Below are 56,256 nucleotides of genomic sequence, written 5' to 3' on the forward strand. Positions count from 1 at the left end.
GTTGAGTGCCCCAGAGGGCACTCAACCGCACCACTGCGGCACGCACCACCGAAGGAGCTCCCCCATGGACGTCGTGATCGGACAGTTGTTCACCGGCCTGTCGATCGGATCCATTCTTCTGCTCGCCGCCCTCGGGCTCTCACTGACGTTCGGTCAGATGGGCGTCATCAACATGGCGCACGGCGAGTTCATCATGGCCGGTTCGTACACGGCCTACGTTGTGCAGCAGATCGTCTCGACCGGCGGCGCATCACTGTTCATCTCGCTGATCGTCGGCTTCCTCGTCGGCGGCGCGATGGGTGTGCTGCTCGAGGTCACGCTGATCCAGCGGATGTACCACCGTCCACTGGACACCCTGCTCGTCACGTTCGGCGTCGGGCTCATCCTGCAGCAGCTCGCTCGCGACATCTTCGGCGCTCCGGCGGTCAACGTCGTCTCCCCGGAATGGCTGAGCGGCGGCGTCGACATTCTCGGTGCCGTGGTGCCCAAGACCAGAATCTTCATTCTCGTCCTCGCGGTCGTCGCCGTTGTCGCACTGTCGATCGCGCTGAAGAAGACCGCGATGGGTCGACGCATCCGCGCGGTGGTGCAGAACCGCGACCTCGCGGAGACCTCGGGCATCTCGAGCCGCAGGACCGACATCTCGACGTTCTTCCTCGGCTCCGGTTTGGCGGGCGTCGCAGGCGTGGCACTGACTCTGATCGGTTCCACCAGTTCCACAGTGGGACAGAGCTATCTGATCGACGCCTTCCTCGTGGTCGTCGTCGGCGGACTCGGCCAGATCAAGGGCGCGGTGATCGCCGCCTTCGCTCTGGGAATTCTCAACTCGTTCATCGAATACAGCACCACGGCCTCGATCGCCAAGGTCATCGTGTTCGTCCTCATCGTGATCTTCCTGCAGGCCCGCCCGCAGGGCTTGTTCGCCGTCAAGACAAGGAGCCTGGTATGAGCGAGTTCATCGCCAAGCGCGGCGCTCTACTGGGATTCGCCCTCGCCGCGATCCTGCTGTTCGCCGTTGCTCCGGCCGTCCTCAGCGACTTCCGGTTGAATTTGCTGGGCAAGTTCATCTGCTACGCGATCGTGGCCGTCGGCATCGGATTGGCCTGGGGTCGTGGCGGAATGCTCACTCTCGGCCAGGGCGTGTTCTTCGGTATCGGTGCCTACATCATGGCCATGCACCTGAAGATCTCGGACGCAGATCTGCGCGGCGACGACGTACCGGACTTCATGTCCATCGCCGGCATTCGTGAATTGCCCTCGTACTGGGTGCCGTTCACCTCACCCATCTCGACGATCCTGGGCATCCTGTTCGTGCCGGCCCTGGTGGCATTGGTTCTCGGACTCGGCGTGTTCAAGCGCCGAGTCAAGGGCGCATACTTCGCGATCCTGAGCCAGGCCCTGGCCGCGGCCTTCGCCATCCTGCTCATCGGACAGCAGAGCACCGGTGGCTCCAACGGGCTCAACCGGTTTCGGACGTTCTTCGGGTTCAACCTCAACGACCCCGCGAACAAGCAGATGCTCTTCTTCATCGCCGCAGGGGTACTGCTCGTCGTCGTCGCCATCACCCGCCAGCTGATGTACTCGCGCTACGGCGAGCTGTTGGTGGCGGTGCGTGATCAGGAGGAGCGCGTCCGCTTCCTCGGTTACGACCCGGCCAACGTCAAGATCGTGGCGTACGTGGCCGCGGCGTTCTTCGCGGGACTGGCCGGGGCACTGTTCGTTCCGATCGTCGGCATCATCTCCCCCAACGACGTCGGCATCGTCCCGTCCATCGCGTTCCTCATCGGCGTCGCCATCGGCGGCCGCACCACCCTTCTCGGCCCCGTCCTCGGCGCCCTCGGCGTCGCGTGGGCTCAGACCACGCTGTCCGAGCAGTTCCCGTCCGGCTGGACGTACGCGCAGGGTCTGCTGTTCGTGGTGGTCGTCGGATTCTTCCCCGCCGGCATCGCCGGACTCTTCGCCTTGCGCAAGCGAAAGCAGGAAGCCGAATCGGTCCCCGAATCGAGCGCAGAACCAGAGAAGGAACTCGCACGATGATTCATGTCGAAGGCCCGCAGCCCACGTTCGGCGGCAACGCCGGCATGTCCAGTCAGTACCTCGAAGTCCGCGATCTGACGGTCAGTTTCGACGGTTTCAAGGCCAACACGAACGTCGATCTGACGCTGATGCAGGGCGATCTGCGCTTCCTCATCGGACCCAACGGTGCAGGCAAGACCACGCTGATCGACGCCATTACCGGTCTCGTCCCGGCTACCGGATCGGTCACGAAGTCCGGGGTGGAACTGCTGGGCAAGAAGGTGCATCAGATCGCCAGGCTCGGTATCGGCCGAACCTTCCAGACCGCCAGCATCTTCGAGAATCTGACGGTGCTGCAGAACCTGGACATCGCCGCCGGATCCGGACGATCGGCGCTGACGATGCTGCGTCGTCGCGGATCGGTGCTGCCTGCCATCGAGGAGGCCCTCGAGACCATCGGTCTGACGGCCGAACGAGGCAAGGCAGCCGGGATCCTCGCGCACGGCCAGAAGCAGTGGCTCGAGATCGGAATGTTGTTGGTGCAGAACGCCGATGTGCTCCTGCTCGACGAGCCGGTCGCCGGTATGAGCCACGAGGAACGCGAGGAGACGGGCCAGCTGCTGCAACGCATCGGCGGTGAGCGGACCGTGGTGGTCGTGGAGCACGACATGGACTTCATGCGCATGTTCGCCACCTCGGTGACGGTGTTGGCTGCCGGACGCGTCCTGGCCGAGGGCACAGTGGCCGAGGTACAGGCCGATCCGAAGGTCCAGGAGGTCTACCTCGGCACCGCAGCGGCGGGCGAGGAACTCGAACAGATCGCAGAAGAGGGAGCCGGTCATGCTTGAGCTGGTCGATGTGCGTACCGGTTACGGCCGCAGCGAAGTGATTCACGGTGCTTCGCTGACGGTTCCGGCCGACGGTGTGGCCGCGGTGATGGGCCACAACGGTGCGGGCAAGACGACGCTGTTGCGCGCAGCGGTCGGATTGTTGAAAGTGAACTCCGGCAAGGTCATGTTCGACGGTGAGGACGTCAGTGCGTTGCGACCCAGCGCTCGCGTCGCCCGTGGCCTTGCCTACGTGCCTCAGGGTCAGCAGTCGTTCGGCCAGTTGACTACGGCCGAGAACCTGCAGGTGGTGGCCGACGGCCGCAAACGCGGCAAGGCACTGATCGACGAGGCACTCGACCTGTTCCCGGCATTGAAGGAATTGCTCGGCCGCAGAGCAGGATTGCTCTCGGGCGGGCAGCGCCAGCAACTCGCCATCGCGCGAGCGCTGATCACCGAACCCCGGATGCTGATTCTCGACGAGCCGACCGAGGGCATCCAGCCGTCGGTGGTCGCCGAGATCGAACGCACCATCCTCGAGCTCACTCGCCGCGGTGGTCTCGGAGTGCTACTGGTGGAGCAGCACATCGGCTTCGCCCTCGAGTCGGCGCAGAACTATTACATCCTCGAGGCCGGCCGCATCACCTCGACCGGTGTCGGCGGTAGCGAGTCCGAGGCCGACGTGCGCGCAGCCATGGCGATCTGACCGGACGTATCGTGCCGCGCAGTGACCTTCGCGAGAAGGTCTATTCGTCACTGCGCCGGGATCTGATCTCCGGTGCCATCAGCTCCACCGAGCGGCTCGGCGAGGAACGTCTCGCCGAGTTGTACGGGGTCTCACGCACTCCCGTGCGGGAGGCTCTGGCACGGTTGCAGGCCGACGGTCTCGTCACCCGCGACGAGGCCGGCCTGCACGCCTATCGTCCTCGGCTCGGCGACTTGCCCGATCTCTACGAGCTACGGGCCACACTCGAGGCCCGCGGCATCACACGTTCGACGTCGCAGTCCTTCGATCGGGCCGCACTCTCGACTTTGTCGGCCACCTGGGTCGCGCTACGCACCGACCCGCCCGACACCACCGACGACCTGGTGGCGCTGGACGAGAACTTCCACGTCACATTGCTTGCGGCGTCCGGCAATTCGGCACTCACCGATGCGCTGTGCGCCGTCAATGCCAAGGTACGTCCGGTACGGATACTCGGCGGACTCGATGCGTCGGCCGTCGTCTCGGCGATCGATCAGCACATCGACATCGTCGAGCACGTGTTGGCGGGGACCCTCGATACGGCTCTGGAACTACTTCTCGCCCACATCGATTCCTCGCGCGATCGAGTGGTCGAGCGAGCCCAGCAGGCCGCGGCCCTGGCGGGTGCCGTCCGGATCTGAAGGTGTCAACCGCGCCCCGCCAGGAGTGGAGCCTGCGGAACGACCCAACTAGTCCGACAGGATTCGATCGATGTCGTCGAGTACGGCCTGTCCGCCCTTGGGCCCGACGCCGGTGATCCAGTAGGACTGATCCACCGCATGCGGATTGGGCAGCGCGACTGCATTGGCGGTGATCGACGCCGGGATCGCCGCCGGGTCCGACGGATCGGTGGCGGTGACGACGATCAAGTCCGCTGCCGCCTGGGCTGCCAGTTCGGGTGAGAGGTCGACCGAGATCTCGTCCGCCCATTCCGGCCGCGGCGGAGTGGTGAACCCTGCGCACTCGAGGGTGCTGCCGGCGAACGAGGACGGCCCGTACAGGGTCAGCTCGCCGCTACGAGGCCGGATGAGTTGCGCTGTCTTCCCTTCGGTTTCGAACTTTTCGGCTATCTCGCCGCACCGGTCGTCGTATGCGGTGAGCAGTTCCTCCGCTTTCGCCTCCTTGCCGAGAATGCGGCCGACGAATCGGACACTGTCGCGCCACGGATCGGACTGGGAGGCGATGAACACCGTCGGCGCAAGGGCGGAGAGTTGGTCGTAATACTCGGCGTGACGAGTCTCGGTGCCGAGAATGAGGTCGGGTTGCAGGGCCGCGATATCCTCGATGGTCGGTTCGGCCACCGTGCCGACAGTCGCGATGTCGGCCGCTTCAGCACCGAGATACGACGGCACACCGCTCACCTCACTGAGCACCGCGGTGCCGACGGGTACGACACCGAGGGCGACGGAAGTGTCGAGCTCGACCGGCTCGAGTGTCACCACACGCAGTGGGGTCTCCGGAACGTCGACCGTTCCCCGGACGGTCTCGATCGATCGCGTTGCGCTGCCTGCCCCGTCGGAGGTGGCCTCGGTGGACGAACACGCCGTCGCAGTCACACCGAAGGCGGCGACGGTGAGGGCGAGCGCCGTGAGGCGGGCATGGAACTTCGTCAAGGGTCCTCCATGGGAACATTGTTCGGAATCACAAATAGGGTAGCCTATCCTCCCACTGTCCGGTGACTCGCGGCCGCCCAGTCGGTACGGTGTGGCTGTGACCACTCCACGCATTCCGTCCGGTACCGCCACAACTCTCGGGCCCATCAACTGGGTCATCTGCAAGGTGATCGCCAAGGGTGCAGGTGTGCCGAATCCCCATCTGTTCACCACCCTCGGTCGCACCGGCGGCCTGTTCCGAGCGTGGCTGTTCTACAGCGGGCACCTGATGCCCGGCGGCAAGATCTCGCGCAAGGAATCCGAGATGGTGATTCTGCGCGTGGCTCACCTTCGAGAATCCGCGTACGAGATGGACCACCACGTTCGGCTCGGCAGGCGCGCAGGCATCGACCGCGACCTGCTGGAGTCGATCAAGACCGGACCCGATGCACCGGGTCTGTCTTCGCGCTACCGCGCAATTCTGACCGCCGTCGACGAGCTCGTTGCCACCAAGACCCTCGCCGACGCCACCTGGGCGGAGCTCGCGACGCAGTTCGACGAACGTCGACTCCTCGAGTTCATGCTGTTGGTCACCCAATACGACGGCCTGGCAACCACTCTCGGTACCCTGCGCGTCGAACGCGACTACACCGAACGCTGAAGATGCCCACCGATCGTCCGATACCCACCTCGCGGGCCGCGCGGGGAAGCGCCCTCGGCCGCGCCGTGGCCGGTCAGGCCATCCGCGGTGCCGGGGCCCGGATGTCGATGATCGGTCGGTCCGAGGAACTGCGAGAACGGATCTCGGAGAAGCGATCGCTTCAGGCAGCCGATCAACTCGTGACAGTGCTCGGCAGCATGAAGGGCGCGGCGATGAAGCTGGGCCAGATGCTCTCGGTACTCGACCTCGCCCTGGTACCCGAGCAGCATCGACAACGCTTCCAGGACAAGCTCTCCGCACTGCGCGATCGCGCACCGGAAGTCGATGTCGAGGTGATGCTGTCCGTCATCGAGGACGACCTGGGCGAGACCGTGGAGAGCCTCTTCGCAGACTTCGACCGACAACCCATTGCCGCAGCCTCGATCGGCCAGGTCTATCGCGCCCGCCTGCACGACGGCCGAGCCGTCGCCGTGAAGATCCAATACCCCGGAGTCGACGCGGCCGTGCGCGCGGACCTGAAGAACCTGGCACTGTTCCTCGAGTTTTGGCGCAACGCATTGCCTACAGTGGCGGCACCGGAGCTGATCGAAGAACTACGACAGAATTTCGAGCGGGAGCTCGACTACATCGAGGAAGCCCGCACCCAATCGGTCTTGGCTCGACGATTTCGCGGTCACCCGTTCGTCGCCGTTCCCGACGCGATCGAGGAACTGTGCACACGGCGGGTACTCGTCACCGAGTTCTTCGACGGCGTCTCGTTCGATCACATCCGCTCGCTACCGGTTGCCGAGCGTGATCGCATCGGCGAGATCGTCTACCGCTTCTACATCGGTTCGCTCTACCTGTACGACGAATTCTGCGGGGACCCACATCCGGGAAACCTTCTGCTCGGCAACGACGGCCGCGTGGGATTCATCGACTTCGGTCTGTTCAACCGGATGCGAGCCGAACACGTCGCGTTCGAGATCGACTGCTTGCGGATGGCTTCGGAGGAACGCGGTGTGGATCTGCTCGCCGCAATGATCGCCCGCGGCATCGTCGACGCGTCCGCCGGGGTCACCCCCGACGAGTGTCTCGAGTACGTCTACGCGGCGTCCGAATGGAACCTCGTGGACCGGGCGATGACGGTGACACCGTCGCTGGCGTCGAGTGGTCTGATGCTCGCGATCGATCCGCGCGGCGGGCAATTCACCGGCATGAAGCGACAGAACCTGCCTCCCGAGCACCTGTTCTCACGTCGCGCAGATTTTCTGACGTTCGGCGTTCTCGGCCAGCTGGGGGCAACGGCCAACTGGCACAGGATCGCTCGGGAATGGATCTACGGAGACTCCCCCGCCACCGAACTCGGCGTCGCCGAGCAGCAGTGGCGAGACCGGAATAGATGATCCGCTACTGGGTGACGCGAAATTTCTTGCCCGCTGCGGTGCCTAGTCGATTGAGCGGAGCCATGATGTCTTGATAGCGCGGGCCGATGATGCGAGGAATCGCGTCGAAACCACGTGCGTCCGGGCCGATGAGCACTCGTGGCTTGTTCTTCTCCACGCCCGCGAGAATGACCTGCGCCGCGCGAGTGGGCATGGTTCTGGCGATCCGCTGGAACGCTTCGGACACCTTGTCGGCGTCGCCCAGGCTGTCCATGCCTCGGGCGTTGGCCACGATGTTGGTCTTGATGCCGCCCGGGTGCACGCACGTCACGCCGACGGGGTGTCGCGCGATCTTCATCTCCTGACGCAAGGCCTCGGTGAATCCGCGAACAGCGAACTTGGCGGAATTGTAGGCACTTTGGCCCGGGATACCCATCAGGCCGAACACGCTCGAGATGTTCACCAGATGCCCCTCGCCGGAGTCGATCAGCGCGGGCAGGAAGGCTTTGGTGCCGTTGGCAACTCCCCAGAAGTCGACGTTCATGACCCACTCGAAGTCGTCCCAACTCATCTCGAGCACGTCCGCATTCAGCGCGACTCCGGCGTTGTTGACAACAAGGTTGACCCGGCCGAAGTCGCTGACAACCGAGTCTGCGTGGAAGTACATCGCGGCGCGGTCGGACACGTCCAACTCGTACGAGCGGGTCTTGGCCCCGGCCTTCTCGCACGCAGCCACCGTGTCGGCGAGTCCGCTTGCGTCGACATCGGACAGCGCGAGTTGCGCACCCCGGCCGGCCAGGTCGATCGCCAGTGCTCGTCCGATGCCCGAGCCGGCTCCGGTGACGACGGCGACCTTGTTTCCGAGATTCTTCATACGTTCACGTTCTCTTTCGCTTGCAGCAGTTCGTATTCGGTGGGATCGATCGTGCGGGTACGCAGCCAGTACTGCCAGGTGAAACCCGGCCAGACGGTTCGGTTCACACCGGTGCTGTCGAGATACCAACTGGTGCAACCGCCGGTGCTCCACACCCCGTTTCGCAGCTTGCTCTGTATCTCGGTGTCGAAGCGGTCCTGTACCTGCTCACGAACGGTCATCGCATCCGCGTCGCTCCGCTCGACCAGTTCCACTGCCCGCAGCACGTACTTGATCTGTTGCTCGATCATGAACACCACCGAGTTGTGACCGAGGCCGGTGTTCGGCCCGAGTAGGAAGAACGCGTTGGGATATCCCGCTGCGGTGATACCCAGGTGGGTTGCAATACCGTGTTTCTGCCAGTGCTGCACAAGCTTTCGACCGCCGACGCCGGCGACGTTCATGCTGTCGAAGCCGTCGGTGACGTGGAAGCCCGTCGCATAGACGATGACGTCGACCTCGCGTTCGGTGCCGCCACGGTCGACGATCGAGCGTTCGCGTACCTCGGCGATGCCGTCGGTGATCACCTCGGCACGTGCGGAATTCAGCGCCTTGTAGTACGTGTTGGAGCCGAGGATTCGCTTACAGCCGATTCGATAGCTCGGGGTGAGCTTCTCGCGCAGTGTCGGGTCCGAGATCTCTCTGCGGATGAAGCGCCTGCCCGCAAACTCGACGGGACGCAACAGCGAGGAGTGGCCGTTGAGGCCGACGGCCAACGCCTCCGCGCTCCAGTACACCGAGTTCCGAAAAGCTTTCCGTAGCAGCGGTACCCGTGCGAACACTCGTTGCACCACGGGCGGCACCGAGAAGTTCCGACGCGGCAGTACCCACGCGGGTGTGCGTTGATACAACTGCAACTGCGCCACTCGTCCGGCGATTTCCGGCACGAATTGCACTGCGCTCGCACCGGTTCCGATCACGGCCACTCGCTTGCCCGTGAGATCGACCTCGTGGTCCCACCGGGCCGAGTGGAAGGCCTTGCCGGTGAAGTTCTCGATGCCGGGGAGCGTCGGAATGTTCGGTATGTGGAGCGCACCGACGCCCGAGACCAGGAACTGTGCGATGTACTCGTCTCCCTCGGCGGTGCTCACGTGCCAGCGCGCCTGTCTCTCGTTCCAGTACCCGCCGGAGCAGGTGCTGCCGAAACGGACGCTCCGGCGCACGTCGCACTTGTCGGCGAGGGACCTCAGGTACGCGAAAATTTCGGGCTGACCCGACCACATCTTCGACCAGTACGGATTCGGCTCTCCCGACAGCGAATACAGGTGCGACGGCACATCGCAGGCGCACCCGGGGTAGGTGTTCTCGCGCCAGGTTCCGCCGACCTCGTCTGCCTTCTCCAGCACCAGGAAGTCCTCGCGCCCGCGCTTACGGAGTTCGATCGCCATGCCGAGCCCGGAGAACCCCGTTCCGACGATCAGCACACCCGTGCGGTGCACCGTCATCGTCGACCGTTCGATGGCACTACACCGGTCAGTCTCCACAGCGCTGCGGTGACGGTGCCGTCGAGCATCCCGGCCGAATCGAGGAAGGCAACGGTGTTCTCCGCGTCCCGCCGCCTGATCTCGGATCGCCGATGCCGCGACGTGAACGCGCCCCGAGCAGGACTGACGCCGATGGATCGGTACACCTCGAACGACACTCCGAGACGAAGAATCACGTTGGCCAGCAGAGCGAGCAGCACGCGGTTGTACGCGCGAGCCACCGCATTCGAGTTACTCTGAGCGGCAACCACTTCCGATCGAGCGGACGCAAAACGATCGGCGCTCCCGAGCCCATGGATCTTCACGGCCTGTCGAACGTGGGGCTCGATACCGGGGTCGGTCACCGCCCCGGCCATCGACCGAGCGAAGGTCTCCTCGACCAACAAGATCGACGCATGCGATGCTGCACCCAGCGGTAGAAAGCCCAACAGCTTGACGGCCGTGGTGGTGCCCCGCGGCGGTTTGTAGGGTGCCACTTCCGTGGCGCGAACCAGCCGTCCGAAGGTGATCGTGGTCCGCGAACCGCCTGCAACCTCGTCGAGAGCATTGCGAGAATCGGCGCTGTTGAGCCCCTCCTCCGCTACTCGCCTGAGCTGGGTTCCGATCAGCATGGCCGACAGATACGACACCGTGCTCCATCTGCTCACCGCCTCGTGCAGAGCCAAGGTACGCCGGTCCTGCTCGGCCAACCTGCCCCACAGGCGGGTCCCGTACAACGTCACCGAGTCTCGCGGCAACGCCGACGCCTCACTCTGCCAGGGTGATTCCCAGTCGATGTCGACGTGCGGATCGTACTGGACCGCCGACGAGCGTGGGCTCATGCCAGATCGTCCGGCATTGCCCGCGTCATCTTCCACAGGCGACGGGTCACGAATCCATCGCACATGCCGGCATCGGCGAAGAATCGGATCATGGGTTCGGAGAAGAACTGCATGTTGGTCTTGTAGGTGGGGCTGGCCATCGCGGTGACGATTCCGCGAATCGGATTGATACCGACGGATCTGTACACGCGCGGATTGATCAGTGCGAGGTACGTGAAGTTGGCGATCGTCGCAAGGATGACGCGGTGGACCGCACGGTTGACCCGATTGGTCGATTGCATCGCGCGCACCATTTCTTCACGGGCGTAGGTGATGTGGCGCGACTCCTCGATCACGTGGATGCGCATCATCTGGCGCAGGTGCGGCTGCATCTCGGGATCGTTTTGAGCTTCTCGCTGAGCCCGATCGAGTACCTCCTCGATGAGAAGCGTCCCGCCGTAGGTCGCCGGCCCGAGAGGAAGAAACTGACCGATCTTCGCGATGATCAGACCCGCTCTCGGCATGAGGTACGGCTTCAGGCCCGCCTTCTCGATCAGCTTTCCGAACATGATCGAGTGGCGCGATTCCTCGCCCACCTCGGCTATCGAGTACATCGAATGGTCGGAGAACGTCCCTTTTCCGAACACCCGTAGCAGGTTTGCGCTGAGAAAACCCTCTGCGTAGATACCGAACGAGAGAATGCTGACGATCTCGTGCCGACCCAGTTCACGACGCTGCTCTTCGGAGAGCTTGTGCCACAGCTTGGTTCGGTACAGCGAGACTCGATGCTCGGGCATCCACCGCAAACCGTCGACCACCGGAGCAGCCCAGTCGATGTCGACTTCGCCATCGTAGAACTTGTTGGCAGTCGACTTCAGCAAGCGACTCGCGGTTTTCTCACGAGGCCCGACGGACCGCGCCCGCGAGACCGCGAGGTCCTCGGTCGTCAGCGGCGTATGCACCGTCGATCCCGCCCGACCGATACCGCAACACTGTCGATTCCCCTTGCAGGCTTCACAACCGATCCCCCCTCGCGATCGACCACACCCCGAGACTTCGCGTACCCGAAACTCGCGGTAGCCAGTACCGGCGGTAGTAGGTACTGTACGAGTGTGGTTCAAGTCACCGGACGTGTCAACCCCGAGAAGGGGCGACAGTCGACTCCGTGCAAGAAGATCGATGCGCGCACCGAGCGGTGGCGTGAGCATCGCCTCCACGTGCGCCGGGAAATCGTCGCGGCCGCACTGATCGCGATCGATGTGCACGGCCCGAACGTCAGCATGGGCGATATAGCGAAGGTGGCCGGGACGGCCAAGCCCAAGCTTTACCGGCATTTCGCCGACCGATCGGATCTGCATGCCGCGATCGTCCAGCACGTCCAGGACCTGCTTTGGGACCGAATCATGGTCACCGTCAACCTGTTCGAGGATTCCGTCACCGATCTCATCGATCGCAGCGTCGCCGGTTATGCGGCCGTCGTCGGAGAACATCCCAATCTGTTCCGGTTTCTCGTTCACGGCCACTTCCTCACTCGCACCACGGACCGTGGAACTTCGAAAGGCGTTGCCGGTGACCCGGCGTTGGATTCGGCTCGCGCCGCGTCCGACACGGTGGCCCGCGTACTGGCCGACGCCATACAGGGTCCCGCAGTGGACCGTTCGACCGTCGAGATGGTCTCCTACTCGACGTTCGGGGCAGTGGCCACTGCGACGGACTGGTGGCTCGGCAGTTCCGAAGACCACGAATCCACCATGTCCACCGAGGCGTTCGTTGCGCATCTGGCCGCCATAGTGCGGGGCCTCGTCGGATCCTCGTGCGCACTTGCCGGCGTCCGTCTCGAATCCGATCGACCCATGCATCTCGCGTTCGTTCGCGACCAGGAGGAAGAAACTTGTGAGTGATCTATCCGGTAAGCCCGACTACCGCGGCCCTGCAACTCTGACTTTCGAGTCCCCTCCTGCCGAGTTCGAGGTGCAGATCGATCTGCGCGGACACTCCCAACCCATCGACGGCGTCTTCCGGTGGTACGGGCGAGTACGGCCACACGAAGCACTTCAGGGGTTCATGGAGGCCGCAGGCAGCAGCCGCAAGGGCAGGCTCAGCACCGACAGCGGTGATGTGCCCGTTCTGGTGAGCGACGTGGACCTCTGGGGCCGATACCGCTTGCAGGGCACCGGGATGCCGCCGTATCCGCTCGAACCCGACGTAGATCCGGACGGTGAGGCCGAGACTGCTGCCACGTCGTCTCCCCAGACCCGGGCCCTCGACCGCGCCGCAGCATTGCTCGAACCCGAATTTCGCGCCGACGCGGACACGACCGACGGCTATGTGGAACTGCTCGGCGGTACACCCGCGCCGTCACCCACGACCGCGAGCAAGGCCATGAACAACCCTCTGGTCGCCTCGATCTACGAAAAGCTGTGGCGTCCCGCCGGCGTCGCCATGATGGGAGTGGGCGGCCTGTCCATGTCCGCCGAACGCGCCAAGGCCGTCGCAGACCTGCGCCTGTCAGGAGCCATGAGTGTGTTGGACGTGGCATCGGGACCGGGGAATTTCACCAAGTACCTCTCCGACCAACTGAGCGGTGACGGCATCGCCCTCGGGTTCGACATTTCCGAGCAGATGATCAGGCGTGCCGTCCGCGACAATCGCGGTCCTCACGCCGCCTACATGCGAGGTGATGCGCAATCACTTCCGTTCGCTAACAACACGTTCGACGCCGTCTGCTGCTACGCGGCTCTCTACCTGATGCCCAACCCGCTGACAGTCGTCGATGAACTGATCCGCGTCCTTCGCCCCGGCGGCCGGATTGCAATCATGACGAGTTACGGCCGCAGTGCCGCGCCGGTGAAGTCGATTCTTGGTGCGGTGTCGGGACACATCGGAATCCGTATGTTCGACAAGAATCAGTTCACGTCGATCTTCGAGACACACGGCATGACCGAGATCGAGCAGGAGGTGCGCGGACTCGCCCAGTTCGTCAGCGCTACCAACGCCCGCTGAACCGACAGACCTAAGTCTTGGGTCCGTAGTCACTCACGATCCACTGCCCGTCCTGATCGGTGACCGTCACCAACAGAAGGTTGGGCACCTTGCCGGGGTCGGGCTGTTGCACGTTCTGCGTCGTCTGCTGAGCGAAGACCGCAACCTTGTACTCGCCTCCCGACTCGGAATCGATTGCTGCCGACAGGACTTCGCCGGTCGCCACCACCTGTGACTCGTTCATGATCGCCGTGAGCGCCTCGCGGACACCGTCGTACCTGTCTTGCAGGGACTGCGACGCCCCCTGATCGACACCCTCGAAGAAGGCTTCGAGATTGCGGTAGTCGTACGTCAACGACCGCGCGGTGTAGTCGGTGGCCGTGTTCAACGCCATCTGCCGGTCCTGATCATGGGTACGCTCGTCGGCCAGATCGCCTGCTGCCGAACGCCACAGCACCCCGAATACCACCGCGAGCGCAATGCCCGGAACCGCGGCAGCGACCACCGCCCAGCGAATCCGGCGGCGGGAGTTCTCGGGCACTGCTGCTTTCTCCTCGGATACTGCTGCCTCTTTCTCGGTTACTGCTGTCTTCTCATCGGATGCGTCTGTCTCGACCATGAGGGGTGACTCCTGTCAGTTCGGAATTTCTACGGAGAGTTTCGCCGGGCCACCCGGAGGAAACACCGTCTGCAATACGTCCACGATGGAACCCGCATCTACCCGCATCGGCTTGATGGGTTCGGTGTACGGCTTGAGAAGCGTTGCGATCAGCGCCAAGTCGGGCGACAGAGGCGTGAGATATTGGTCGATCTTCGGTCCGATCTTTCCGAGTGGATCGTCCCAGACGTCCGCGCCGACGTAGGCGTACTGGTTGAATCCCTCGAGCAGATTCGCCACACCCGCGCCCGTCGCACCCACGTACGGTGCGGCGTCGGTCATCACCGGGCCGTATCCGTAGGCGTTGCGTCCCGCTTGCTGAGCGTTGTCGTACAGGCGTCGAATTTCGCCGCTCTTGTCGCGCAGGGTCGCCGCCAGGAATCGGAAGGCTTCCACCAGACGGTCGACGTCGCCTTCACGACCGTCGATCGCCGCCGACGCGGTCTCCGTCAATCCCGTCAATGCGTTCGTATCCAGCTGTGATGCAAGGGAATCACCCAGGCTCAGTGCTTCGCTGACGGTGACGGACGCGCGCACGTGATCGATGCCGATCACGTCCCCGTCCGTGAGGTACGGCCCGCCCGTCCCTCGTGGGCGTAGATCCATGTATTGCTCGCCCGCGGCAGACAGGTTTGCGACGACCACCTCCGAGTCCTTCGGAATGCGGTGGGCAGCGTCGAGCGCGAGCGTGACGTCCAAACCACTCGGCACCACGGCGATCGACTCGACCCGGCCGACCTGGATTCCGCGGGATGTCACCTGCGAGGTATCCATCAGTCCGCCGGAGGACTCCATGTGGACCACCACGTGGTCGGTCGCTCGGGTCGGATCGATGTCGAGTACACCGACAACCAGGTACCCGACGCTGGCCACCGTCATCACCACCAGCGCAACGAGCGAGACCAGTGTGCCCGGCTTCATCGGACGATCCCGATGCCGCGCAGAATCCCGATCATGTTGTCGGCGAGGGCGCTCGGACCTCGGTCGGTCGACACCGACCGAACTGCAATGTTGGGCGTGGACTCGAAGTACGGAATCAAGCGCTCTCGCAACAGGGTATTGGCCTTGTCCACGTTCATCGGCACCGTGGTGTCGGCGTTCGAGATCGTGATCAGAGCCGGCGCGATGATGTCGACGGCATCCTTCAGTTCCGGATATGGGCCCGCGAGAACGTCACCGATGTTCTGCGACATGTATCCCAGCATGAAGATCATGTGTACAACACTGAACAGGACCTCGGACAGGCCCTCCGATCGCTTCGGCCCGAGCTCGAGCACGCGTTCGACACCGTCACGCTGCAACACAACGGTATTCGAGACTCCCTCCGCCGCTGCGAGTATCCGATCGATCTCGCCGGTGTTGTCACCGATATCGGTCAGCGCAGTCCGAGCGGCCAGATTGATCTTGTCGACCTCGGCCGGATCCGGAGGAACAGCGGCGTTGACATTGTTGACCGCCTCCTGCAATTGCACGTAATGACCGCCGGTCACGATGTTCGACAGTCCTCGCAACACGTCCTCGACGTTGTCGGCCGGCACCGTCCGCTCCATGGGAATCACGTCACCATCTCGAAGGAACGGTCCCTCCGAGCCCGAGCCCGAACCCGAGCTCACCGTGGCATCGGCCGGTGGCTGCAGCGAGATGTAGATCTCTCCCAGAATCGACGACTGCCGAAGCTCGGCGACGGTGTCGGTGGGTAGCTGAACGTCGGCGGACAGGTCGACCGTCGCCACAGCAGTGGAACCCACGAGGTCGACCTTGTCGAGAACGCCCGCATCGACGCCTTCGACGATGACCTTCGCCTTCTCGGGAAGATTGAGGACACTGGCGAATTCGATCTTCAGGGAGTACTTGTCTCCGGACACGTAGCTACCGGGAATCGGAAGGTCTGCCGGGTCGACGCTGCACGCCGACAGCAGCGCAACACAGCACAGCCCGGCGGCGACGCGCCTCATCGCCATCCCGCCGAACCGAGTACCAGCTGCACCAATCCGACGTCGATGACATCGCCGCGCTGCTGGTTCGCCGAACACGTCGGTGCGTACTTGTTGAGCAGCGCACAGACCTCGTTGGGCGAGTTCGTGTCGATCTCGAACTGCGGCGGGTGATAGATCACGCGACCACTCTTGGAGTCGTTGTCGTACATCGTCATCAAGTTCTGCCCTATGGTCGGCACCTGTTCCAGAATGTCCTTGATATCGCCCACCCGTCCGAGCAGCACATCGACCACGGGGGCCGCCTGGTCGAGAAATGCGTAGACCTTGTCGTCGTACTTGGCGACGTTGCGCGCAAGTGGCGGAATGAATTCGGTCGTGAGGGCGACAGTGGTGCCGAACGACTGGGTGAACTCCGACAGCGTGATCATTCCTCGTTTGAGGTTGTCGAGCAGCTTCGCCACCTCGGGCCAGCTCACCACGAATGTATCGATCAGACCGTCGAGGTTGTCGATCAGTCGCCGCACGGTCGTGTCACGGTCGGCCGGATCGCCGACCAGTTGGGCCAGTTGGCGCAGGCTGTCGTTGAGCTGGGCGCCGGATCCTCGTAGCGAACCATCGACCGAACGAAGTGTGTCGCCCAGTATTTCCTCGTGCTTGCCGTCGGCGTCGGCCGGACCAAGCAGGTCCGACGCCAGCCCCGATACGGCGTCGAGGGTGTCGCTGATCCCCAGCGGGGTTCGAGTGCGTTCCAACGGGATACAGTTCGCACGATCGAGCTCGGGTCCGTCGGTGTACGGCTTCGTGAATTCCACGTGCCGATCGGTGACGATCGAGCTCGACAGTGTCACGGCCCCGACGTCGGCGGGGAGCCTGAGACCGTCGTCGACATCCATCGTGACCACCACTGCGCCGTCGGTGTTCTCGATATTTTTCACCGTTCCGACGGTCACGCCGAGCATCGTCACCGAATTGCCCTCGTACAACCCGACCGTGTCGCCGAACTCGGCACACAGCGAGGAACTGGTCGAGGCGGTGTCGATGACCGCGGTCGCCGATGCGACCGAACCGACAAGCGTGACCACCACTGCTGCCGCTACGGCGATCCGCACGGTTCTGCGTCTCATCAGCACACTCTCCCCGGCAATGGAATGCACACGCCGACACCGACGACCGTGTCCTGTGACTGATCGATCACGGGGCCTTCGCCCCCGCCGATCAGGGCGGCGAGGCCGTCGGTGCTTTGCTGCATGGTCGTGATCGCTCCGTCGAAGTCACCGAGCTGCGCGAAGAGCTTCTGGGTGATCTCTTCGAGTTGGACGATCGACGGCTCCAGCCCCTTTTCGAACGCGACCACGGGTCGGTGGAAGAGCTTGAACATTCGCCCCAGAAGGTCGAAGGCGCTGACGACGTCTGCGCGCTTGTCACCGAATCCCTTTGTCAGAGTGCCGAGTTCACTTACCAGCTCGGTGAGCATCACACGATCGGCTGCCAACGCGCCGACGTACTCGTCCGATACGACGAGTCCGCGTTCGAGTTGGTCCGAGCGAGTGGCGATCACGTCGGTCAGGGAGGACAGATTGTTTACGATGGCGCGCGTCGATTGTGGCTGCGTGCTGACGGCCTCGTCCAACTCGGCCACGGTCTGGCGCAGCGTCGCTCCGTCGATATCGCGGACCAGCGGTGTTGCCTGCTGGATCGCGTCGGACAGCTCGTACGGAAGTTCGACTCGTTCCGGAGGGATCGGCGTCGAGCCGAGTTCGCCGTCGCCGTGCGACGTGAGCATCACGTAGTGACCACCGATCGGTGTCAGCAACTTCACGGTCATCGTCGACGCATCACCCACAAAAACGTCCGAGTGCACGCTGAATTCGACGTCGACATGATCACCCGCCAGTTCGACCGAGCGCACCGAACCGACGGAGATACCGGCGATTCGGATTTCGTCACCGGGCTTCACCCCTGCTGCCGAACCGAACTCCGCAGTGTAGGTCTGCTCGCCGAACGGGATCGTGTACAGCGCAGCCGCGGCGAGGAGGAGTACCACAGCGAACGCGACGCCGACCGTGCCCCAGAAGAAATGGGTCTTGTTCTCCGATTGCTCGTCGCGAACACCCTTGCGAACCACGCGTGTCATTTGCACACCACCAAATTTTGTCCGCCGAGCACTATCTGGCCGATGCCCGGGATGTCTTGTTGCCCATGACTGCAGGTGTAGGTCCGGCTGCCCGGCTTGGGGATGCTTGCGTTCAGTCCCGTCAACAGGGACGGTGTGAGCGCGAGCAACTCGGTGACCTGATCGGTCTGAGGAAGCAACCGACGCAGCGCACCGTCGACCGGTGCGTAACTGTTGTCGTACGCATCTTGCAAGCTCTCCAGCAGACCGACGAACGGGGCGAGCCCGTAGTTGGCCTGGTCCAACGAGGCCAGTACCCCGTCCATCTGGGTACTGAGCTTCGACACCAAACCGTGCAGTTGTTCGAGAAGGTCTGCAACGGAGGAGGACTGACCACCGATCGAATCGGAGATCTGGCCGAGATTGTCGATCAGCAGTCCGATGATCGACTCGCGCTGAACCGCGAACTGGGTGATGCGGTCCACGTCCCGGAGCACCGGCCCCAGGCCGGAACCATCACCCTGGACCATGCGGAGAATGTTCTCCGTGAACTGGTTGAGCTGCGCGGTGTCGAGGGTGTCGAAGATCGGTTCGAAACCGTTGAACAGTGTGGAGATGTCGAACGACGGAATCGAGTGATCCAGCGGTATCGTCTCGCCGGCCGCCAGCGGGGCACCTGCGGCGGCGTCCTTCTGGATCAGCTCGACATACCGCTGCCCGAGGAGGTTCTGATAACGGACAGCGGCCTGCGTGTTGGCGAAGATCGGCCGCTGGCCTTCGATCTCGAACTCGACTCGGGCGATGGCTCCGTCGAGTTCGACCGACGAGACCTTGCCGATCTGCACCCCGGACATGCGCACGTCGTCACCGGCGTACAACCCCGATACGTCTTCGAACTCCGCGCCGTAGGACGACAGCGGCCCGGTGACCGGAGTGCGAAGGGCGGCAACGATGATCACCGCACACAGCGCGGTCACCGTGAAGAAGACGAGAAGTTTGATCGCTGGGCCGGCTACCTTCTTCACCTGTTCGCCTCCTCGTGTGCCGCAACGGCTCCGGCCAGATTGGGCATGGTCTTGGCAATCAGATCGAGTTGCAACTGCGGCTTGCCGTCGACGATGGGGAATGCGTCGGAGATGCCGTCGAGCACCTGTGGCACCCGGTTGTAGCTGGGTGCGAACGTGCCGATCGATGCCGTGATGGGCACGAGAAGATCGAGCGTCGTCGACAGCAGTCGGGTCAGGTCCGGATTGTTCTTCTTCAGCAAGTCGCCCACCGGAACCATCAACTGATCGCTCAGGCCGTCGTTGGCAGCGATGGTCCTGGCCCGATCTTCGGGGGCCTCCACGTACACGCTCTTGTCCACCACTCCCACCACCAGGTCGAGCAGGGGCGGAATCAAGTTCGCAATTCCATCACCCAGTTCTGCCCCTCGGTGCAGCTTCCAGGCCAACGGATCGATCTGGTGGTCCGCCATCATCTGTGCAGTATCGAAGTACGGCTTCAGATTTCGACTCACCTCGACAGAGGTGTTGGAGATGACGTCCAGCAGATGCTGCACTTGATCGGTGTCGAGAACTGCGGTGAGGTCGGCGACTCGCCGGAACACACCGGTGACAGTTGCACCCCGCTGGTTCCCGGATATCTCGAGCGTCGAGTCCGCGGCGAGGGGATTTCCCGTCCCGTCCGACACCAATTCGATTGCAGTGGAACCGAACACATTCGACGACGAGAACTGCGCCTGCATGGTGTCGGTCAGCTCACCCGCCTGGCTCGGATCGATCTCCAATTGCAGTCTCTGACGTCCGAACCCGACGGTCTCGATGTTGTCCACCGTTCCGATCGACACACCGCGGAACTTCACCTCCGACCCAGGCGTCAGACCGTCCCCGACCGACGCTGCGTCCAGAGTCAGCCCGAACGGCGAGTCGAAGGCACCCTGCGCATACGCCGTGAGGCCGCCGGCCAGCACAGCCGCCGCAACCGCAACCGCAAGGCCTCGCAGTCGAAGCGCAGCGGGACCTGCCGATCGTCCCGTCAGATCGTCGAACACTGCCATCTCTACCCCGAAATCCTTATGCCCGAGTCGAATCCCCACAGAACCAACGTCATGATCATGTCCAGTACCACCACCGCGACGAGGCTGGCTCTGATCGCGCGACCCGAGGCGCGGCCGACACCTTCCGGACCACCCGAGGCGTAGTACCCCTGATAGCCATGGATCAGGATGATCGTCACGACGAAGACAGCCGCCTTGAGCAGTGAGAACAGCACATCCATCGGCTGCAGGAATGCGCTGAAGTAATGGTCGTACGTGCCGGACGACTGTCCGCCGACCACGCGAACCACCACGGCGCACGATACGTAGCTGAGAATGAGTGTCAGCAGGTAGAGCGGCACGATCGTGACGATTCCCGCGATCACTCGGGTGGTGACGACGAACGGCATCGACTGAATCCCTTGCGCTTCGAGCGCATCGATTTCTTCCGAGATACGCATCGCGCCGATCTCGGCCGTCATCCGGCATCCGGCCTGCGTCGCGAATCCGATGGCCGCGATCATCGGTGCCAGTTCCCTGGTGCTGGCGTACGCCGAGATGAAACCGGTCAACGGCTCCATGCCCACCATGCCGAGGGAATTGAATCCTTCGATTCCCACGGATGCACCCACCGCGACACCCAACACCACCAGAACCGAGACGGTTCCGCCACCGACGATCAATTTGCCACTGCCCCAGGTGATATCACTGAGGATGAGCAGCATCTGACGCTGGTAGGAGCGAACGGTGTGGGGGATGGCCGCCAGCACCTTGACGCAGAACGTGAGCTGATGACCCAGCATTTCGAGGACATCGAACGGCTTGCGCCCGAGATATCTGACGCCACGCGTGAGATGGGCGGTGCCGTGCACTGTGTACCGAGAAGGAGTTGCCATCTCAGCCCAACTTCTGTGGCATGAACATCGCAACCAATTGAGTGATGACGACGTTGACGGTGAACGCGGACACCACACCGAGAACCACGGAGGCGTTGACCGCGTTGGCGACGCCTCGCGGTCCGTAGGCGGCGGACAACCCACGGTGGCAGGCGACGATGATGACGATGACTCCGAATATTTCGGTCTTCACCAGAGCTACGACGAGGTCTGCCACCGAAGCGAAGGACGCGAACGAGCTGATGTAGCTGCCGGGCGTCCCACTCTGAAAGCCAACGTTGATCGCATAGCCTGCGGCCAACCCCATGAAGATGATGAGGATGCACAGGAACGGCGCCACCAGCAGGATGGCTGCGAGCCGCGGCGCAACGAGTCTGCGCACCGGGTCGATTCCCATCGTGGACAGGGCATCGATCTCGTCACGGATGGTGCGCGCTCCCAGGTCGGCAGCGACCGCCGCACCTGCGGCACCGCCCAACAACAGCGCCGCAACGATCGGGGCACCTTGGCGAATCACCCCGAGGCCACCTGCGGCTCCCGCGATGGACGTCGCGCCGATCTGATCGGTGAGACTGCCGACCTGGACGGAGACGATGACGCCGAACGGAATGGACACCAACACTGCTGGAATGACCGTGACGGTGACGACGAACCAGGCTTGGTCGATGGTGTCGCGCCACGGATGACGCAGCGTGGCGACATCGCGAAAGAGGTGAACGAAGGCAAGTACGCCCAGTTCCAGGGTCTGACCGAATGTTCTGAATCCACCGGACACCCCGTCGCTGACGCGCGCGAGCGTCGAAGTTCGCGACGACAATTCCCCACCCCCAGGCCTTACGAGAAGCGCGACTCCCCCGCGCAGAATCGAAAGCTACCAGCCTGCACTCGACCAAGTGACGTTTTCATCAGCAGCCGAGCTATGACTGTTCACAGAATCGATAGCACTGCTTCATGATTCGAGTTCGGACCACTCGCCCCGCTTTACTGATACTTTAATTTTCCACCGACTGCTGGGAGAAACAGATTGACCACCCCTCCGGATCGCACCCGCATCGAATTTCCCGATATCTCTTCTCGCACGTGGGAACACCCGTCGGACCGAGCTGCCCTGGTCACACTGCGCACCCTCAAAGGGTTCGACACCGTTCTGCGCACGCTGTCGGGTCTGTTGCGCGAACGACAGCATCGCTTGATGTACCTCGCGACCGCGGTTCGCGTCGACGAGCGCCAATTCAAGGACCTGAACGATCTACGCAGCGACTGCGTGCAGATTCTCGGGGCCGAGGAGACACCCGAACTGTTCGTGGTTCAGTCGCCGATGGTCAACGCGTTCACCATAGGCATGGATCGCCCGTTCATCGTCCTGACCACCGGAATGCTCGACATCATGACCTACGAGGAGCAGCGATTCGTCGTCGGACACGAGCTGGGCCACGCCCTGTCCGGTCACGCGGTGTACCGCACCGTTCTCATGCACCTGATGCGCCTCGCCGGCACCGTCGGCTGGGTTCCGGTGGGCGGCTGGGCCCTACGCGCGGTCATCGCGGGACTGATGGAATGGCAGCGCAAGTCCGAATTATCCGGCGACAGAGCAGGATTGCTGTGCGGACAGGATGTGCACACCGCGATCCGCGTGCAGCTCAAGTTGGCGGGCGGCGCACGCATCAGCGAGATCGACGTCGACGCATTCCTCGAGCAAGCTGCCGAGTACGAGTCCAGTGGGGATCTGCGTGACGGCGTACTCAAGTTGCTCAATCTCGAACTCCTCTCACATCCCTTCTCCGTGCTGCGCGCCGCCGAGCTGAAGAAGTGGGTCGACAGCGGCGAGTACGCGACCGTACTGCGGGGCGACTACCCGCGCAGGTCCACCGACCACGAGGCCAAGGCGTCGGAGGAGTTCCGTAACGCAGCGCGCACCTACAAGAACAACTTCGACACCTCGGAGGATCCGCTGATCAAGACGGTGCGCGACATCGGTAGCGGCTTCACCGGTGCCGTCGACGCCGTCGGCAACGGAATCGGCGACGTGGCGTCGGACATCAAGGGCCGCTTCGATCACTGGCGAAAGTCGTAGGCAGAGCACACAGAACGAACGGCGGCGACCACCGAAGTGGTCGCCGCCGTTGTGTTCCGGGGAGAGGATCAGAAGTTGATCATGTGGCCTGCGAGGCCGTGGATCGCTTCCTGCAGTGCCTCCGACAGAGTCGGGTGCGTGTGGACGTTGCGGGCCAGCTCGTTGACCGTCAGGTCCCACTTCTGAGCCAGGGTCAGCTCGGGCAGCAGCTCGGAGACGTCCGGTCCGATGAGGTGGCCGCCGAGCAGCTCGCCGTGCTCGGTGTCGGCGATGAGCTTGACGAAGCCCGTCGCGTCGCCCAGGCCGTGGGCCTTACCGTTGGCGGCGAACGGGAAGTTCGCGACCTTGATGTCGGATCCGCGAGCCTGCGCTTCTTCGCGGGCCTGGTCCTCGGTGAGACCGAAGCTGGCGACCTGCGGCTGGCAGAACGTGGCGCGGGGCATCATGCGGTAGTCGTCGATCGGCAATGTCTCTGCGCCGCCGATGGTTTCGGCAGCCACGACGGCCTGTGCCTCGGCCACGTGGGCGAGCTGGAGCTTGGCGGTGACGTCGCCGATGGCGTAGATGTGGGGGACGTTGGTCTGCATCGTGTTCGTGATGCCGATGGCACCGCGATCGGTGAGCTCCACGCCGGTCTTTTCGAGGCCGAATCCTTCGACGCGAGGAGCGAATCCGACGGACTGCATCACCTTGTCGACGGTGAAGGTCTCGCTCTCACCGGACTTGTTGTGCTTGATCTCGACGGTGACCTTGGAGCCGTCGTCGTCGATGCTCTGCACGCCTGCACCGGTGATGACCTTGACGCCGAGCTTCTTGTACTGCTTCTCGATTTCCTTCGAGACGTCCTTGTCCTCGTTCGGGAGCGCCCGATCGAGGAACTCGACGATGGTGACGTCGACTCCGTAGTTCTTGAGCACGTAGCCGAACTCCATGCCGATGGCACCGGCACCGACGATGAGGATCGAGCCCGGCAGATCCTTGGTCATGATCTGCTCTTCGTACGTGACGACGTTCTTGCTCAGCTCGGTTCCGGGGAGCAGCTTGGTGGTGCTACCGGTCGCGATGATCGCGTTATCGAACGTGATCGTCTCGGTGCCGCCCTTGGTCAGTTCGACCTCAATGGTGTTGGCATCGGTGAACGTGCCCTGGCCGTCGTACTCGGGGATCTTGTTCTTCTTCATCAAGAAGTGGATGCCCTTGACGCGGCCGTCGGCAACCTTGCGGCTGCGGTCGAATGCCGCGCCGAAGTCGAAGGACGCTTCACCGGAAATACCGAACAGCTTGGCCTCTTTGGTGAAGAGATGCGCCAACTCGGCGTTACGGAGAAGGGCTTTGGAGGGGATGCAGCCGACGTTCAGGCACACACCGCCCCAGTACTTCTTCTCGATGATGGCAGTGCTGAGTCCGAGTTGTGCCGCGCGGATAGCAGCGACGTACCCACCGGGACCGGCTCCGAGGACAACGACGTCATAGTGTGAGGTCACGAGGCCCCAGCGTAGTCGTGCTCTGCCGCACTGTCTCGACCTGGTCTTCGTTACCCGTCGGTAGCCTCTCGATCGCCGGCCGACCCGAGGACGCGTCTGCTGCTAGAACTGTGGAATGGCAATTTCGGACGACCCGTACCTCTGGCTCGAAGACGTCACCGGCGACGCTGCGCTCGCGTGGGTGCGCGAGAAGAACGAGGTGACGGTCGAGGCGCTGAGCGGTCCGGCCTTCGAGGCCACCGAGGCGAGCATCCGAGAGATTCTCGACACCGACGCCCGCATTCCGTACGCACGACGCCGCGGGCAGTTCCTGTACAACTTCTGGCGCGACGGCGAGCACATCCGCGGTCTCTGGCGTCGAACCACGATGGACGAATACCGAACCGAGAATCCGGTGTGGGACGTTCTTCTCGACCTGGACGCACTGGCCGAGGGCGAGGGCGAGAACTGGGTTTGGGGCGGTGCCCAGGTATTGCGCCCCGATCAGCGACTGGCTCTGATCACCCTCTCCCGCGGCGGGGCCGACGCGACGGTGGTCCGTGAATTCGACATCGACTCCCGCGCGTTCCGCGCCCCGGACGACGGCGGCTTCGCATTGCCCGAGGCCAAGACCGACATCGGTTGGATCGATGCCGACACCGTCTTCGTCGGAACCGATTTCGGGGACGGGTCACTGACCGAGTCGGGTTACCCGCGGATCACCAAGCGGTGGCGGCGCGGTACTCCCCTCGTCGAGGCCGAGACCGTCTTCGAGGGTAAAGCACAGGACATCTCGATCTCCGCCTGGCACGACCGCACCCCCGGCTTCGAGCGCGACTTCGTCCAGCGGGCCACCGACTTCTACAACTCCGAGACCTACGTACTCGACGGGTCCACGTTGACCCGGATCCCGACGCCCACCGACGCGTCGACCTCGGTGCACGAGAGGTGGTTGCTGGTTCGGACCATGACGCCGTGGACCGTCGGCGACACCACCTACCCTGCCGGCGCACTGCTCGCTGCAGATTTCGACGAGTTCATTTCCGGCACAGCATCTTTGACGGTTCTGTTCGCCCCGGACGAGCATACTTCTCTACATCAGTACGCCTGGACCGAGAACTACCTACTGTTGGTGACGCTGCAGGACGTACGAACGCAGTTGCACGTCCTGACCCCTCGTGCGCGTTTTGCGTACCTGGAAGGACGCAAAACGCGCACGAGGGAGTGGGACGCGACCACCATCGACGGGTTGTCGGACCTGACGTCCACCGAGATCGTCGGCACCGACGCCGAGGAGAACGGTGACGAGTTCTTTCTCTCCTCCTCCGGCTATCTCACTCCGGCGACGCTTTTACTCGGCACGGTGGGAGCAGAACTCGAGATCCTCAAGCAGGCCCCGGCGTTCTTCGACGCCGACGGTATGACGGTGGAGCAGTTCTTCGCCCGCTCGGACGACGGAACACAGATCCCCTACTTCGTCGTCCGCCGCGCCGATTCCGGCCCCGGTCCCACGCTCCTGTACGGCTACGGCGGCTTCGAGATCTCGATGACCCCCGGGTACAGCGGCGCAACCGGACGGGCGTGGCTCGAACGTGGTGGCACCTACGTCGTGGCCAACATCCGCGGCGGCGGCGAGTACGGGCCGTCCTGGCACACCCAGGTACTGCGCGCCGGACGCCATCTGGTGCACGAGGACTTCGCGGCTGTCGCACGCGATCTCGTCACCCGAGGCATCACCACCACCGATCGGTTGGCCGCGCAGGGCGGTAGCAACGGCGGCCTGTTGATGGGCATCATGGTGACGAAGTACCCGGAACTGTTCGGAGCGTTGGTATGTCAGGTCCCGCTACTGGACATGAAGCGGTACCACCTGCTGCTCGCGGGCGCGTCCTGGGTGGCCGAATACGGCGACCCGGACGACCCGGACGAGTGGGAGTTCATCTCGCAGTACTCCCCGTACCAGAACGTGGTGCCCGCGTCGGAGCGCCGGTACCCACCGATCCTGATCGCGACGTCGACGAGGGACGACCGCGTCCACCCCGGACACGCTCGCAAGATGGCCGCATCGCTGGCCGAACTCGGCCACGACGTGAGCTACTACGAGAACATCGAAGGCGGCCACGGCGGGGCGTCGGACAACGCGCAGTTGGCCTTCAAGACGGCGTTGACCTACGAGTTTCTGTGGCGACACCTAGGCGGAGACCGCTGATCACCCGGCGAGAGCGGCCTCGAACATCGGCCACGAGTTGTGCAGGTCGGTCTGCCAGTAACCCCACGAGTGGGTACCCCGGTCACGGAGCTCGAAATGAGCCGGAATGTCGAGCCGTTCGAGGGCGGTCTTCAAACGCCGAGTGCAGTCGCCGGTAGCCACCTCGATCGCACCGCCCACGACCATCTGGTTGAGCAGCACGAAGCCCGGTCCGTTGGGATTGGTCCCGTCCAGAGTGTCCGACGCTCCGGCCAGACCACTGCCGTTGGAGACGTACAGCGCTGTGCCACGCAGACTTTCGGCATTGACCACCGCATCGTTGCGAATCCAATCCGGGTCGTTGTCCGGTCCCCACATGTTCGCCACGTTCGCACCGAGCGCCATGGACACGACCGTCTTGACGTACGAATTCCCCAACGCATCGGTCGTCGAAGCACAGCCGCTGTACGAGCCGACGGCCTTGTACAGCCCCGGATTCCGAATCGCCAGATTCAGTACCGAGGTCGCCGCCATCGAGATACCGGCAATGGCGTTGCGCCCGTTGGTGTCCAGCAGGTCGTCGATGAGCGGGGGCAGTTCGTCCGCCAGGAACGTCGCCCACTTGTTGCGGCCGAGGACGGGATCGTCGTGCTGCCAGTCCGTGTAGTAGGAGTAGGCCCCACCCACGGGCGTCACTACGTTGACGTTCTTGTCGGCGAAGAAGGATACGACGTCGGTTTGGGTGTACCAGTCCATTCCGTCGGTTCCGCCGCCCGCACCGTTGAGCAGGTACAGCGTGGGACTCGGTGCCGTCCGGTCGGGTGAGCGCAGAATCTTGAGGGGAATCGTTCGATCCATCGCCGCCGAGTGGACGAACGCGGTCATGGCCACGTCGTCGGTCGCCTCGGTGCGCACCACGTAGGACGATGTGGACGGAATCGACAGCGGGTCGATCGGCGTCGCGTTCGCGAGAGGGTGCACCACTGCCGTCATGCAGGCGGCCACACACAGAACTGCCAGTCTGCGCCCTCCGGACGACTGGACGACCCTCGTCCCACCCCTGCGTCGACGAATAGAATCCCCCACGCCGTTCATAGTCGTGCCCACTAACGTCGTCGAACAATTGTTGGTTCAAAAGCTTTCTACACCAAAACGAACCGAAAGTATGTAGAAATGACGAGTAGTGGGCAGAAAACCAAAAGTTAATTCGAGTGATCTACTTGTGCATCCACTCGGCGACGAGGTCGGCCACCGCGGTGGGGTTACGGATCCAGCCGTTGTGCCCGAGCGGCTCGTCCACGTGCTTCGAGGTGACGTCGGCACGAACGAGCTTGCGGACGAGGTTGTCCATCGAGCCGCGCGGGGCGAGGTCGTCACCTTCGATGGTCACCGCGAGCACCGGAAGTGTCAGCCGGCCCATGCGCTCCTCGTAGTCCATGTCCGCCCCCGCCGGCTCGATCGATCCGGTGCGCGCGAATCGGGACCAATCGTCGATGAGGACACGCGATTGACGACCGAAGCCGCCGATACCGATTCGGTCCCCGGGCCAGAATCCGGCGATGCTGCTGGTGATCGCCATGGCGGCCGCGCCCACGTACAGCGGCACGCCGCGGGTCGTGCCGAAGCCACGGTGATACGGCGAACCGGACGCCACCAGAATCAACCCGCCGAGCCTGCCGCGGATACGGGCGGCGTACATCGACCCGAGCTGCCCACCCATGCTGTGACCGAGAAGGTAGGGCGTCGCCTCCGGGAACTGCTCCCGAACCACCTCGAAGATCGCCGGAAAATCGACCGACACCAATTCTTGGTAGCCGTACCGACTCGCCGAACTCGGTTTCGGGACACTGTCGCCCTGACCGCGTAGGTCGCCTATCGCGGCATGGAACCCGCGCGCGACGAGGGCCTCGGCGAACAAACGGTAGTAACCCCCGGGAATGCCGAGGCCGGGAAGGACGACGATCACAGGCGCGTCGTCACGTCCTTCGCCGGGGAACAGCGACACCGGCACCGTCGAACCGTCGGGCATCTGAATCGGAACCGTCTGCATCGGCCCACCCTATGACGGAGCGGGATTTCGACTGTCCATCCCCTGAGGGTCTACCTCACCGAATGATCGGCCGGGAGTTACCGGCCGCAGCGGCGATAGGGCTCGGGTCTACCGGATCGCTGGTGAATCATCGAGTCGTACAGATCTTTTCGATCGAACGCATGACGCCTCGAACGACGAGAGCCGGGTCCGACGGTACGTCGGGCCCGGCTCGAAGCCGTTGGTCAGGAAGCCGTGAATCAGGAGGGCAGGCCGGGGACCTCGAGGGCCGAGCCGGTACCTTCCGAGCTACCGAGGGCGAGCAACTGCAGCAGGATTGCGAGCAATTCCATGAAAACTCCTTCGAGAGAGGGCGATTCGATGCCGACACAGCATCGTGAACCGTTGCAAGTTCGTCGGACGAGAGACTGCGGTCAGCCGTTCGGGCCTTCAGGCCCACGGCGCGGCGGTCGGTCAGTCCGAGGAGGAACTGATACCCGAGAAGAGCTGGAGGAGGATTGTGAAGAGGTCACCGAGTTCAGCGGACATGCGACAGACTCCTTGATAGAGGGGGATGTGCAGATCGAACGTGACGGTCGTCACTCGATTACCTCTGCAAGAAGATTTCTACCCGACCAGATAACGTTCTGTATACGCATTTGGGACTAAAAGTCGAAAATCTTAGTGAGCCATCACAAAACGGTCACGACGTCGCCGATGCCGCGGCCGCCCCCCGACGGCGACCGCGGCACGTCACGCACTGTTTAAGCGGCGCTACCCGACGTCAGCACGCCGACGATCTGGTCGACGATCGCATCGACGATGCCGTCGTAGACTCCGGTGGCAATGTCGGAAATGAACTGCGCTGCTGAACCCATGGGATCTCCTGATGCTCGTGTGTACGTACAGCCGTAGGTGATACGACCTACCTCGTTCCTACCGCACACGCACCTCCGGTGCAGTACCCGGTACCAACTCGAGATCCCGAAGAGTCGGTACCGCAACGTTTTGCCGGTAAGCGCACCGCGTTCCGGTCGAAAACTATTCGCCGATCACGTCTTTCGCGCGCCCCACGAGCAATGGGTCTGTTTCACCGACGATTTCGGGGTCCTTGTTGGCATAGTCGAATTTGTTGAGCACAAAACGCATCGCGTTGATGCGGGCGCGCTTCTTGTCGTTGCTCTTGACGACCGTCCACGGTGCGACGTCGGTGTCGGTAGCGCGAAAGTTCTCTTCCTTCGCAGCGGTGTACGCGTCCCACTTGTCCAGCGATGCAAGGTCCATGGGCGAGAGTTTCCATTGCCGCACCGGGTCGACCTGACGAATGGCGAAGCGGGTGCGCTGCTCGTGCTGCGACACCGAGAACCAGAACTTGGTCAAACTGATGCCCTCGTCCACGAGCATCTGCTCGAACAGTGGAGCCTGCCGGACGAACTGAGCGTGCTGCTCGTCGGTGCAGAAACCCATGACGCGCTCCACACCTGCCCGGTTGTACCAGGACCTGTCGAACATGACTATCTCGCCTGCGGCGGGCAGATGCGCGATGTACCGCTGGAAGTACCATTCCGTCGACTCACGGGCCGACGGCTTCTCCAGGGCGACGACGCTGGCACCGCGGGGGTTCAGGTGCTCCATGAAACGCTTGATCGTGCCACCCTTACCGGCAGCATCACGACCCTCGAAGATGATGACGTGACGTCGACCGGTCTCTTTGGTCCACATCTGCAGCTTGAGCAGTTCGATCTGCAGCAGGCGCTTCTCCAGGTCGTATTCCGCCCGGGTCATGCGCTCGTCGTACGGGTAGTTCTCCCGCCAGGTATCCACGACGTGCCCGTCGGGAACCGTCAGCAGAACCGGGTCGTCGTCATCGGAGTCGTCGACAGTGAAACCCGACGTATCGGCAAGATCCACGGCCGTGGTGACGTCGAGCAGTTCGCTCAGGTCGGTGCGCGAAGTCTCACCGTTGCGAAGATCGTTGGCGGTCATGGGCCGAAAGTTAGTGCTCCTCGGTGACCAATCCGTGGCGATTCGGTGAACAACTGACACTTGCGGCACGCAACGCGTCGCCCCGGCCCGCAAGGGGGACGGGCCGGGCACGCGCGCGTCCGATCAGGTGCGACCGTAACCCTCGCCGAAGCCTCCGGTCCAGGGCTCGACCGGGAAAAGTCGAGAATCTTGTTCACGCTGCGTTTTCGGACCATCCGTATATCGGGGTCGATATGGGTGAAACCCCCGATGTGCCGAAAGCCGTTGATGACGCAGACTTTTCACCATGACATTCGAGAGCGGTTCACCCAGAGAATTCACCCTGTCCAGTTCACAGAAGATGATCGGAGGTGTGTGCGGCGGCATCGCCGAATATTTCGGCTGGGACGTCAATGTCGTCCGACTCGCCACCGTCGCCGGAGCGGTCCTGACCGGCGGTACCGTCGTGCTGATCTACCTCGCGGCCCTGATGTTAGTGCCGCGTCGTGCATGACAGCGCAGCCCGAACACGACGAAGCCCCGGACCCGAACGAACCGGGCCGGGGCTTTGCGGCTAGCTGGCGCTGGAGATTCCCTCGGCGCTACCGGTGAACAGACCGGTGATCGCGTCGGAGATGCCTGCGGCGATGCCGTCGGTGATGATTCCGCCGAGGCCGCCGCCGTCGGTGCCGCCGCCGAGCAGACCGGTGATGAGATCGAGAAGCATGAGAATGGTTACCTTTCGAAGGCAGGACTGAGGCCCGGTCCGGACGTGTGACCAGGCGGGGTGAAACATAACGTTCCGAACACAGCCTGGTCCACGGTTTCGGACAAAAAGGACCTACGGACTGTTTGGCGACACGAAACCTACTCGCTGGAGCAGAATCCGATCGGTCGTCGTCACTTTCCGGTGATCAACCACCCGCACGGTGCCGCGAGTTCGTCGGCCGCGGCAGGACCCATCGAACCGGGCGCATAACTCTGCACCGCGGGCGGGTCGTTCAGCAACGGCGCAGCCACGTCCCATACGTGCGCCAAACCGTCGGGCCGGGTGAACAGCGATCGGTCGCCGCCCAGCACATCGAGAATCAGGCGCGCGTACGGGCTGAGCGGCTCGGCATCGGGCACCGACTCGAGCGGCAGCGCAAGGTGTCCGACGGACAGGTCGAAATCCGGACCCGGCTCCTTGACCGTCATGGCGATGTCGATGCTGCCGTCGCCGGAGAGGTCGAACGAGAGCACCGCGCCGTCCTCCGGCAGCTCGCCCAGCGGACTGTCGGCCGGCTTGCGGAACACCAACGAGACGCGCTGTTCGCTGACACCCAACATCTTTCCGGTGCGGAGCAGAAACGGAACCCCACGCCAGCGGTCGGTGTCGACCCACAACGTGGCCGCCACGAACGTGTCGACGTTCGAGTTCTCGTCGACGCCCTCGACGTCGCGGTAACCGTCGTATTGACCGAGAACCACTTCGGCTGTGTCGAGCGGCCGGAACTGTCCGATCACCGTCTCGCGAGCCGATTGCAGATCATCGGCCTTCAGCGATGCGGGCGGTTCCATCGCGACCTCGGCCGCGACCTGGAACAGGTGCGTGACGAGCATGTCCAGCACGGCACCGGTGGCGTCGTAGAACTCGGCACGGTCGTCGATGTCGAGCGTCTCGGGGACGTCGATCTGTACCTGCGCCACGTGCTCGGCGTTCCAGATGCCACTGATCATTCCGTTGGCGAACCGCGCCACGTGCAGGTTCTGCGTCGCTTCCTTGCCGAGGAAGTGGTCGATTCGATAGACCTGCTTTTCGTCGACCACCTCGTGGACGGCCTTGTCGAGTTCCTCGAAGTTGCTCTGCGACGTGCCGAAGGGCTTCTCGTAGACCACCCGGGCACCGTCGGCCAGGTCGTGTGCACCGAGGGCCTTCGTGTAGTCGACGAAGGTGCTCGGCGGCAACGCGATGTAGTGCACCAACTGGGCGTCGTCGCCGATGTCCTTCTTCACCTCGGCCACGACCTCGGGCAGCTTGCCGGGATCGTCGACGGTGAAGCCGTTGCCCGCGAAGCGGATTCGCTCGGAGAATGCCGACCAATCGTCCTCGGCCACGTTCTCGACGAACTCGTCGAGCACGCTGCGGACATGATCGCGGAACTCGTCGTCGGACGAGTCCTTACGCCCGTTGCCGATCAGGACCCACTTCTCGGGCAGCAGGCCTTCGAGGTGAAGTTGGTAGAACGACGGCAGGACCATTCGCTTCGCGAGATCTCCGGTTGCGCCGAACAGGACGAATACAGTGGGTTGAGAGGACGCCATGACCTCCACTATGCACCGCATGGTTTGGGAGCGCACAGTGCTGACGAGGTAAGGGTGCACGATGACAAGATCACGGTTTCACGGTGAGATCTACGGGGTAGGCACAGCGTCGGGTGTGCGAATCGTCGTCGGACATTGGACTCGATCGCCACTCGGCGAGTTCACCGACGTCATGATCCAATTCGCCGACGGGAGACGCCTGCTCGTCGCGCCCAACGAGGACGTTCGGGAGTTCGTCACCGCCACATACACCTTCGACTCCACCGAGATCGTGCCGGTGACATTCGCCGCTCAGCCCGACAACTGGCGGTCGGTACAGGCCGGCGATCTGTCGGTGAGAATCCGCGTTGCCGGACCCACCCTGCTCGGGCGCGCGCTGAGCCTCGTTCCCGACGCGGTGTCCACGGCGCCGTGGTTCTGCGCGATCAGCGACCCCATCGCCCGAGTGATACTGCGGGGAGTACGCACCCGCGGCAGCGCAGGCGGCGGCCGACGCGAGTACTACGGTGCGCGCGGGCAACACCGCGTCACCGACGTCTCGGCATCGTGGCAGGGCGAGGACCTCGGGACACTCACCCCGGTCACTCCCCCGGTGACCTTCGGCTTCGGAAGCACCCCCGCCGCACCGTCGGTCACCCTCATCACCACGACGATCGACGGTTAGACCACCGCCGCACCGGACGCCCGCAGATCGTCGAGGGCCGCAGCGGAGGTCTCGGGCGCAACTCCCGCAACGAGGTCGGTGAGAACGCGGACGTCGAGCTTCTCGGTCACAGCGTCCTTCGCCGACGCCAGCACGCAATAGTCGGTCGCAAGTCCGACGACGTCGATGGCAGTGACCTCGTTGGCGGCGAGTACCTCGGCCAGAGGTGTCCCGTCCTCGGTGACGCCCTCGAACGCGGAGTACGACGGCTTCCCCTGACCCTTGTAGACGTGCACGTCGACCGAACCGGTCGCGTAGTCCGGGTGATACTCGGCTCCGACCGTGCCCGCCACACAGTGCACCGGCCAGGTGGTGACGAAATCCGGGGCGGCATCGGTAGCGAAGTGTCCGCCGTTGTCGCCCTCCGCATCGTGCCAGTCGCGCGAGGACACCACGAGGTCGTACTCGTCGCCGTGGCGCGCCAGGTACGCGCTGACCTTGCGCGCCACCTCCGCACCGCCGGTCACCGCGAGCGCGCCGCCCTCGGTGAAATCGTTCTGCACATCCACTACCAACAGAGCACGTGTCATGGAGCCCAGTATCCTCGACGCGTGCGCATCTCGTCTCTGGTCACCTACCCCGTCAAGGGATGCGCAGGTGTCGCACTGAATTCGGCCTCTGTGAGTGCCACCGGGCTCGAACACGATCGCGCATTCATGATCGTCGACGACGACGGCGCTTTTCGCAGTCAGCGCAGCGATCCCGTTCTCGCGGTCGTTCGGTGCTCGATGACGGACGGGGCGTTGACTCTCGAACACGCATCGGCAGGTTCGATGACCGTGTCCGTCGATCGGGACTCCGCGTCGCGCGACATCACGATGTTCCGCGCACCGATGCGAGGGATCGATCAGGGCGACGAGGTTGCCGCCTGGCTCTCCGAGGTGATCGGAGAACCGTCGAGGCTGGTCGCCGCTCCACGCGACCACGGCCGAGTCACCGATGGAATCTCGCCCGGGTCAGCACAATTCGCCGACAGCGCCGCCGTGCACATCCTCTCGACCGCCACGCTGGACGGTCTCAACTCCCGACTCGACGTCGCACTGCCGATGGATCGATTTCGCCCGAACATCGTCGTCGACGGCTGGGAAGAACCGCATCGGGAAGACGAGGTTCGCGAGGTCGGGATCGGGTCCGCTCGCCTCACCTACACCAAACTGGCCATCCGGTGTGCGGTGACCACGGTCGAGCAGACCACCGGTGAGCGGGGCGGCCCCGAACCCCTGCGCACTCTGGCCACCTACCGCCGCGCGCGGCAGAAGGGCGTGGCCTTCGGAGCGAAGTTCTCGGTGCTGCAGAACGGCACCGTGTCGATCGGCGACGAACTACTCGTCGAGACCTGGGGCGCGTCGGAGCTCTAGCTCGAACGGCATATGATTGGCCCAGCCGTTGCGAGCGCACATCGAAACCTGTTGCCCTGCTTGCACAGTCACCGTTCGACGGCCGGTTCCCAGTGCAGCGTTCGTGCCGCGGTATCGGATGAACGACGTCACCTCGTGGGCACCTGGCTCGACTGCATACGTCGACGGCTCGGTCCACGACTGCCGATGCTCGACGCCGTCGATCGTCACGAACGGGCGCGCCAACGTGCGCACCAGCGACGCGTTCACCCAATGCGGAGCGAATTCGATCTCGATCGTGGCGACCATAGTTACCTAGAGTAACGGTATGGCGCGGGTGTGGTGCGCTGAGTGTCCACTATTCGCGTCTGCACACGGTTTTCCGTCTACGAGAACGAATTGTGGACAATCACGTCACTTGCTCCGGTGACAATCAGCGCCGCCAACTGAATACGTGCCTGCCCCGCGCGCAGTTCCCGCGAGAACACCGCACCTGCATCGAGCAGATCGTGTCCACCTCCGCCGCCGCCGTACGTCGGTGAGGTCTCACCGAACGGCACCCGCGTCGTGACGACCACGTGCACCCCGGCAGCCACCGCCTCCTTCACTGCGTGTACGACACCGGCATTGGTATTACCCGAGCCCAGCGCCTCGAGCACGATTCCCGACGCCCCGGCTTCACGGGCGGCGTCGATCTGCACACCGTCGGCACCGGGATACAGGGCGACGATGTCGACCCGAATCCCGGCAACGGGCTTCCACTGCAGGGGTTTCGGCCGAGGGAGCGACGCCGACCGAAACGCATCGAGCTCGGTGGTGTGCGTCTTGATGGCACCGCGAGCCGGCAGCACCCGTCCGCCGAAGGCGATCAGGACACCCTGCTCGGACTGCGCTGCCGCCACCGCTGCGGCGATGTTGTTCGGACCGTCCGGGTCGGGATGATCCGAGGTGCGCTGCGCACCGGTGAACACCACCGGACGCTCGTCGTCGTGGAACAGATCGACGTACAACGCCGACTCCTCCATAGTGTCGGTGCCGTGCAGCACCACCACTCCGACGCAGCCATCCTCGGCCAGAGCGTCTGCCGTTGCCGTGCGAATGGTGTCGAGATCCGAGAAGTCGAGGGCGGAGCTGTCCTTCGACATCACCTCGCGCACCCGCACACCGTCGAGTTCGATCCCCGCGCCGGCAACCGGACGAGAGACCCCGTGCTCGTCTCGACTGCTGGCAATCGTCCCACCGGTGGTCAACAAGGCGACATACTCACTCACTGCGCGCTGCCACCTCTCGAATTCTGTTGCGGCACAGGTACCAACCGCCGATCAGCATCGGCGCGATGAGCAGGATCGACGCCACCGTCCAGGTTCCCACCGGTTGGTCGAAGGCCATCAGCACGAGTACACACGCCAGGAAGCCTAGCGTTGCGTATCCGGTGTACGGAGCACCGAACAGTCGGAATGCAGGTCGGGTGACCGCACCGGTCTTGGACAGCGACCAGAACTTCAGTTGACACGCCACGATGACGGCCCAGGCGCTGATGATGCCGAGAGCGGCGAGGTTGAGCACGATCTCGAATGCCTGCGCCGGCACAACGGCGTTGAGGACGACGCCGAGCAATGTCACCACCGACGTCAGCGCGATGCCGCCGTACGGCACACCCGACTTGTTCATCCGTGCAGCGAATTTCGGCGCCGAGCCGGCGACGGCCATCGAATGCAGGATTCGCCCGGTGGAGTACAGCCCGGCGTTGAGTGAGGACAGCGCCGCAGTGAGCACCACCAGATTCATGATCGCGTCGGCACCTTTGACGTCGATGGCTCCGAAGAACGTCACGAACGGACTCTCACCGGCCTGATAGGCGGTGTACGGCAACAGCAGTGACAGCAGCAGAACCGAGCCGACGTAGAACACGACGATACGGACGATGACGGTGTTGATCGCCTTGGGGATGACCTTCTCCGGGTTCTGCGTCTCCCCGGCTGCGGTGCCGACCAGCTCGATCGAGGCGTAGGCGAACACGACACCTTGGATCACGACGATCGCCGGCAGCAGTCCGTTGGGGATGAGACCGCCGTTGTCGGTGAGGACGCTCAGACCCGGTTCCTGCCCGTCGATGGGGGTTCCGAAGATGACGTAGTAGGTACCGATCGCCAAGAAGGTCACCAGCGCAACGACTTTGATGAGCGCGAACCAGAATTCCAGCTCGCCGAACACCTTGACCGACACCAGATTCAGGCCGAGTACGAGCACCAAGCCAGCGAGCGCGAACACCCATTGGTCGACGTTGCCCAGTGGGGCCCAGTACTTCTTGAAGAAGTTCATGTACAGCGCGACGGCCGTGACGTCCACGACGGCCGTCATCGCCCAGTTCATCCAGTAGAGCCAGCCGGCGGCGAACGCGACTTTCTCCCCGAAGAACTCGCGGGAGTACGAAACGAACGATCCCGACGACGGCCGGTGCATCACCAGCTCGCCCAGTGCGCGCAGGATCAAGAACGCGAAGAAGCCGCACAGCGCGTACACGAGCACCAGGGCCGGCCCAGCGTCGTGCAGTCGGCCGCCGGCACCCATGAAGAGGCCCGTGCCGATCGCGCCGCCGATGGCGATCATCTGAATCTGGCGCGGGGCCAGCTCTTTTCGATACCCCAGGTCCTCTTCGCTGAAGGCCTGCTTGGTTGTCGGGTTCTCGGTGCTCATCGTGTCACCTCGTCGACGTCTCGGGAGCAACGGCATGCTCGGTGGGAGCCACCCGCAGGTTCGCGAGATGCTCGGGGCTGAGCAGTCGATCCAGCTCCTCGCGCGCCAGCAGGCCCTTTTCGAGTACGAGATCCACGACGTTGCGGCCACTGACCAGTGCTTCCTGCGCAATGGCAGTCGATTCCACGTATCCGAGGTACGGGCTCAGCGCGGTGACCAGACCGATGGAGTTCTCCACGCGCTCACGCAACAGATCGACATTGGCGGTGATGCCATCGACACATCGATGCGCGACGGTTCGGCATGCGGCGCTCAGATGCGCCATGCCGTCGGACAGGGATTTGACGATGATCGGCTCGAATGCGTTGAGCTGCAGCTGTCCTGCCTCGGCTGCCATCGTGATGGTGACGTCGTGGCCGATCACCTCGTAGGCAACCTGATTGAGAACCTCGGGGATGACGGGGTTGACCTTGCCGGGCATGATCGACGAACCCGCTTGCATCGGAGGGAGATTGATCTCGTTGAAGCCGGCGCGCGGTCCGGAGGACAGCAGCCGCAGGTCGTTGCAGATCTTCGACAGCTTCACTGCGACTCGCTTGAGCACACCGGACAGGTGCACGAACTGCCCGACGTCCTGGGTGGCCTCGATGAGATCCGTCGCCGTGACGAGCGGCAGGCCGGTGATGGTGCGCAGATGCGCGACGGCCGATTCGGTGTAGCCAGCGGGAGCGTTGAGGCCGGTGCCGATTGCGGTGGCCCCGAGGTTGATCTCGTGGACCAGCAGTGCGGCTTCTTCCAGCCGTGAGCAGTCCTCGTCGATCATGATCGCGTAGGTGCCGAACTCCTGGCCGAGGGTCATCGGCACCGCGTCCTGCAGCTGGGTGCGGCCCATCTTGACGACGGTAGCGAACTCGCTTGCCTTGCGGGAGAACGAGTCTCGCAACACCTTCATCGAGGCGATGAGCTCGTGCACGGCGAAGATGGTCGCGATGTTGACCGACGTCGGGTACACGTCGTTGGTGGACTGCGAGGCGTTCACGTGCTCGTTGGGGTGCAGCATGCTGTAGTCGCCGTGCGGATGCCCGAGGATCTCCAGGGCGCGATTGGCGATGACCTCGTTGGCGTTCATGTTGGTCGAGGTGCCCGCGCCGCCCTGAATGACGTCGACGACGAACTCCTCGTGCCACTGGCCGTCGAGGATCTCCTGGCACGCCGTGCGGATCGCTTCCCCGCGGGTGGCGTCGAGAATTCCGAGATCTTGATTGGCCGACGCGGCCGCCCACTTCACCGCCGCGAGCCCGCGAACGAGGTGCGCGTTGGTGGAGATCGGGCGCCCGGTGATGGGGAAGTTCTCCAGGGCTCGCAGAGTGTGGATTCCCCAATACACGCTCGTCGGGATGTCACGTTCCCCGAGAAGATCCTTCTCGATACGGGTATCGGCCACAGTGCGCTCCTAGGTGGGGGTGTCCAGCTGTCCGGCTGTCTGACAGGTAGAGTGTGGCGCAGAACACCTCATCGGTCAACCCCCACGCTAGGATCACGCTATGAACCTGTCGGACAGCTGGGCGGTCAGGCAGCCCACCACTGCGCGCATGAGCGCAGCCGAGGCGGTGTTCGCCGATCTGCGCGCAGCTATCTCGTCGGGAGATCTCCCCGTCGGCCAGAAGTTGCCGTCCGAGGCGGCCCTTGCCGCCAGGCACAGCGTCAGCCGTTCCGTCATCCGCGAGGCCCTGCGCTCGTGCCATGCCCTCGGTTTGACCGAAACCAAGACGGGCCTCGGCACTTTTGTCGTCCGCGATCGGGTCGGCAGCGACCTCGACATCGGCAACTACGCCGCCCGTGAACTGATGGAGGCCCGCCCGCACGTCGAGATCCCCGCAGCCGGCTGGGCCGCGGAGCGCCGCACCGACGAGGAGTTGACGGTGCTCGCCGGCCTGGCCGACGAAATGCGTTCGGAAGACGACCACGAGGCCTGGGTGCTGCTGGACGCGCAGTTCCATACCGCCATCGCGCGGGCCAGCAAGAACCGCGTGTTCGAGGCGATCATCGTCGACATCCGGGATGCGTTGACGCGGCAATCGGAGACGCTCAATCTCGTCGCCCACCGCCAGCAGCAGTCCAATGTGGAGCACGATGCGATCGTCGACGGCATCCGATCAGGCCGGTACGACGACGCTGCCCGTGCCATGACCGCGCACCTCGATGCCGTCCGGGGTGCAGTGGAGTCGCTCGCCGATCAGCCGGATCAGTAGTACTACTAGGCTGCTCCCCGTGACGAAGGTATTGAACTCCCTCCCGGTCGGCGAACGAATCGGCATTGCATTCTCCGGCGGTCTCGACACCTCGGTGGCCGTGGCATGGATGCGCGAGCACGGCGCGATTCCGTACGCCTACACCGCAGACATCGGCCAGTACGACGAGCCGGATCTGTCCGATGTGCCCGAGCGCGGCCTGGCCTACGGGGCCGAGCAGGCGCGTCTCATCGACTGCCGTGAGCCGCTCGTCGAGGAGGGCCTGGCTGCGCTGACCTGCGGCGCATTCCACATTCGCTCGTCGCTGCAGACGTACTTCAACACCACCCCGCTCGGCCGTGCAGTGACCGGCACGATGCTGGTGCGCGCGATGGCCGAAGACGGCGTCTCGATCTGGGGCGACGGTTCGACGTACAAGGGCAACGACATCGAGCGGTTCTACCGCTACGGTCTGCTCGCCAATCCGCAGCTGCGCATCTACAAGCCCTGGCTCGACGAGGCGTTCGTCGCCGAGCTCGGCGGACGCCACGAGATGTCGCAGTGGCTCACCCAGCGCACCCTCCCCTACCGAGATTCCGCCGAGAAGGCGTACTCCACCGACGCCAACATCTGGGGTGCCACCCACGAGGCGAAGAAGCTCGAATACCTCGACACGTCCCTCGAGATCGTCAGCCCCATCATGGGCGTCAGGTTCTGGGACCCCGAGGTGGAGATCGCTCCCGAGGAGGTCACCGTCGAGTTCGAGCGCGGCCGCCCGGTGCGGATCAACGGCAAGAGCTTCGACAGCCCCGTCGACCTCGTCATGGAAGCCAACGCCATCGGCGGACGCCACGGCCTCGGCATGAGCGACCAGATCGAGAATCGCATCATCGAAGCCAAGAGCCGCGGCATCTACGAGGCCCCCGGAATGGCGTTGCTGCACATCACCTACGAGCGCCTCGTCAACGCCATCCACAACGAGGACACTGTTGCGTCTTACCACAACGAGGGCCGTCGACTCGGACGCTTGCTGTACGAGGGACGCTGGTTCGACCCGCAAGCACTGATGCTGCGCGAAGGTCTGCAGCGCTGGGTCGGCAACGTCGTCAGCGGCAGCGTGACGGTTCGTCTGCGCCGCGGCCAGGACTTCACCATCGTCGACACCCAGGGCACCAACTTCAGCTACCACCCCGAGAAGCTGTCGATGGAACGCAGCCAGGGCCAGGCCTTCTTCCCCGGCGACCGCATCGGTCAGTTGACGATGCGCAATCTCGACATCGCCGATTCCCGCAGCAAACTCGAGCAGTACGCCGCGCAGAATCAGCTCACGGCCTGGGGCGACCTGATCGGCGAACTGCCTGCGGGCGGAGCCGACGCCATCGCCGCCAGCAGCCCCGAGAGCTCCGTGGACTCCTCGGCCCTCGACCACGCCGCTATCGAGTCCGGTACCGACTAGCTGTCTTGTTGCCGCCGAACTCGAAGTTGTGGACGGATTTCCGCCGATTTCCGTCCATAACTTCGAGTTCGGCTACTCCTCGGGCTCCGTCAAACCCTGGTGCTCGTCCCGCTCCGCCCACTCGAGTAACTCGTCGATGGCGAACACGGCGTCGTCGATGCCGGCGTGCAGGTCACCCAGATCGGCGAATCGGGCAGGCACTGTGAAGATCGTGAATTCTCGCGGATCGACGTCGGCAATCTCGTCCCAGGAGATCGGCGTCGACACCGTCGCCTGCTGATTTCCGCGAACCGAATACGCGCTGGCGATGGTGTGATCACGGGCATTCTGGTTGTAGTCCACGAACAGTTTCGCCGGATCGCGGTCTTTGCGCCACCACGTCGTGGTCACGTCCTCCGGTGCGCGACGCTCGACCTCCCGCGCGAAAGCCAGTGCCGCCCTTCGCAAGTCCTTGAATCCGTAGGCCGGGTCGATCCGAACGTAGATGTGCAGACCGTGCCCGCCGGAGGTCTTGGGCCAGCCGACGGCACCGAGATCGCTCAGTACCTCCTGAACGACCCCGGCCACGCGTCGTACCCGGTCGAAGGGGCAGTCGGGCATCGGATCGAGGTCGATACGCCACTCGTCGGGCATCTCCACGTCGGCGCGGCGACTGTTCCACGGATGAAATTCGACGGTGGACATCTGCACCGCCCATGCCACATGGGCCAATTCCGTCACGCACAACTCGTCCGCCGTGCGGTTGTAGCGGGGGAAGGTCACCTCGACGGTCTCGAGCCACGGCGGCGCTCCGTTGGGCACGCGCTTCTGGTGCACCTTGTCGCCTGCGAGGCCCTTGGGAAAACGATGCATCATGCACGGGCGCTCCCGCAGCGCACGCACGATGCCGTCGCCGACGCTCAGGTAGTAGTTCACCAGGTCCAACTTCGTGGCCCCGCTCTCGGGGAAATACACCCGATCGGGATTGGAGATGCGAACGATGCGGTCACCGACCGGTAACTCGATCGACGGAGAGCTACTGGCCATGAGGTCGAGGGTAAGCGATCAAGAACGCAGCGTGATGCCGTAACGGTCTCTTTTGCGGTAGATGGTCGCGCGGCTCATGCCCAGCTCCTCCGCCGCCTCGCTCATCGTGATGCCGGGGCGAGTGAGCACGCGGATCATCTCGTCGCGCTCGAACGTCTCGATGCGGGTGAGCCGATGGGTGGTGTGCGAGAGCACCTCCGGCGGTAAGTGTTCGACGCCGATGACATCGGCTCGAATCGCGGCGTGATGCATCACCGTCGCCACTTCCGCCACGTTGCCCGGCCAGGCATATTCACGCAATGCCCGCTGGGCCGCGCCGGTCAGCGTGACTGCCCGGCCGCGCACCCGGCCCGCCAGGTGCAGAGCGAGAGGTGCGATGTCGTCGGGTCGATGCCGAAGTGCAGGCAATTCGACGACCGTGCGCAGCAATCCGGCCAGTGCATGCGGCACGTCGTCGTAGTTCGATGCCGTCACGGTCACCGGCACGCCTGCTCCCGCTCGGCGCAGTAGCTCGGCCAACGTGTCCGCCGCGCGGGCGGGCAGCCTGTCGACGTCACGAATGACCACGGCCGTATCGGGTTTCGGCAATTCGGGAGTCCACAGGTCGAGCCAGGCTTCGGCGTCACGGGCAGCGGGTGCACCGGCACTGAGGATCCGGCCACGGGGCCGCGATGCCCGCAGCGCTCGGGCAAGGACGGTGGCTCGACCCGATCCTGCCTCGCCGACCATCAATACCGAACCATGATCGGCGAGAGCCGATCTCGCGGTGCCGAACGCGCTGCGCCACGCCGGCGAGAGGTCGTCGACGATGCCGGATCCCGCTCCGCTGTGCGCGGTCTCGACCCGGAACACCTCACCGCGCGGAGCCGGCCGAGGCTGCTGGCCCTGCGACCGTGCGAGCATCATGGCCGAGGTGTTCCCGGCCGCCGATTGAGCAAGGGCCAGAAGCAGATCCGACGACGACTGCGACCACGTCGTGAGATTGACGCACCCCTCGACCCGGCCGGTCAATGGATCGAGCACCGGAGCGGCCGCACACGTGTACCCGGCCAGCGACAGTGAGTAGTGTTCGTCGGCTCTGACCACCGCGGGCACCCGATCCGCGAGCGCCAGCGCGAGTCCGTTGGTCCCCGTCTGATCCTCGGCATACGAGAACCCGGGTGCCAGATGGACGCGATCGAGAGCGGCGAGCAACTCACGGTCGGCGCTCACCCGATCCAGCACGAGGCCGTCGGCATCGGTGAGCATCATCGACACCGGCTCGTTCGCCAAGGTGTCACGCAGACCGTCGAGCACTTCCCGGCCGCACCGGTAGAACAGGGATTCACCGTCGTAGGTTCCCGAGAACACAGGAGCAACCTCGTCCAGCGAAACGCCGTACCGCTGACTGCGGTGCCAGGATGCGAGAAGACGGTGCGAGACGGCAGCGAGGGGCTCCGAGTGGAGTCGGGCTCGCGCGAGGCCCTCCGATTCAGCCATGTGACTCACGTTACATTCACAGGTCGCAATACCGCCCTGTCGATCGTCTCGAATTGAGACAGCGAGAGGCCCTCGAGGCGGCCACACCGCCTTACCGTCGTGCACAGGCAAACGTGACCCACGTCACGAACCGCACTTCGGGAGGCTCACGCATGTACACGAAAAACGGCGAAAACTTCTTCATCGTCGACGCCCACGTCGCCCTGTGGGACGCGCGGCAGGAGAACCAACGCAACATCCACGGCAAGCAGTTCATCGACTGTTTCTACGACTATCACCGCAACCTCTCGCCCGAGAGCGAGCTGTGGACGTACGACGAGTACCTCTACCAGGGCGGCGAGCGGCTGATGCACGACCTGTTCGAGATCGGATACGTCGACCACGCGATCTTCCAGCCGGCGCACCTCGGGGAGTTCTACAAGACCGGGTTCGGGCAGACGGAGGAAGCGTCGGCACTTGCCGCCGCACACCCGGACAAACTGACCTACAACCATCACTTCGACCCCCGCAACGGTGAGCGTGGCCTCGACCAACTGCGTGCCGACGCGGAACGCTTCGGGCTGAAGGGCGTCAAGCTCTACACCGCCGAGTGGCACGGCGACTCCCGCGGCTACAAGCTCGACGACGACTGGACGCGCCGCTACCTCGAGGTGTGTCGCGAAGTCGGCATCAAGAACATCCACGTGCACAAGGGGCCGACCATCCGTCCGCTCGATCGTGATGCGTTCGACGTTGCGGACGTAGACCATGTGGCCACCGACTTCACCGATCTGAATTTCGTCGTCGAACACTGCGGACTGCCCCGGCTCGAGGATTTCTGCTGGATCGCCACCCAGGAGCCCAACGTGTACGCCGGCCTCGCTGTGGCCATTCCGTTCATGCACACGCGCCCGAAGTACTTCGGTCAGATCATGGGTGAGCTGCTGTACTGGCTCGGCGAGGACCGCATCTTCTTCTCTTCCGACTATGCGCTGTGGACACCCAAGTGGCTGGTCGAAGTATTCGTCGACTTCCAGATCCACGAGTCCCTCGACGAATACGCGCCCATCACGCTCGAGCAGAAGAAAAAGGTGCTCGGACTCAACGCCGCCAAGCTCTACGACATCCCGGTGCCGGCCGAGCTGCAGCTGCCCGACGCCGACGAAACCGAGACCGGTCCTCGTCAGCCCGAACGCGCCGACCTCGCGGCGGTGTGACATGACAACCGCTACGACTACCAGGAAGGACGAGGCGTACGCCGCCCTCGGTGTTGTCCTGGATCCCGAATTGGACGAGCCCATCACCGATCTCGGCTTCGTCCGATCCCTCGAGGTCGACGAGGGCACCGTGCACCTTCATCTGCGGTTGCCCACGTCGTTCTGCTCGCCGAACTTCGCGTACCTCATGTCGGGGGATGCGAAGGACGTGTTGACGGCATTGCCGTGGACCGAGCGTGTTCTCGTCGAACTGGACGATCACCACGACTCGGACAAGATCAACGCCGGCCTCGCCGCCGACGCAGGTTACCGAGGCACTTTCGGGCACGAGGCCGAGGAGGACCTCGAGGAATTACGAGCGACGTTCCGACGCAAGGCATATGTGGCGGCGATGGAACGGTCGCTCATGGCATGGTTGCGCGCCAATCCCGACTCGACCGAAAATGACTTGGCTGCAGTGGTTCTCGGAGATCTAGCGGACGATCGCACCTCGACCGCGCTGCTTCGCCGACGTGAGGCACTCGGGCTGAGGGTCGACCCGGCAGCTCCGGCTCTGGTCGACCACACCGGTCGTTCACACACCGGAGATCTGACGATGGTGATGCGGCGCGCCCGCGCCACCCGCGTCTCGATCGACGGCAACGCGCACTTCTGTCGTGGATTGCTGCAGACCCGCTACCCGGGGTCGGAGGAGCAGCAAGTACCTCGGATGGAAGGCGCGTTCATCCCCCTCGCCACCCTCACCGTCCAGCACAGCACTACACAGGAGCAGTCACGATGAGCACGATGCGCGCAGTCCAGGTGGTCGGGTACCACAAGAATCTGGAGATGACCGAGGTTCCGATTCCGGAAGTACAGGGCCCGCTCGACGTCATCGTCAAGATCGGCGGGGCCGGCGTGTGCCGCACCGATCTGCACATCCTCGAAGGACAATGGGCCGAAAAGTCCGGCGTCACACTGCCATACACGATCGGGCACGAGAATGCCGGGTGGGTCCATGCCGTCGGCTCGGCCGTCACCAACGTGCGCGAGGGCGACAAGGTGATCCTGCATCCACTGGTGACGTGCGGGCTGTGCCGCGCCTGCCGATCCGGAGACGATGTCCATTGCGAGACGAGCGATTTCCCCGGCATCGACACCAACGGCGGGTACGCGGATTATCTGCGGACCAACGCCAGGACAGTCGTGAAGATCGACGATTCACTCGAACCGTCCGCCGTAGCCGCACTGGCCGATGCCGGCCTGACGGCCTATCACGCGGCCGCGAAGGCGGCCAGGCGACTGACACCGCGAGACAAGTGCGTCGTCATCGGAGCAGGCGGTTTGGGCCACATCGGCATTCAGGTGCTCGAGGCACTGTCCCCGGCCGAGTTGATCGTCATCGACCGCAATGCCGATGCCGTGAAGCTGGCGCTCACCCTGGGCGCAGATCACGCGGTGGTCGCCGACGGCAGTCAGGTCGATCAGGTCATGGAACTCACCGGCGGCTTCGGAGCCGAGGTGGTACTCGACTTCGTCGGTGAGAACGGCTCCACCGCAGAAGGATTGGCGATGACCAGGCGGGCCGGTGACTATCACGTCATCGGGTACGGCGAGAACGTCGACGTGCCGACCATCGACCTGGTCTCGGCGGAGAAGAACATCGTCGGCAATCTCGTCGGGTCCTACAACGACCTGTGCGATCTGATGTCCCTCGCCGCCCGCGGTGCCGTCAACCTGCACACGCAGACTTACTCGTTGGACGACTTCCAGAGCGCCATCGACGACCTCGACAACGGACGGGTTCGCGGCCGCGCGATTCTCGTACCGTGAAAGCGGGTAGTACCCACCAGCATCACACCGACTAGGAGGAGCAACGTTGATCTTCATCACCGCCAAGTTCAAGGTCAAGCCCGAGCACGCCGACAACTGGCCCGAGATCTCGCGCGATTTCACCGAAGCGTGCCAAGCCGAAGAAGGATGCCTCTGGTACTTCTGGTCGCGCACCCTCGACGACCCCACCGAGTACGTCCTGGTGGAGGCGTTCAAGGATCCCGATGCCGGTGCGACGCACGTCAACTCGGATCACTTCAAGCAGGCACAGAAGGACCTCCCGCCGTACCTGCAGGAGACGCCGAAGATCATCAGCCAAGAGGTGGACGGCACCGACTGGAACGAACTGGGCGAGCTCGCGGTCGACTAGTCCCTTTCGCGGTCCCGGACCACCTGGCCCAGCGTCACGATGGCGTCGGCGAACTGCCCGGGCAACTCCTGAGGCGGGTTGTGGCCGCAATCGACCTGACGAACGTCGATCAGATCGGTGAAGTGCGCCGCGTGGTCCGGGCTGCCGTACAGCGAGGCAACGGTGTCCTCGGTCGGATCGATCACGACCGTGGGCACCGTGATCCTCGGCTGCCGCGACAGCAACCCCTGCGTTGCTGCATAGGCCGCATCCCCGGCCTCGATGCCGTATCGGTGCCGGTAGGAATGCACGGACACGTCCACGAAATCGGGGTTGTCGAACGAGGGTGCGGTGGCGGCGAATTCGGAGTCACCGAACCGCCAGGTAGGCGACCAATCCGTCCACAGTGTCTGGGCGATCTCTGCGCGGTAGGCCGCGAGCCCGGCCCGGCCCCGCTCGCAGTGCAGGTAGTACTGGTACCAGTACCGCTTCTCGAGGTGTGGCAGCACCGGCGTGGACACAGCGGCAGCGATGTCCTGGACCAGATATCCGGAGACGCTCACCAGGCCCGACACCAGCTCCGGCCACAGCGCGGCGACGACGCAGGCGGCTCGCCCACCCCAGTCGTAGCCCGCAACGATGGGCTCGTTCAGTCCCAGGGCGGCGATCAGCTCACGGAGGTCGTGGCCGATCGCGGCCTGCTCACCGGAGCGCATCGTGTCGGCGTCGACGAACCGGGTAGGTCCGAAGCCGCGTAGGTACGGCACCACCACGTCGTAACCGGATTCGGCCAACAGCCGTGCGACGTCGTCGTAGGACCTGGTGTCGTAAGGAAATCCATGCAGCAGCACCACCGAGCGGCCCGACGGATCACCGAAGCGGTCGAAGGCCACATCCAGCACCCCTGCACGAATCATCATGCGTCCATGCTCGCATTGTCGGGCAGAGGGTCAACTGCTCAGCACATCCTCCATGCCGGGAGCGAGGACATCGGACAGGTCGGTCCATGGGACGGTGATCGTGATGAGGCCGATGCCGTAGGAACCCACCTGATAGTCCCCGAAGTGAATGTTCATCCCTTCCGGCGATGCCGTCCAGTTCGCAAAGTTGGCCAGCGTCGGTTCGATTCCCGATCGCTCGAAACCCTCGCCCGCGCGGGTGGTCGGCAGGATTTTCGCTGCTTGATCCGACAGCCGTGCCAGGCCGGTGTCGAGGTCGGTGAAGGCATCGCCGAGGGAGATCGGCTGTGCGGTGTCGGCGTCGATCGTCACGGTCGAGATCAGCGAGTCACCATGGGCACCGGGCGGCACGGCGATCCAATCGGTGATCTGCTCGGCACTGATCACGCGTCGCCCGACGTAGGTAGCACCCGTCGAGTAGCCGTCACTGAGGGCGAAGTCCTGTCCGTTGTGGCCGTCGATCAAGTCCTGCAATGCCGCCCGCATCGACTCGTTGAATTCCGCCGTCACGGCGGGATTCCCACCACTGAGCTGCGGAATGGCGACGTCGTACGTGGCATGCTCCGTCGATCCGGTGATCCGAGTGCTGCCGACGACGTACGGCTCGGCGGCATTCGAGGTAGTGGCCGGCGTTGTACTCGTCGGCTCGGTTCACTCGGTCGTGACCGTGACATCAGTGGTCGTCGGTGCCGACGCCGGCGTGGCGGTTCCCGAGGTGGAGCAGCCCGCTAGGGCCGCGGTCACGGCCACTGCGGCGACCATCGAGCGAATACGAGTCATGACCGACCCTAACCACTGCGCGATGTCGCACTCAATAGGAAACAACTGCGGAGCACCGTCTCCGCAGCTAGCGTCAAACCGTCCGGTTCGTGTCGACCGGCCACGTTTCGGAGGGAGTTCGATGAGAACGACGAGCATCATCACCAATCTGCGGGTGCCGAACGTCGACGCGGCCAAATCGTTCTACTCCGAGTTCCTCGGTTTGCGTTCAGAGGAGTTCGACATGGGGTGGGTCGCGCGGCTCACGTCACCCGATCGCCCGGTCAGCGTTCAGTTGGTGACGAGCGACCAGAGCGCACCGGAGGATTCGGTGATGTCGGTGCACACAGACGATGTCGAGGGCGCGTACGCCGAAGCGCAGAAGCTCGGCTACGAGATCGTGCATCCACTGACAACCGAGCAGTGGGGCGTGCGCCGCTTCTTCGTTCGCGCTCCCGACGGCAACGTCATCAATATCGCGTATCACCGGGACTGACGAGTACGCACGAAAAAGCCCGACCCCCTCGAGAGGGAGTCGGGCGTCTTCAGCGAGGGGCTGGACTCAGAAGTCCATGCCGCCCATGCCACCGGTCGGATCGCCAGCGGGCGCTCCGGCCTTTTCGGGCTTGTCGGCGACGACGGCCTCGGTGGTGAGGAACAGAGCCGCGATGGACGCTGCGTTCTGCAGTGCCGAGCGGGTGACCTTGACCGGGTCGTTGATGCCTGCAGCGAGCAGGTCCTCGTACTCGTTGGTCGCGGCGTTGAGGCCGTGACCGGCGGGCAGGTTGGCAACCTTGTCCGCAACAACGCCGGGCTCGAGGCCTGCGTTGAATGCGATCTGCTTGAGCGGAGCGGACAGTGCGACGCGAACGATGTTCACGCCGGTTGCCTCGTCACCGTCGAGCTTGAGGTTGTCGAGTGCGGGCGCTGCCTGGAGCAGTGCCACGCCGCCACCGGCGACGATGCCTTCTTCGACGGCTGCCTTGGCGTTGCGCACTGCATCTTCGATGCGGTGCTTGCGCTCCTTGAGCTCGACCTCGGTTGCAGCTCCGGCCTTGATGACTGCAACGCCGCCGGCCAGCTTGGCCAGGCGCTCCTGCAGCTTCTCGCGGTCGTAGTCGGAATCGGAGTTCTCGATCTCGGCGCGGATCTGGTTGACGCGACCGGCGATGGCGTCGGAATCTCCCGAGCCCTCGACGATGGTGGTCTCGTCCTTGGTGATGACGACCTTGCGTGCCTGACCGAGCAGCTCGAGTCCGGCGGTCTCCAGGGAGAGGCCGACCTCTTCGCTGATGACCTCGCCACCGGTGAGGATGGCGATGTCGGCGAGCTGCGCCTTGCGACGGTCACCGAATCCGGGAGCCTTGACGGCGACGGACTTGAAGGTGCCACGGATCTTGTTCACCACGAGTGTGGAGAGAGCTTCGCCCTCGACGTCCTCGGCGATGATGACGAGCGGCTTGCCGGACTGGATGACCTTCTCCAGCAGGGGCAGCAGGTCCTTGACGGTGCTGATCTTGGAGCTGACGAGCAGGATGTACGCGTCTTCGAGGACGGCTTCCTGACGCTCTGCATCGGTGGCGAAGTACGCCGAGATGTAGCCCTTGTCGAAGCGCATGCCCTCGGTGAGCTCGAGCTGCAGGCCGAAGGTGTTGGACTCCTCGACCGTGATGACGCCTTCCTTGCCGACCTTGTCCATTGCCTCGGCGATGAGCTCGCCGATGGACGGGTCGCCTGCGGAGATGCCAGCGGTAGCAGCGATCTGCTCCTTGGTGTCGATCTCCTTGGCGGACGCGAGCAGAGCCTCGGTGACGGCTGCAACAGCCTTCTCGATGCCGCGCTTGAGGCCGAGCGGGTTCGCGCCGGCTGCGACGTTGCGCAGGCCTTCACGGACGAGTGCCTGGGCGAGAACGGTAGCGGTGGTGGTGCCGTCGCCTGCGACGTCGTCGGTCTTCTTGGCGACCTCCTTGACGAGCTCGGCACCGATCTTCTCGTAGGGATCTTCGAGCTCGATCTCCTTGGCGATGGAAACACCATCGTTGGTTATCGTGGGAGCTCCCCACTTCTTCTCGAGTACGACGTTGCGACCCTTGGGGCCCAACGTCACCTTTACTGCGTCGGCGAGGGCATTGAGGCCTCGCTCGAGGCCACGGCGTGCCTCTTCGTCGAACGCGATGATCTTGGCCATTGCGAAGTGATCCTCCGGATTGGGGGTGACACATTGCTGGCCGAGCTCGGTGCCCGCGACGGACGACCAGGGGTGTCGTTGATTCCCCGGCCTCACCGTGTCCCGACCTGGCACTCACGTGTCGAGAGTGCCAACTGCATTTCTAGCACTCGACCATGGCGAGTGCAAGGTCGTCCGCCTCGAGCGAACCACCACCGCCCCTGTGCCCGACGCCACCGCGCGATGCAGGTCTCGAGCAGATGCTCAGCCGAGCTGCCATTCGTCACACACTGTTCACACCAGTACGCGTTGTTAACATCCGAATACTGTGCATCGAACCCTCGGCGCTAATACCGTTGAGCGACAACAGCTTCGACGCCACAAAATTCGGACAAAACCCTACAAATCCGACAGTAAGGATCGAAACATGTCCGATACGGTCGACACCTCGTACGACAACTCGGCGATGGACCACGAGGAAGAGGGCTACCACAAGGGCCTCAAACCTCGGCAGTTGCAGATGATCGCGATCGGTGGCGCAATCGGCACCGGCCTGTTCCTCGGCGCGGGCGGACGCCTGGCCAGCGCCGGGCCCGGCCTCTTCCTCGCCTACGCACTCTGTGGAATCTTCGTCTTCTTCATTCTGCGTGCCCTCGGCGAGCTGGTGCTGCACCGTCCGTCGTCGGGCAGTTTCGTCTCCTACGCACGTGAGTTCTTCGGCGAGAAAGCCGCTTTCGTCGCCGGGTGGATGTACTTCCTGAACTGGGCGATGACGGCCATCGTCGACGTCACCGCCATCGCGACGTACATGCACTATTGGGGTAGTTTCGAGGTGATCCCACAGTGGGTCATCGCATTGATCGCGCTGGTCATCGTCATGAGCTTGAATCTCGTGTCGGTCAAGTGGTTCGGTGAGATGGAGTTCTGGGCGGCCATCATCAAGGTCATCGCCTTGGTGACCTTCCTGATCGTGGGCGTCGTGTTCCTCGCAGGCCGGATCCCCGTCGGTACCCAGATGCCGGGCATCAGTCTCATCACCGACAACGGCGGGTTGTTCCCGTCGGGCGCGTGGCCGCTCGTCATCGTCATCTCCGGCGTCGTGTTCGCTTACGCCGCAGTCGAATTGGTGGGCACTGCCGCGGGTGAGACCGAGAACCCGGAGAAGATCATGCCGCGAGCGATCAACTCGGTCATCGCACGTATCGCACTGTTCTACGTCGGCTCGCTCGTACTGCTCGCACTGCTGATGCCGTACACCGCATACCAGTCCGGTACGTCACCGTTCGTGACGTTCTTCTCGAGCATCGGCCTCGGCGGCGCGGGCACCATCATGAACATCGTGGTGCTCACGGCGGCACTGTCTTCCCTGAACGCCGGCCTGTACTCGACCGGCCGCATCCTGCGGTCGATGGCGATGAACGGCAGCGCGCCGGAGTTCACCAAGAAGATGACCAAGGGCGGAGTGCCGTTCGGCGGCATTCTGCTCACCTGCTTCATCACCTTGTTCGGTGTCGCCCTCAACGCGATCGCCCCCGGCGAAGCGTTCGAGATCGTGCTCAACATGTCTGCGCTGGGCATCATCGCCAGCTGGGCAACCATCGTCCTGTGCCAGATCCAGCTGTACCGCTGGTCCAAGAAGGGCATCGTGGAGCGGCCCAAGTTCCGCCTCTTCGGCGCGCCGTACACCAGCTACGCGACGCTGGTGTTCCTGTTCGGCGTGCTGGTACTGATGGCCTTCGACGCGCCTATCGGGTCGTGGACCATCGCCACCCTGGTGGTCATCATTCCCGCGCTGATCGGTGGCTGGTACCTGGTACGCACCAAGGTGCTCACCGTCGCCGAGGAACGCTTGGGCTACACCGGTCAGTACCCGGTGGTGGCGAATCGTCCGACCGAACCGGAGGAGTGACCCGTACACACCCCGAGGAACAGGGCCCCGCATCGAGTCGATGCGGGGCCCTGTCTTTTACTGGGTCGAATCACGCGGCCGCAAGGTTGATCTGCTGTACCACTGCACGCGGATCGTCGACGGACAGGATGAGCCGCTGATACTTCTCGTCCTGCAGTTCGATCACGATCGTGTCCCTGCTCCCAGTCACGTTGTAGAACGTCTTGACGCCGTCACGATGAAAAGTGCCGGCGGTCTTGCCAGGCAAGCCCAGCCCGGGTGCCCGGATTCCCTTGGGCTCGTTGGCAGCTCCCGGATCGTGGGTCGCGCCGCGAACGTGCGTCAACGGTATCCGGAGTCGACGGGTGAACGACCACAGCTTGTCCAGCCCTCTCGGTTCGACGATCAGAACGGCATCGACGACGGTCACAGAGTTCATTCATCTTCTCCTTCGATGGCGGCAGACAACGTGACGCGGGCGCGCCCGAGTAAGCGTTCGCCGAGCACACGGGCGGCGTCCTCGGCGGCGATGCCGCGCAGGCCCCTCGCACATACATCACGCACGTGGTCGTCCGATGGTGCGAGTTCGAGCAGAGCCACGAGCAGCAGATCCAGATCCCGTTCGGTTCGGGTCAGCGCGGCGAGGAACACCCCCCGCTTGCTGCCGAAAGCCTGGTAGAGACTGCCGCGATGCAATCCGGTAACCCTCAGCAGGTCGTCGAGCGAGGTTGCCTCGTAGCCGTTGGCCCGAAACTGCTGGGCAGCCGAAGCCACGGCCTCGGTCTCGTCGAAACTTCTGGTTCGTCCCACACGTCGAGCTTGTCAGATAGATGACCGATCAGTCAAGAATGATCGGTCAAGAAAACCTGAGCCATCGCGATCGAGTGAACGGTGAGCGTCGCACGGGCGGTTCCGGAATCCCTGCGGCAATGGCGGCAGCGACGGCGTCGGCCAGGTCCACGCAGGTCTCGAAACGATCCGCCGGGTCCTTGGCCAATGCGCGTGCGACCACCGCGTCGAGTCCCCGCGGTAGTGATCTCCGACGCCGCGTCACCGCGGGCGGCTCGGCCGACAGATGGGCTGCGGTGATCGCGAGTGGCGTGGCCAAGGGGTACGGCGTTCGCCCGGTGAGTAATTCGACCAGAGTCGCCCCCAGTGCGTAGACGTCGGTCTGCGCGCTCAGCACTTCCCCGCGGAGCAGTTCCGGTGCCGCGTAGTGGATGGACGCGAGCACCGTTCCGCCGACGACCAACGGCGTCGAGTCGTCGACCAGACGCGCAATTCCCCAGTCGGACAACAACACCTGCTCGTAGCCGTCCACCCGCTCGGTGGAGATGAGGATGTTCGACGGCTTGACGTCCCGGTGCAGGACGCCGTTCGAGTGGGCGTAGTCGAGCCCCTTGGCCACCTCGGCGACGATGCGCGCCACCCGGGAGACGTCGAGTGCGATCTGACCGCGAGCGACCAGCCGCGCCGCGCTGTATCCGTCGACGTAGTGCATCGACATCCACAGCTGGTGCTCGAACTCACCGTGTTCGTGCACCGACACGATGTTCGGATGCACCAAGAGCGCCGCAACGGTGGCCTCGGTCCGAAACTTGGTGCGTAGTCGCGGTGACCGCGATGCGTCACGATCGAGAACCTTCAGCGCTTCGAGCCGATCGTGTCCGCGACCGAGGACCAGGTACACCTCACTCATGCCGCCGACCCCCAGGCGACGCTGCACTCGAAAGCCCGCAAACTCGGTGCCCGGCTGCAACCGACCGGGAGTCACGGAATCGCCTGTGCAACAGCACTACTCGCGGCACATCGACTCCCACGAAGGACGACCGGGCGAGACCGCAACATCGACAGAACTGTAGTCCGTTCGGGTGTTCGCGGCGACTCGGCAGACTGTCGACGCGGGCTTGTCTCCCCTGCTCACCGGCTCCGTCACGTTTCGCCGCCCACGCCGACGTCGTTTATGGTGATTACCGGTACTTGACCAAAACAAGGGAAAAAGAACGGCAAACCGATAGTGGTCAGCCGATCACCTCGACTCGAGTTGTAAGGAAGTCAAGTAAGTGAAAGCAGTAAAAGAAGCGTGGGGCGGCCTGCTCAAGCCGGTCTTCGTCCCCGCATCTATCGTCATTTTTGTCATGATCGCCTTCTCGGTGATCTACGCCGGCACTGCCGCCGACGCATTCGACAATCTCAACAACGCCATCACCAGCGGAGTCGGCTGGTGGTACATCCTGGCCACCACCGGCTTCGTGCTGTTCGCGCTGTACTGCGGTCTGAGCAAAGTCGGCAACATCCGCCTCGGACGTGACGACGAGAAGCCCGAATTCGGTGTCCTGTCCTGGTTCGCGATGCTGTTCAGCGCCGGAATGGGCATCGGCCTGGTGTTCTACGGCGTCGCCGAGCCTCTTTCGCACTACGTCACACCGCCCGAAGCCGGCGGCGTTCCCGGCAGCACCGACCCGGCCGCCCGTCAGGCGATGGAGCTGACCCTGTTCCACTGGGGCCTGCACGCCTGGGCCATCTACGTGGTGGTCGGCCTCGGGCTGGCTTACATGACGTACCGCAAGGGACGCCCGCTGTCCGTGCGTTGGCTGCTCGAGCCGCTTCTGGGGCGCAAACGCATCGAGGGAGGCATCGGCCATGCGATCGACGCCGTCGCGATCATCGGCACGTTGTTCGGCGTTGCCACCTCGCTCGGATTCGGTGTGCAACAGATCTCGGCCGGCCTCGAGTACCTGGGTTGGGTCGATACCAACAACTGGGTGACGGTCATCATCATCGCCGGAGTCACCGGTCTCGCGACGTTCTCCGTCGTGTCCGGCGTCTCACGAGGGCTCAAATGGCTCTCCAACATCAACATGGGAATGGCCGCGGCTCTGGCAGTCTTCGTTCTGATTGCCGGACCGAGCCTGTTTCTCATGCAGTCGTGGGTGCAGAACCTCGGCGGCTACATTCAAGCGTTGCCCGAGTTGATGCTGCGCACATCACCGTTCTCCGACGACGGCTGGACCGGCGACTGGACCATCTTCTACTGGGGCTGGTGGATGAGCTGGGCGCCATTCGTCGGCATGTTCATCGCCCGCATCTCACGCGGCCGCACCATCCGTGAGTTCGTGTTCGGAGTACTGCTGGCACCGACGATCAT

Annotated in this window: 57 protein-coding genes (1 of these 57 only partly in view); 23 read left to right on the forward strand and 34 right to left on the reverse strand. The window is 63.8% G+C overall.

What is annotated here, in order from left to right:
- Positions 1 to 64 precede the first annotated feature (64 nt).
- The 5 genes from urtB to ACQR3T_RS27735 are packed head-to-tail and all read left to right on the forward strand — an operon-like array spanning position 65 to position 4,229.
- Complete coding sequence (urtB, locus tag ACQR3T_RS27715) at positions 65 to 949, forward strand: urea ABC transporter permease subunit UrtB (RefSeq protein ID WP_027498414.1); 885 nt, start codon at positions 65 to 67, stop codon at positions 947 to 949.
- Positions 946 to 2,037: an urea ABC transporter permease subunit UrtC gene (gene urtC, locus ACQR3T_RS27720; RefSeq protein ID WP_032380316.1), complete on the forward strand. Its 1,092-nt coding sequence runs from the start codon at positions 946 to 948 to the stop codon at positions 2,035 to 2,037. Before urtB ends, urtC begins: the two co-directional genes overlap by 4 nt.
- Entirely contained in the window at positions 2,034 to 2,864 is an 831-nt protein-coding gene (gene urtD, locus ACQR3T_RS27725; RefSeq protein WP_428695701.1) for an urea ABC transporter ATP-binding protein UrtD, read from the forward strand. Before urtC ends, urtD begins: the two co-directional genes overlap by 4 nt.
- Positions 2,857 to 3,549 (forward strand): urea ABC transporter ATP-binding subunit UrtE, encoded by a 693-nt coding sequence (gene urtE / locus ACQR3T_RS27730; protein ID WP_032401810.1) that lies wholly within the window; start codon positions 2,857 to 2,859, stop codon positions 3,547 to 3,549. The genes urtD and urtE overlap by 8 nt, the downstream gene beginning before the upstream one ends.
- Positions 3,550 to 3,560: 11 nt before the next feature.
- On the forward strand, positions 3,561 to 4,229 hold the full coding sequence (locus ACQR3T_RS27735; protein ID WP_032380313.1) for a GntR family transcriptional regulator: 669 nt from the start codon (positions 3,561 to 3,563) through the stop codon (positions 4,227 to 4,229).
- Between the two features lie 48 nt (positions 4,230 to 4,277).
- Here ACQR3T_RS27735 and ACQR3T_RS27740 read toward each other — a convergent pair whose 3' ends face one another.
- Positions 4,278 to 5,201 (reverse strand): ABC transporter substrate-binding protein, encoded by a 924-nt coding sequence (locus tag ACQR3T_RS27740; RefSeq protein ID WP_032380312.1) that lies wholly within the window; start codon positions 5,199 to 5,201, stop codon positions 4,278 to 4,280.
- A gap of 91 nt (positions 5,202 to 5,292) precedes the next feature.
- Here ACQR3T_RS27740 and ACQR3T_RS27745 point away from each other — a divergent pair, with 91 nt between their 5' ends.
- Both ACQR3T_RS27745 and ACQR3T_RS27750 read left to right on the forward strand, forming a co-directional pair.
- Entirely contained in the window at positions 5,293 to 5,841 is a 549-nt protein-coding gene (locus ACQR3T_RS27745; RefSeq protein WP_094609466.1) for a carboxymuconolactone decarboxylase family protein, read from the forward strand.
- A gap of 2 nt (positions 5,842 to 5,843) precedes the next feature.
- Positions 5,844 to 7,226, forward strand: a complete 1,383-nt coding sequence (locus ACQR3T_RS27750; RefSeq protein WP_428695702.1) for an ABC1 kinase family protein — start codon at positions 5,844 to 5,846, stop codon at positions 7,224 to 7,226.
- 4 nt (positions 7,227 to 7,230) lie between these two features.
- On the opposite strand, the gene ACQR3T_RS27755 is transcribed toward ACQR3T_RS27750, so the two are convergent.
- The 4 genes from ACQR3T_RS27755 to ACQR3T_RS27770 are packed head-to-tail and all read right to left on the reverse strand — an operon-like array spanning position 7,231 to position 11,364.
- Complete coding sequence (locus ACQR3T_RS27755) at positions 7,231 to 8,079, reverse strand: SDR family NAD(P)-dependent oxidoreductase (protein WP_428695703.1); 849 nt, start codon at positions 8,077 to 8,079, stop codon at positions 7,231 to 7,233.
- Positions 8,076 to 9,563 carry a flavin-containing monooxygenase gene (locus ACQR3T_RS27760; RefSeq protein ID WP_428695704.1) on the reverse strand — a complete coding sequence of 496 codons (1,488 nt, stop codon included), beginning with the start codon at positions 9,561 to 9,563 and terminating at the stop codon, positions 8,076 to 8,078. Before ACQR3T_RS27760 ends, ACQR3T_RS27755 begins: the two co-directional genes overlap by 4 nt.
- Positions 9,560 to 10,423, reverse strand: a complete 864-nt coding sequence (locus ACQR3T_RS27765) for a diiron oxygenase (protein ID WP_428695705.1) — start codon at positions 10,421 to 10,423, stop codon at positions 9,560 to 9,562. Before ACQR3T_RS27765 ends, ACQR3T_RS27760 begins: the two co-directional genes overlap by 4 nt.
- Positions 10,420 to 11,364 carry an AurF N-oxygenase family protein gene (locus ACQR3T_RS27770; protein ID WP_428695706.1) on the reverse strand — a complete coding sequence of 315 codons (945 nt, stop codon included), beginning with the start codon at positions 11,362 to 11,364 and terminating at the stop codon, positions 10,420 to 10,422. The genes ACQR3T_RS27765 and ACQR3T_RS27770 overlap by 4 nt, the downstream gene beginning before the upstream one ends.
- 150 nt (positions 11,365 to 11,514) lie before the next feature.
- On the opposite strand from ACQR3T_RS27770, the gene ACQR3T_RS27775 reads away from it, so the two are divergent.
- Together ACQR3T_RS27775 and ACQR3T_RS27780 are read left to right on the forward strand one after the other, a co-directional pair.
- Complete coding sequence (locus ACQR3T_RS27775) at positions 11,515 to 12,303, forward strand: TetR family transcriptional regulator (RefSeq protein WP_428695707.1); 789 nt, start codon at positions 11,515 to 11,517, stop codon at positions 12,301 to 12,303.
- A complete protein-coding gene (locus ACQR3T_RS27780; RefSeq protein WP_428695708.1) occupies positions 12,296 to 13,405 on the forward strand; it encodes a DUF4873 domain-containing protein in 1,110 nt (369 codons plus the stop codon). The genes ACQR3T_RS27775 and ACQR3T_RS27780 overlap by 8 nt, the downstream gene beginning before the upstream one ends.
- Before the next feature lie 10 nt (positions 13,406 to 13,415).
- Here ACQR3T_RS27780 and ACQR3T_RS27785 read toward each other — a convergent pair whose 3' ends face one another.
- The 9 genes from ACQR3T_RS27785 to ACQR3T_RS27825 all read right to left on the reverse strand — a co-directional run bounded on the left by ACQR3T_RS27785 (position 13,416) and on the right by ACQR3T_RS27825 (position 21,843).
- Positions 13,416 to 14,003, reverse strand: coding sequence for a hypothetical protein (locus tag ACQR3T_RS27785; protein WP_428695709.1), 588 nt, complete (start codon positions 14,001 to 14,003; stop codon positions 13,416 to 13,418).
- Between the two features lie 15 nt (positions 14,004 to 14,018).
- Positions 14,019 to 14,963, reverse strand: a complete 945-nt coding sequence (locus ACQR3T_RS27790; RefSeq protein ID WP_428695710.1) for an MlaD family protein — start codon at positions 14,961 to 14,963, stop codon at positions 14,019 to 14,021.
- Positions 14,960 to 15,997 carry an MlaD family protein gene (locus ACQR3T_RS27795; protein WP_428695711.1) on the reverse strand — a complete coding sequence of 346 codons (1,038 nt, stop codon included), beginning with the start codon at positions 15,995 to 15,997 and terminating at the stop codon, positions 14,960 to 14,962. Before ACQR3T_RS27795 ends, ACQR3T_RS27790 begins: the two co-directional genes overlap by 4 nt.
- Complete coding sequence (locus ACQR3T_RS27800) at positions 15,994 to 17,103, reverse strand: MCE family protein (RefSeq protein WP_155290871.1); 1,110 nt, start codon at positions 17,101 to 17,103, stop codon at positions 15,994 to 15,996. The genes ACQR3T_RS27795 and ACQR3T_RS27800 overlap by 4 nt, the downstream gene beginning before the upstream one ends.
- Positions 17,103 to 18,113 carry an MlaD family protein gene (locus tag ACQR3T_RS27805; RefSeq protein WP_428695712.1) on the reverse strand — a complete coding sequence of 337 codons (1,011 nt, stop codon included), beginning with the start codon at positions 18,111 to 18,113 and terminating at the stop codon, positions 17,103 to 17,105. Before ACQR3T_RS27805 ends, ACQR3T_RS27800 begins: the two co-directional genes overlap by 1 nt.
- Complete coding sequence (locus ACQR3T_RS27810) at positions 18,110 to 19,117, reverse strand: MCE family protein (protein WP_032380303.1); 1,008 nt, start codon at positions 19,115 to 19,117, stop codon at positions 18,110 to 18,112. Before ACQR3T_RS27810 ends, ACQR3T_RS27805 begins: the two co-directional genes overlap by 4 nt.
- Entirely contained in the window at positions 19,114 to 20,151 is a 1,038-nt protein-coding gene (locus ACQR3T_RS27815) for an MlaD family protein (RefSeq protein ID WP_428695713.1), read from the reverse strand. Before ACQR3T_RS27815 ends, ACQR3T_RS27810 begins: the two co-directional genes overlap by 4 nt.
- Before the next feature lie 2 nt (positions 20,152 to 20,153).
- Positions 20,154 to 20,933 carry an ABC transporter permease gene (locus ACQR3T_RS27820; protein WP_230594755.1) on the reverse strand — a complete coding sequence of 260 codons (780 nt, stop codon included), beginning with the start codon at positions 20,931 to 20,933 and terminating at the stop codon, positions 20,154 to 20,156.
- A gap of 94 nt (positions 20,934 to 21,027) precedes the next feature.
- Positions 21,028 to 21,843 (reverse strand): MlaE family ABC transporter permease, encoded by an 816-nt coding sequence (locus tag ACQR3T_RS27825; RefSeq protein ID WP_428695714.1) that lies wholly within the window; start codon positions 21,841 to 21,843, stop codon positions 21,028 to 21,030.
- A gap of 207 nt (positions 21,844 to 22,050) precedes the next feature.
- On the opposite strand from ACQR3T_RS27825, the gene ACQR3T_RS27830 reads away from it, so the two are divergent.
- Positions 22,051 to 23,100: a M48 family metallopeptidase gene (locus tag ACQR3T_RS27830; RefSeq protein WP_428695715.1), complete on the forward strand. Its 1,050-nt coding sequence runs from the start codon at positions 22,051 to 22,053 to the stop codon at positions 23,098 to 23,100.
- A 68-nt stretch (positions 23,101 to 23,168) separates the two neighbouring features.
- Here the strand turns inward: ACQR3T_RS27830 and lpdA are convergent, their stop codons facing one another.
- Positions 23,169 to 24,584: a dihydrolipoyl dehydrogenase gene (gene lpdA, locus ACQR3T_RS27835; protein ID WP_027498423.1), complete on the reverse strand. Its 1,416-nt coding sequence runs from the start codon at positions 24,582 to 24,584 to the stop codon at positions 23,169 to 23,171.
- Between the two features lie 115 nt (positions 24,585 to 24,699).
- On the opposite strand from lpdA, the gene ACQR3T_RS27840 reads away from it, so the two are divergent.
- A complete protein-coding gene (locus tag ACQR3T_RS27840; RefSeq protein ID WP_428695716.1) occupies positions 24,700 to 26,772 on the forward strand; it encodes a prolyl oligopeptidase family serine peptidase in 2,073 nt (690 codons plus the stop codon).
- Here ACQR3T_RS27840 and ACQR3T_RS27845 read toward each other — a convergent pair whose 3' ends face one another.
- The 3 genes from ACQR3T_RS27845 to ppk2 form a co-directional block, all read right to left on the reverse strand.
- Complete coding sequence (locus ACQR3T_RS27845) at positions 26,773 to 27,744, reverse strand: alpha/beta hydrolase (RefSeq protein WP_428695717.1); 972 nt, start codon at positions 27,742 to 27,744, stop codon at positions 26,773 to 26,775. It abuts the gene before it with no gap.
- A 223-nt stretch (positions 27,745 to 27,967) separates the two neighbouring features.
- A complete protein-coding gene (locus ACQR3T_RS27850) occupies positions 27,968 to 28,801 on the reverse strand; it encodes an alpha/beta hydrolase family protein (protein WP_428695718.1) in 834 nt (277 codons plus the stop codon).
- Positions 28,802 to 29,821: 1,020 nt separating this feature from the next.
- Complete coding sequence (gene ppk2, locus ACQR3T_RS27855; RefSeq protein WP_428695719.1) at positions 29,822 to 30,766, reverse strand: polyphosphate kinase 2; 945 nt, start codon at positions 30,764 to 30,766, stop codon at positions 29,822 to 29,824.
- A 286-nt stretch (positions 30,767 to 31,052) separates the two neighbouring features.
- Between ppk2 and ACQR3T_RS27860 the strand changes: the two genes are divergently transcribed.
- Entirely contained in the window at positions 31,053 to 31,259 is a 207-nt protein-coding gene (locus ACQR3T_RS27860) for a PspC domain-containing protein (protein WP_032380296.1), read from the forward strand.
- A 60-nt stretch (positions 31,260 to 31,319) separates the two neighbouring features.
- On the opposite strand, the gene ACQR3T_RS27865 is transcribed toward ACQR3T_RS27860, so the two are convergent.
- Complete coding sequence (locus ACQR3T_RS27865) at positions 31,320 to 31,472, reverse strand: hypothetical protein (protein WP_155290872.1); 153 nt, start codon at positions 31,470 to 31,472, stop codon at positions 31,320 to 31,322.
- A gap of 173 nt (positions 31,473 to 31,645) precedes the next feature.
- Positions 31,646 to 33,049, reverse strand: coding sequence for a glucose-6-phosphate dehydrogenase (locus ACQR3T_RS27870; protein ID WP_032380771.1), 1,404 nt, complete (start codon positions 33,047 to 33,049; stop codon positions 31,646 to 31,648).
- A 61-nt stretch (positions 33,050 to 33,110) separates the two neighbouring features.
- On the opposite strand from ACQR3T_RS27870, the gene ACQR3T_RS27875 reads away from it, so the two are divergent.
- On the forward strand, positions 33,111 to 33,713 hold the full coding sequence (locus tag ACQR3T_RS27875) for a hypothetical protein (protein ID WP_032380295.1): 603 nt from the start codon (positions 33,111 to 33,113) through the stop codon (positions 33,711 to 33,713).
- Here ACQR3T_RS27875 and ACQR3T_RS27880 read toward each other — a convergent pair.
- Positions 33,710 to 34,282 (reverse strand): isochorismatase family protein, encoded by a 573-nt coding sequence (locus ACQR3T_RS27880; protein ID WP_032380294.1) that lies wholly within the window; start codon positions 34,280 to 34,282, stop codon positions 33,710 to 33,712. The two genes, ACQR3T_RS27875 and ACQR3T_RS27880, sit on opposite strands and share 4 nt — an antisense overlap.
- Positions 34,283 to 34,303: 21 nt before the next feature.
- Between ACQR3T_RS27880 and ACQR3T_RS27885 the strand changes: the two genes are divergently transcribed.
- Positions 34,304 to 35,110 carry an MOSC domain-containing protein gene (locus ACQR3T_RS27885; protein WP_428695720.1) on the forward strand — a complete coding sequence of 269 codons (807 nt, stop codon included), beginning with the start codon at positions 34,304 to 34,306 and terminating at the stop codon, positions 35,108 to 35,110.
- On the opposite strand, the gene ACQR3T_RS27890 is transcribed toward ACQR3T_RS27885, so the two are convergent.
- The 4 genes from ACQR3T_RS27890 to aspA all read right to left on the reverse strand — a co-directional run bounded on the left by ACQR3T_RS27890 (position 35,075) and on the right by aspA (position 39,230).
- Positions 35,075 to 35,398 carry a hypothetical protein gene (locus ACQR3T_RS27890; RefSeq protein ID WP_428695721.1) on the reverse strand — a complete coding sequence of 108 codons (324 nt, stop codon included), beginning with the start codon at positions 35,396 to 35,398 and terminating at the stop codon, positions 35,075 to 35,077. The genes ACQR3T_RS27885 and ACQR3T_RS27890 overlap by 36 nt on opposite strands.
- Before the next feature lie 77 nt (positions 35,399 to 35,475).
- Positions 35,476 to 36,360 carry an asparaginase gene (locus ACQR3T_RS27895; RefSeq protein WP_428695722.1) on the reverse strand — a complete coding sequence of 295 codons (885 nt, stop codon included), beginning with the start codon at positions 36,358 to 36,360 and terminating at the stop codon, positions 35,476 to 35,478.
- Positions 36,353 to 37,786: an amino acid permease gene (locus ACQR3T_RS27900; RefSeq protein ID WP_428695723.1), complete on the reverse strand. Its 1,434-nt coding sequence runs from the start codon at positions 37,784 to 37,786 to the stop codon at positions 36,353 to 36,355. The genes ACQR3T_RS27895 and ACQR3T_RS27900 overlap by 8 nt, the downstream gene beginning before the upstream one ends.
- A gap of 4 nt (positions 37,787 to 37,790) precedes the next feature.
- Positions 37,791 to 39,230, reverse strand: coding sequence for an aspartate ammonia-lyase (gene aspA / locus ACQR3T_RS27905; protein ID WP_032380289.1), 1,440 nt, complete (start codon positions 39,228 to 39,230; stop codon positions 37,791 to 37,793).
- Between the two features lie 100 nt (positions 39,231 to 39,330).
- Here aspA and ACQR3T_RS27910 point away from each other — a divergent pair, with 100 nt between their 5' ends.
- Together ACQR3T_RS27910 and argG are read left to right on the forward strand one after the other, a co-directional pair.
- Positions 39,331 to 40,038, forward strand: coding sequence for a FadR/GntR family transcriptional regulator (locus ACQR3T_RS27910; RefSeq protein ID WP_428695724.1), 708 nt, complete (start codon positions 39,331 to 39,333; stop codon positions 40,036 to 40,038).
- A gap of 19 nt (positions 40,039 to 40,057) precedes the next feature.
- The gene (gene argG, locus ACQR3T_RS27915; protein WP_032380287.1) at positions 40,058 to 41,473 is read left to right on the forward strand and encodes an argininosuccinate synthase; all 1,416 of its coding nucleotides are present in this window, start codon (positions 40,058 to 40,060) and stop codon (positions 41,471 to 41,473) included.
- 72 nt (positions 41,474 to 41,545) lie between these two features.
- Here argG and ligD read toward each other — a convergent pair whose 3' ends face one another.
- Positions 41,546 to 42,499, reverse strand: coding sequence for a non-homologous end-joining DNA ligase (gene ligD / locus ACQR3T_RS27920; protein WP_428695725.1), 954 nt, complete (start codon positions 42,497 to 42,499; stop codon positions 41,546 to 41,548).
- 18 nt (positions 42,500 to 42,517) lie between these two features.
- The gene (locus tag ACQR3T_RS27925) at positions 42,518 to 43,978 is read right to left on the reverse strand and encodes a helix-turn-helix domain-containing protein (RefSeq protein WP_032380285.1); all 1,461 of its coding nucleotides are present in this window, start codon (positions 43,976 to 43,978) and stop codon (positions 42,518 to 42,520) included.
- A gap of 152 nt (positions 43,979 to 44,130) precedes the next feature.
- Here ACQR3T_RS27925 and ACQR3T_RS27930 point away from each other — a divergent pair, with 152 nt between their 5' ends.
- Genes ACQR3T_RS27930 through ACQR3T_RS27945 form a run of 4 tightly spaced genes read left to right on the forward strand, consistent with a single transcriptional unit; the run spans position 44,131 to position 47,356 of the window.
- The gene (locus tag ACQR3T_RS27930; protein ID WP_428695726.1) at positions 44,131 to 45,174 is read left to right on the forward strand and encodes an amidohydrolase family protein; all 1,044 of its coding nucleotides are present in this window, start codon (positions 44,131 to 44,133) and stop codon (positions 45,172 to 45,174) included.
- Between the two features lies 1 nt (position 45,175).
- On the forward strand, positions 45,176 to 45,955 hold the full coding sequence (locus tag ACQR3T_RS27935) for an iron-sulfur cluster assembly protein (protein WP_428695727.1): 780 nt from the start codon (positions 45,176 to 45,178) through the stop codon (positions 45,953 to 45,955).
- Positions 45,956 to 45,960: 5 nt separating this feature from the next.
- Positions 45,961 to 46,986, forward strand: coding sequence for an NAD(P)-dependent alcohol dehydrogenase (locus ACQR3T_RS27940; protein ID WP_428695739.1), 1,026 nt, complete (start codon positions 45,961 to 45,963; stop codon positions 46,984 to 46,986).
- A 46-nt stretch (positions 46,987 to 47,032) separates the two neighbouring features.
- Positions 47,033 to 47,356, forward strand: a complete 324-nt coding sequence (locus ACQR3T_RS27945; RefSeq protein WP_027498443.1) for a putative quinol monooxygenase — start codon at positions 47,033 to 47,035, stop codon at positions 47,354 to 47,356.
- Here the strand turns inward: ACQR3T_RS27945 and ACQR3T_RS27950 are convergent.
- The 3 genes from ACQR3T_RS27950 to ACQR3T_RS27960 form a co-directional block, all read right to left on the reverse strand.
- Complete coding sequence (locus ACQR3T_RS27950; protein WP_428695728.1) at positions 47,353 to 48,255, reverse strand: alpha/beta fold hydrolase; 903 nt, start codon at positions 48,253 to 48,255, stop codon at positions 47,353 to 47,355. The genes ACQR3T_RS27945 and ACQR3T_RS27950 overlap by 4 nt on opposite strands.
- A 30-nt stretch (positions 48,256 to 48,285) precedes the next feature.
- Positions 48,286 to 48,804: an RsiV family protein gene (locus tag ACQR3T_RS27955; protein ID WP_428695729.1), complete on the reverse strand. Its 519-nt coding sequence runs from the start codon at positions 48,802 to 48,804 to the stop codon at positions 48,286 to 48,288.
- Positions 48,805 to 48,945: 141 nt separating this feature from the next.
- A complete protein-coding gene (locus tag ACQR3T_RS27960) occupies positions 48,946 to 49,074 on the reverse strand; it encodes a hypothetical protein (protein WP_428695730.1) in 129 nt (42 codons plus the stop codon).
- Between the two features lie 121 nt (positions 49,075 to 49,195).
- Between ACQR3T_RS27960 and ACQR3T_RS27965 the strand changes: the two genes are divergently transcribed.
- Positions 49,196 to 49,549, forward strand: coding sequence for a VOC family protein (locus ACQR3T_RS27965; RefSeq protein WP_428695731.1), 354 nt, complete (start codon positions 49,196 to 49,198; stop codon positions 49,547 to 49,549).
- Positions 49,550 to 49,615: 66 nt separating this feature from the next.
- Here ACQR3T_RS27965 and groL read toward each other — a convergent pair whose 3' ends face one another.
- Positions 49,616 to 51,241: a chaperonin GroEL gene (gene groL, locus ACQR3T_RS27970; RefSeq protein WP_032380280.1), complete on the reverse strand. Its 1,626-nt coding sequence runs from the start codon at positions 51,239 to 51,241 to the stop codon at positions 49,616 to 49,618.
- Between the two features lie 406 nt (positions 51,242 to 51,647).
- Here groL and ACQR3T_RS27975 point away from each other — a divergent pair, with 406 nt between their 5' ends.
- Entirely contained in the window at positions 51,648 to 53,129 is a 1,482-nt protein-coding gene (locus tag ACQR3T_RS27975; protein ID WP_032380279.1) for an amino acid permease, read from the forward strand.
- A 70-nt stretch (positions 53,130 to 53,199) separates the two neighbouring features.
- Here ACQR3T_RS27975 and ACQR3T_RS27980 read toward each other — a convergent pair whose 3' ends face one another.
- The 3 genes from ACQR3T_RS27980 to ACQR3T_RS27990 are packed head-to-tail and all read right to left on the reverse strand — an operon-like array spanning position 53,200 to position 54,882.
- Entirely contained in the window at positions 53,200 to 53,547 is a 348-nt protein-coding gene (locus ACQR3T_RS27980; RefSeq protein WP_428695732.1) for a PH domain-containing protein, read from the reverse strand.
- Positions 53,544 to 53,918 carry a TetR/AcrR family transcriptional regulator gene (locus tag ACQR3T_RS27985; protein WP_428695733.1) on the reverse strand — a complete coding sequence of 125 codons (375 nt, stop codon included), beginning with the start codon at positions 53,916 to 53,918 and terminating at the stop codon, positions 53,544 to 53,546. Before ACQR3T_RS27985 ends, ACQR3T_RS27980 begins: the two co-directional genes overlap by 4 nt.
- 46 nt (positions 53,919 to 53,964) lie before the next feature.
- The gene (locus tag ACQR3T_RS27990) at positions 53,965 to 54,882 is read right to left on the reverse strand and encodes a serine/threonine-protein kinase (protein ID WP_032380278.1); all 918 of its coding nucleotides are present in this window, start codon (positions 54,880 to 54,882) and stop codon (positions 53,965 to 53,967) included.
- Between the two features lie 289 nt (positions 54,883 to 55,171).
- On the opposite strand from ACQR3T_RS27990, the gene ACQR3T_RS27995 reads away from it, so the two are divergent.
- Positions 55,172 to 56,256, forward strand: the 5' portion of a protein-coding gene (locus ACQR3T_RS27995; protein ID WP_428695734.1) for a BCCT family transporter. The gene runs 775 nt beyond the window's last position; the window shows 1,085 of its 1,860 coding nt (coding positions 1-1,085); its start codon is at positions 55,172 to 55,174; its stop codon lies beyond the right edge, outside the window.

The organism is Rhodococcus sp. IEGM1428 (assembly GCF_050321865.1).
Classification (GTDB): Bacteria; Actinomycetota; Actinomycetes; order Mycobacteriales; family Mycobacteriaceae; genus Rhodococcoides.

Bases quoted from the DNA above. Each gene is read 5' to 3' on its own strand.
- ACQR3T_RS27765 (WP_428695705.1), bottom strand. From the start codon at position 10,423: ATGAGCCCACGCTCGTCGGCGGTCCAGTACGATCCGCACGTCGACATC.
- ACQR3T_RS27900 (WP_428695723.1), bottom strand. From the start codon at position 37,786: ATGAGCACCGAGAACCCGACAACCAAGCAGGCCTTCAGCGAAGAGGAC.
- ACQR3T_RS27805 (WP_428695712.1), bottom strand. From the start codon at position 18,113: ATGACACGCGTGGTTCGCAAGGGTGTTCGCGACGAGCAATCGGAGAAC.
- ACQR3T_RS27845 (WP_428695717.1), bottom strand. From the start codon at position 27,744: ATGACGGCAGTGGTGCACCCTCTCGCGAACGCGACGCCGATCGACCCG.
- ACQR3T_RS27980 (WP_428695732.1), bottom strand. From the start codon at position 53,547: ATGAACTCTGTGACCGTCGTCGATGCCGTTCTGATCGTCGAACCGAGA.
- ACQR3T_RS27760 (WP_428695704.1), bottom strand. From the start codon at position 9,563: ATGACGGTGCACCGCACGGGTGTGCTGATCGTCGGAACGGGGTTCTCC.
- ACQR3T_RS27790 (WP_428695710.1), bottom strand. From the start codon at position 14,963: ATGAAGCCGGGCACACTGGTCTCGCTCGTTGCGCTGGTGGTGATGACG.
- ACQR3T_RS27935 (WP_428695727.1), top strand. From the start codon at position 45,176: ATGACAACCGCTACGACTACCAGGAAGGACGAGGCGTACGCCGCCCTC.
- ACQR3T_RS27795 (WP_428695711.1), bottom strand. From the start codon at position 15,997: ATGAGGCGCGTCGCCGCCGGGCTGTGCTGTGTTGCGCTGCTGTCGGCG.
- ACQR3T_RS27910 (WP_428695724.1), top strand. From the start codon at position 39,331: ATGAACCTGTCGGACAGCTGGGCGGTCAGGCAGCCCACCACTGCGCGC.
- ACQR3T_RS27750 (WP_428695702.1), top strand. From the start codon at position 5,844: ATGCCCACCGATCGTCCGATACCCACCTCGCGGGCCGCGCGGGGAAGC.
- ACQR3T_RS27820 (WP_230594755.1), bottom strand. From the start codon at position 20,933: ATGCTGGGTCATCAGCTCACGTTCTGCGTCAAGGTGCTGGCGGCCATC.
- ACQR3T_RS27875 (WP_032380295.1), top strand. From the start codon at position 33,111: ATGACAAGATCACGGTTTCACGGTGAGATCTACGGGGTAGGCACAGCG.
- ACQR3T_RS27940 (WP_428695739.1), top strand. From the start codon at position 45,961: ATGCGCGCAGTCCAGGTGGTCGGGTACCACAAGAATCTGGAGATGACC.
- ligD (WP_428695725.1), bottom strand. From the start codon at position 42,499: ATGGCCAGTAGCTCTCCGTCGATCGAGTTACCGGTCGGTGACCGCATC.
- ACQR3T_RS27815 (WP_428695713.1), bottom strand. From the start codon at position 20,151: ATGGCAGTGTTCGACGATCTGACGGGACGATCGGCAGGTCCCGCTGCG.
- ACQR3T_RS27840 (WP_428695716.1), top strand. From the start codon at position 24,700: ATGGCAATTTCGGACGACCCGTACCTCTGGCTCGAAGACGTCACCGGC.
- urtC (WP_032380316.1), top strand. From the start codon at position 946: ATGAGCGAGTTCATCGCCAAGCGCGGCGCTCTACTGGGATTCGCCCTC.
- ACQR3T_RS27960 (WP_428695730.1), bottom strand. From the start codon at position 49,074: ATGACTCGTATTCGCTCGATGGTCGCCGCAGTGGCCGTGACCGCGGCC.
- ACQR3T_RS27785 (WP_428695709.1), bottom strand. From the start codon at position 14,003: ATGGTCGAGACAGACGCATCCGATGAGAAGACAGCAGTAACCGAGAAA.
- groL (WP_032380280.1), bottom strand. From the start codon at position 51,241: ATGGCCAAGATCATCGCGTTCGACGAAGAGGCACGCCGTGGCCTCGAG.
- ACQR3T_RS27850 (WP_428695718.1), bottom strand. From the start codon at position 28,801: ATGCAGACGGTTCCGATTCAGATGCCCGACGGTTCGACGGTGCCGGTG.
- ACQR3T_RS27870 (WP_032380771.1), bottom strand. From the start codon at position 33,049: ATGGCGTCCTCTCAACCCACTGTATTCGTCCTGTTCGGCGCAACCGGA.
- ACQR3T_RS27950 (WP_428695728.1), bottom strand. From the start codon at position 48,255: ATGATGATTCGTGCAGGGGTGCTGGATGTGGCCTTCGACCGCTTCGGT.
- ACQR3T_RS27930 (WP_428695726.1), top strand. From the start codon at position 44,131: ATGTACACGAAAAACGGCGAAAACTTCTTCATCGTCGACGCCCACGTC.
- ACQR3T_RS27800 (WP_155290871.1), bottom strand. From the start codon at position 17,103: ATGAGACGCAGAACCGTGCGGATCGCCGTAGCGGCAGCAGTGGTGGTC.
- urtE (WP_032401810.1), top strand. From the start codon at position 2,857: ATGCTTGAGCTGGTCGATGTGCGTACCGGTTACGGCCGCAGCGAAGTG.
- urtD (WP_428695701.1), top strand. From the start codon at position 2,034: ATGATTCATGTCGAAGGCCCGCAGCCCACGTTCGGCGGCAACGCCGGC.
- ACQR3T_RS27860 (WP_032380296.1), top strand. From the start codon at position 31,053: ATGACATTCGAGAGCGGTTCACCCAGAGAATTCACCCTGTCCAGTTCA.
- ACQR3T_RS27890 (WP_428695721.1), bottom strand. From the start codon at position 35,398: ATGGTCGCCACGATCGAGATCGAATTCGCTCCGCATTGGGTGAACGCG.
- urtB (WP_027498414.1), top strand. From the start codon at position 65: ATGGACGTCGTGATCGGACAGTTGTTCACCGGCCTGTCGATCGGATCC.
- ACQR3T_RS27925 (WP_032380285.1), bottom strand. From the start codon at position 43,978: ATGGCTGAATCGGAGGGCCTCGCGCGAGCCCGACTCCACTCGGAGCCC.
- ppk2 (WP_428695719.1), bottom strand. From the start codon at position 30,766: ATGACCGCCAACGATCTTCGCAACGGTGAGACTTCGCGCACCGACCTG.
- ACQR3T_RS27975 (WP_032380279.1), top strand. From the start codon at position 51,648: ATGTCCGATACGGTCGACACCTCGTACGACAACTCGGCGATGGACCAC.
- ACQR3T_RS27755 (WP_428695703.1), bottom strand. From the start codon at position 8,079: ATGAAGAATCTCGGAAACAAGGTCGCCGTCGTCACCGGAGCCGGCTCG.
- ACQR3T_RS27880 (WP_032380294.1), bottom strand. From the start codon at position 34,282: ATGACACGTGCTCTGTTGGTAGTGGATGTGCAGAACGATTTCACCGAG.
- ACQR3T_RS27865 (WP_155290872.1), bottom strand. From the start codon at position 31,472: ATGCTTCTCGATCTCATCACCGGTCTGCTCGGCGGCGGCACCGACGGC.
- ACQR3T_RS27965 (WP_428695731.1), top strand. From the start codon at position 49,196: ATGAGAACGACGAGCATCATCACCAATCTGCGGGTGCCGAACGTCGAC.